Source organism: Micromonospora endophytica (assembly GCF_003236305.1).
In the GTDB taxonomy this organism is placed as follows: Bacteria; Actinomycetota; Actinomycetes; order Mycobacteriales; family Micromonosporaceae; genus Micromonospora; species Micromonospora endophytica.
In genome coordinates this window covers 1-57,671 of record NZ_POTX01000006.1, presented here as the reverse complement: position 1 = coordinate 57,671, position 57,671 = coordinate 1, and the positions used below count along the sequence as shown (strand labels likewise).

The following is a 57,671-nucleotide window of genomic DNA, read 5'->3' as shown; positions in this document are numbered from 1 at the left end:
CTGGGCGTCGATCCTGGCGGCGACCGCGGCGAGCGTGGCGGCGGTCGCCGTGCCGATCCTGCTCGGCCGGCTGGTCGACCTGGTGGTGGCCGGTGACACCGTCAGCTCGCTGCTGCTGACCTCGGCCTGGATCCTGGGCGCGGCCCTGGCCGCCGCGGTGCTCACCGGCGCCGCCAACTGGCTGGTCACCGAGTGGGGCATGCGGGCCTGCGCGGACCTGCGCGAGCAGGTGCTGGACCGGGCGTTGCGGATGGACGCGACCCGGCTGGAGAGCGTCGGGGCGGGTGACGTCACCTCCCGGGTCACCGAGGACGTCGAACGGGTGACCGACTCGGTACGGCTGGCGGCCGGCATCTTCACCGCGCTTGTCACAGTCGTCATCACCTTCGCCGGTTTCGCGACGCTCGACTGGCGCATCGCCGCCGCGTTCCTTGTCGTATTCCCGGTGTACGTGCTGAGCCTGCGCCGGTTCGTGCCCCGGGCCAAGCGGCTCTACGCCGACGAGCGGCAGGCTGCCGCGGTCCGCACGCAACGCGTGTTGACCACCTTCACCGGTGCCCGGACGGTGCACGCGTACGGCATGCAGGAGCGCCAGAGTCGCCGGGTCGACGAGGCGTCGCGCGGTGCCGTCGTCGCCCGGCTGCGTGCCGTCCGGGGCTTCCTGTGGTTCGCGAACACGATGAACTACGCGGAGGCGCTCGGACTCACCGCCGTGCTGCTCACCGGCTTCCTGCTGGTCCGCGCGGGCGACAGCAGCATCGGCGACGTCACCGCCGCCGCGCTGCTCTTCCACCGCCTCTTCGGGCCACTCGGCATGCTGCTGATCTCGTTCAACGACATCCAGTCGGCCGGCGCGGCGCTCGCCCGGCTGGTCGGTATCACCGGGCTCGACGTGCCCGTGGCCCGGCCGGCGGACCCGGAGTCCTCGTGGCGGCCGACGGGCATCACCGCCACCTCGGTCGGGCACCACTATCCCGGTGGCCCGCCGGTGGTGCGGGACGTCTCGATCGAGATCGCCGAAGGCGAGTCGTTGGCGATAGTCGGTGCGAGCGGGGCCGGCAAAACGACCCTCGCGGCCATCCTCGGTGGCGTCTTCCCCGCCACCGACGGTGAGGTACGGGTGGGTGGCCGCCCGATCGACGACCTGGATCCGGCCGAGCTGCGCCGTACCGTGGGTGTCGTCACCCAGGAGGTCCATGTCTTCGCCGGGCCCCTCGCCGACGACCTGAGGTTGGCCGCGCCCGAGGCGTCAGACGAGGACCTGCACGCCGCGTTGAAGCTGGTCGGCGCCGCCGACTGGGTCGCCGCGCTGCCCGACGGGCTGGCCACCCGGGTCGGTGACGGCGAGCATCCGCTCACCGCCGGTCAGGCACAACAGTTGGCGCTGGCCCGGATCGCCCTGCTCGACCCGCCGATCGTCGTCCTCGACGAGGCAAGTGCCGAGGCCGGCAGCGCGGGTGCCCGGCAGCTCGAACAGGCAAGCACCGCGCTGATCCAGGGCCGTACGGCCGTCGTGGTCGCGCACCGGCTCAGTCAGGCGCACACCTGCGACCGGATCGCGGTGATGTCCGACGGCCGCATCGTCGAGCTCGGCACCCCCGCCGAGCTGATCGCCGCCAACGGCCGCTACGCCCAACTCCACGCCGCCTGGCGCCACTAACGTTTCCGGCCCCCGGGGGCCGTTTCGCACCGACGTTCGCGGCCCGGACGCCTCTGTGGTGGTGCCGGGGCGGGCGGTCAGCCGCCGGAACCTTCGGCCTCGCCGTCCGGCGGCAGGCCGCCATCGTCGTGGCCGCCGTCGAGGTGCACATGTTGGTGACCGTTGCCGGCGTCGATGTTGAGCTGGTCGAGCTGGGTGGCGGCCACCGACCAGGTGGTGGCGGCAAGCGCGGCCTGCCGCGCCGCCAGCGCCACCTGCTCCGGCCGCCGGTCGGCGGGGAGGTTCCCGGCCAGGGCGATGGTGTCGACCGCGACGGCGGCCTGTTCCACCGCACCGCGCAGGCCACCACGGGCGACGTTCGTCGCGGTCATGCCCGACGGCGGGTCGGCGAACTGCGCGGTGAGCCGTTTCATGGCCTGTTGCCACTCATCGACCCGGGCCGCCTCGGGCACCCGTCCGGCTTCCGACTCGTCTGTGACGGCGGCCAGGATGGGCCCGAGTTCCGCCCCGGTCCGGCGGGCCATGTCGGTGAGTTCGACGATCTGCTGCGCATCACGCTCGGCATCGGCCGCGCGCAGTTCCGCGATGCCGGCCTCGGTCGCACCGGGCCGTCCCACGGCATAACCGACAAGCCCGCCGAGCAGGGCCAGCACCACCGCCACCGCGGCACCGGCCGCGAGCACCCGGGCCGAGGGTCTCCCCGGACGGGCCGACGGCGTCGACAGGTGGGAGGGCCGGCCGGTTCGACGGGACATGGCACCCCTCGCATCGAAGACTGTAGGGATCGTGAGCCTAATCCCTGGGCGGCGGCAGGTCGATGCTTGTGCATGCCGCACCCCGCCTCAGCCAGCACCCCGCCTCAGCCGCGCCCCGTCTCAGCCGCCGTCCACCGGCTGGGCGACGGCAAGCAGCGCGACCAGGTCGTCGAGGGTGTCCACGGGGCGGCCGGCGACGTTCAGCTCGACCTCCACGCCGTACTCCAGCTCGATCGCGTCGACCAGGCGCAGCAGCCCGAGCGAGTCGACGCCGAGGGCGACCAACGAGCCACCGGCGAGCACGTCGGCTGCTGACACCTCCCCCGCCGTGGCCTCGGCGACCAGCTCGGCGATCCGCTCGCGCCGCTCGCTGTCAGTCATGGTCAGGCTCCCTCTGTGGACTGCCGGACGATCTCGGCGATCTCGGCGATGGTCGGGGTGTCGAAGAAGGCGTCCAGCGGCACTTCGACGCCGAGCCGCTGTTGGATACGGCCGCTGATCCGGGTCACCGTCAACGAGTGTCCGCCCAGGTCGAACAGGTCCTCGTGCACGCCGATCTCGGGAATCCGCAGCACCTCCTGCCAGATCAGCCGCAGCTGCGCCACCACCGGGTCGGCGGTGTCGGCGGGCACGTCGCCGGATCGCCGCCCGTCGACCACGCCGCCTGAGGCAAGGACGTCGGCCACCGCGTCCCGGTCGGCCGGGGCGGGCAGGGCCGCGCGGTCGACCTTGCCGTTGGGGCTCAACGGCAGCCGGTCGAGCGTCACGTAGTCGGTGGGCAGGGCGGCCTGCGGCAGGCTCGTCGCCAGGTGCCGGCGCAGCTCGGCCGGCTCCGGAGTGACGCCCGCCCGGGGCACCAGGTACGCGACGAGACGGGCTTCGTCGACCTCCGGCCGCAGCACCGTGACCGTCTCGGCCACGCCGGGATGGTCGAGGAGCCGGGCCTCGATCTCCCCCAGTTCGATCCGGTGCCCCCGGATCTTGACCTGGTGATCGGTACGGCCGAGAAACTCGATCCGGCCGTCCGGCAGCCACCGGCACCGGTCACCGGTGCGGTACCACCGCTCACCGGTCCGACCGTACGGCTCCGGCCCGAACCGCTCGGCGGTGAGGTCGTCGCGGCCCAGATAGCCGGCGGCCAGCCCGGCACCGGCCAGGTACAGCTCGCCGGGCAGCCCTATCGGCACCGGCCGCTCCGCCTCGTCCAGCAGGTACGCCCGCACGTTCGGCAGTGGCCGGCCGATGGTGACGTCGGCCGGGTCGGCGGGAAGATCCGCCATCGTGGCGTACACGGTGGCCTCGGTCGGCCCGTACCCGTTGATCAGCCGGGCGGTGCGGGCCCGCAGCTCGCGGGCGAGGGTGACCGGCAGCGCCTCGCCGCCGGCGACCGCGACCAGCGGTTGCGCACCGGTGACCGCCGCGGCGCCGAGACCGGCCGCCAGCAGTACCCGCCAACCCGACGGCGTGGCCTGGACGTGGGTCACACCGGCGGCGCGGATCAGCGCCAGCACGCCCGCGCCGTCCACCGCGCGGAGGGTCGAGGCGACAACCACCTGCCCGCCGGTGACCAACGGCAGGAACACCTCCACCGTGGAGATGTCGAAGGACAGCGAGGTCAGGTGCAGCCAGCGGTGCGCCGGCCCGGCGGCCAGCAGGTCCCGCACGCCGAGCAGCGTGTTGGCCAGCGCCGCGTGCCGGACCGCCACGCCCTTCGGCCGACCGGTGGAGCCGGAGGTGTAGAGCACGTAGGCCAGGTCGTCCGGTGCCGGCCGATCAGCGGGCTGCGCCGGGATCGGACCGTCGAGCAGCTCGACGGTGTCGAGGGCGAGGACCGGCCGGTCCATCGGGGTGGCGGTCTCCGTCACCACCAGGGCCGGGGCGGCGTCGGCGAGCACCGCCGCCTGCCGGGCGGGCGGATGGGCCGGGTCGATCGGCAGGTACGCGGCGCGGCAGCGCAGCACCGCCAGGATGGTCACCACCGCCCGCCAGGACCGGTCCAGCGGTACGGCCACCCGGGCGCCGGGGCCGACGCCGCGTTGGCGCAGCACGGTGGCGAGCCGGCGGACCGCGGCGTCGAGCTGGGCGTAGCTCAGGGTCCGCTCGCCGTCGACCACGGCGGGCGCGTCGGGGTTCTCAGCGACCCGGGCGGCGAACAGGCCGGGCACCGTCGCCTCGGTGGGATACTCCCGGACGGTGTCGTTGAAGTCGCGGGTGACCAGGTCGAGTTCGTCGTCGGACAGCAGCGGCAGGTCTGCCATCGGCCGGTCCGGGTCGGCCACCACGGCGGCGAGCATGGTGTGCAGGTGACTGCCGATCCGGCGTACGGCGTCGGTGTCGATCGCCGCCGGGCTGTGCTGGAGGCTGACCGTGAGGCCGCTGGGGGCGTCCACGATCTGGATGTGCAGGGCGTTGCGGGCGGCGCCGCTGAACAGCGTCCACTCGACCCGGCTGGTCACCCCGGCAAAGATCGGCTCGGCGCCCCGGCGACGGTAGCCGACGCTGACCGGGGTCAACGCCGGCGCGGGCCGCAGACCGGGCACGGCCTGGGCCAGCGGCACGGACCGGTACCGGTACACCTCGCGAAGCCGGGCGCGCACGGCGCGGACGTGCTCGCGGAAGGTGCCGGCGGTGCCGGTGACGGCGACGGGAAGTTCGTTGACGAAGAGTCCGACCCGGTCGGCCTGGTCGGCGGTACGGGTGGACAGGGCCACCCCGACCGGGACGCCCTGGTTGCCGTACCGGGCCAGCACGGCGTGCAGCACCGCGAGGAGCAACTCGAACCGGGTCACCCCGACCGAGCGCGCGGTCGCCTCGACGCCGTCGACCAGGTCGGTGGCGAGGTCGACGGTGACTGCCGCACCGGGCTCCGCGCCGGTGGGCACCCGACGCAGACCGGGCAGGAGCACGTCGCCCGGACCCGACCAGTGCCGTGCCCAGTAGTCGCGGGCGGCGGGCAGGTCGGCGGCGACCCGTTGCTGTTCGGCCGTGGCCAGGTCCGCGTACCCGTCGACGCGGGGCTGGTCGGTCGGCGCACCGAGCCGGGCGGCGGCGTACCCGGCGGCCAGGTCCCGGACCAGCACGTCCTTCGAGGTGCCGTCGAAGACCAGGTGATGTGCGGTGACGAGCAGCAAGTGGGTGCCGTCGACGCCGGCCAGCAGGGTGAACCGGGCCAGCGGGGGTCCGGTCCGCAGGTCGTACCGGCGGGCGATCTCCTCGGCGACGCGGGCTTCGGTCAGCTCACCGAGGCTGACCGCGGGACGGGCCTCGGCCGGTGCCAGGTGTAGGAAGCCGTCGTCGTCGCCGACGATCCGGGCGGCCAGGACCGGATGCCGTTCGACAAGCGTGGCGCAGGCCGCGACGAGGGCGCGACGGTCCAGGCCGGCTCCGAACCGTACGCCCAACGCCATGTGGTACGCGGTGTCGGCGACCCCGGCCTGTTCGGTGAACCAGACGGCGTGCTGCGCGGATGTCGCCTCGGCGGTGCCCACATCTGCTCCCAGGGGGTTGTGCTGGTGGCGGTCAGTTGTCGAACAGGTCGATGAGTTGCCGTTTGAGCACCTTGCCGCCCTCGTTGCGGGGCAGCCGGTCGAGCAGCAGCAGCCGGGCGGGCAGTTGGTAGTCGGCCAGCCGGTCGGCGAGGAAACCGCGCAGCACGGGCAGGGTCAGGTCGGCTGGTCCCGCCGCCGGCCGGGGCACGACCGCGGCGGCCACGGCGGAGCCGAGCACGGGATGCGGCACGCCGACCACGGCGGCTTCGGCGACTAGGGGATGCTCGTGGAGCGCCGCCTCGATTTCGAGCGTGGAGACCTTGAAGGCGCCGGTCTTGACGACGTCCTGGTGCCGGTCGGTGAGGTACAGGTAGCCGTCGGCGTCCACCCGACCGATGTCGCCCATGCGTACCCAACCGTTGTGGAAGGTGTCCCGGTTGGCGGCCTCGTCGCGGTAGTAGGCGCGCGGGACGGGTGCGCGCAGCCAGACCTCGCCGGTCGTGCCGGCGGGCAGCGGTTTGCCGTCGGGGTCGGCGACCATCAGTTGGCCACCGACCGGCCGGCCGACCGCGTGCGGGCGGGCCGGGTCGTAGATCATGGTGGTCTGGGCCGGGGCCGCCTCGGTGGAGGTGTAGTAGTTGACGATGGTGGCCTGCGGGAAGGTCTCGGCCAGTCGGGCCGCGACGGCTGGCGCGAGGGGCGCGGCGGTGGAGCCGATCAGCTGGACGCCGCTGGTGTCCCGGCCACCCAACGCGCCGGAATCGAGCAGTTCGACGGCGATCGACGGGACGACGAAGACGGTACCCGTGCCGGCGGCCTCGATGAGGCGGGCGAACCGCAGCGGAGTGAACCGGGGCAGGGTCAACGCGCCGGCCTTTGCGGTGAGCGCGTTGAGCAGCATGGTCTGCCCGGCGTTGGTGCCGATGGCGAACGCGTGCAGGAAACGCTGCGAGTGCGCCAGGGCCAGCCGGCGCGGATGCTGTGGCGCGCCGACGGTGAGGTTGGCGTGGCTGGCCGCCACCCCCTTCGGGCGGCCCGTGGTGCCGGAGGTGTAGAGGATCTGTGCGAGATCACCCGGGCGAGCGGCCGAGACCTGTTCGTCGGTGCCCTCGATGTCGCTGCCATCACCGGCCGAGCCGTCGGCGGCGGCGGTGAGCAGGTCGGCACAGGCCCAGACCGGCAGGCCGGGCGGTACCGGCGGGGCCCCACCGTCGTCGCCGGAGAGCACGGCGGTGGCCGCGCAGTGGTGCAGCGCGTACCCGAGTTGTCCGGCGGCGAGCCGGTCGGAGAGCGGCACGGCGACGCCGCCGGCCCGCAGCACGCCGCAGTAGGCGACCGCGAACCGGGTCCAGTCGTGGGCACCGAAGTGCAGCCCGACGCGGTCACCACGACGCATGCCCCGGCGCGACAGCGCAGCGGCGACCCGGGCCGCACCGGCGGACCACTCGGCGAAGGTCAGTACGGCCACCCCGTGCACCTCGATGGCCACCTGGTGCGGGTGCAGCGCGGTCCGCCAGTCGAGCAGGTCGGGCACGGTTCGGGCGGTGTTCGGTGTGGTCATGTCAGCCCACCTCGCGGCCGGCCGGCACCGGCTGCGGCTCGACGGAACCGGCGGCCCTGGCCCGCCGTTCCTCGATGCCGACCAGGTCGTCCGGTGGCGCGTCGGGCACCTCGTCGTCGAACCGGGACAACACCGGGGCGGCCAACGACAGCAGCGCCGTCACCGCGATGCAGAGCCCGAACAGCACGTAGAGCAGTCCGTGGCCACGTCCGGGGCCGACGCCGAGCACCACGCCCACGGTGCCGGCCAGCACGCCGTCGGCCAGCAGCATCGGCTCGGCGATCCGGGCGGCGGCGGGGGCCACCAGCCCCCAGCCCAGCGGCAGGGTGGACTGCGCGACCATCTGGTTGAGCGCGAAGACGCGGCCGTGGACGCGGGCCGGCACCTTGGTCTGGATGATGGTGTTGTAGACGCCGTTGACGATGGCGAGGGCCGCGTACATGCCGAACGCGCCGGCACCGATGAGCAGCAGGTTGGGCCGCAGACCGGTGAGTACGGCGGCCACCGCGATGCCGAGGGTGCCGAACAGCACCGCCCGCATCCGGCGGTGCCGCGGGCCGCCCCAGACCAGCATCACCAGGCCGCCGGTGGCCGCGCCGATCCCGCCGGTGAGCGCGACCTGCGCGACCCCGTTGAGGTCGGCGAAGCCGAGCACCAGCGGAGAGAGCAGGAACAACACCGGAAAGAGGAAGAAGTTCAGCGCGGCGAAGAAGGCCAGCATGGCGCGGAACTCGCGGCGGCGCAGCGCGTAGCGCAGCCCGGCGACGATCTCCGCGCCAATGCTCTCGCGGCGTTGCAGGGCCAGGGTGCGGGGGAACTTCACGGCCGCCAGCACCGCGATCGCGAACACGTACGACGCCGCGTCGACGAGCAGGATGCCGCGCAACCCGACGACCTGCAGCAGCGCCACGGCGACCAGCGGCACCACGAACTGGGTGAGGCCGACGGCGGTCTGGGCCAGGCCGTTGGCGTGGCCGAGGAACCGCTTGGGCACCAGTTGCGGTACCGCCGAGACGAAGGCGAGACGTTGGAAGGCCAGTGCCACCGACAGCCAGGCGGTGAACGGATAGAAGTGCCACACCTCGACCCGGTCGGTCAGCACCAGCAGGGCCAGCGCCGCGTTGCCGCTCCCGGCGGCGGCGCAGGCGGTCAGCAGTACGGCCCGACGGCTGAACCTGTCGATCACCGCGCCGGCCAACGGTGCGACGAGCAGGCCGGGCATCAGGGCCAGCACGGCGAAGAGGGCGAACCGGGCCAGCGAACCGGTCTGCGTGTAGATCCAGAGTGGGATGGCGAAGGTGGCCAGTGCGGTGCCCATGCCGGAGACGATCTGGCCGGCGGCGACCAGGGCGAAGCGACGCAGGCTCGGTGGCGGCGCGGCAGCACCGTCGACGGCAGGCGGGCCGTCGGGTCCCCGTTGGGATACCCCGGCGAGTTGCCAGGCGGCCGGAGCAGCAGCCGCACCGACGGTGGCGGCGGACGACGCGGTGGTGAGGTTCCGGTGTACGCCGGTGACGATCTCGGCCAGCTCGGCGGCGCGGTACTTGAGGAAGTAGTGCCCACCTTCGTCGATCACCGCGAGGGCGGTGTGGTCGCTGAGGAAGTGCCACTCCTGGTACCGCTCCGTGTGGAAGTCGGTGCTGCGGTCGCGCTCGCCGACCACCGAGATGACCGGCGCCCGCAGCGGGGTGACCCGCTGCCGCATCAGATCGGTGAAGTACTCCTCGGACACCTCAGCGTCGTGCCGCATGGCCCGGATCAGGAACCGGACCTCGTCGGGTGCGAGCGTCCCGACGGCGGTGCCCTGCGCCTGAAGCCAGGTGCGGTAGATCCGGTCGCTGCGCAGGCGTTCGGCCAGCCGCAGCCGCAGCAGCGGGGCGAGCGGGCCACCAGCGGGACGGGCGAACGGGAAGACCGCGCCCAGGTAGACCGCGACCAGGTCCCGGCCGCCGGCCTCCAACCGGCGGGCCACCTCCACCGCGAGCGCACCGCCGGGACCGCAGTGTCCGTAGAGGATGAGCGGCCCGGTCACCCGGTCCAGGATCTCCGCGACCACCTCGGCGGCGACCTCTCCGATGGGCGCGGGGTCGTCGGCGACGCCGATGTCGTGACCGGGCATGGCCACCGACAGCAGCCGGCACCCGGACGGCAGCGCGTCGGCCAACGGTTGGTACACCACCGCGCTGCCGCCGCCATACGGCACGCAGACCAGGGTGGCGATCCGTTCGGCGGCGGGCACCGGTGGCGTCAGTTCGTGCAGCAGCCCACCGGCGCCGGCACCGTCGCCGGTGACCAGCCGAGCCAGTTCGCGTACGGTGCGGTGCCGGAACAGGTCCATCACGCTCACCGTTGGCGCGCCGCCGGTGAGCACCTTCGGTAGCTCGCGGCGCAGCCGGGCCACCACCTGGGTGGCCAGCAGCGAGTGCCCGCCCAGCTCGAAGAAGTCGTCGGTGGCCCCGACCTCGGTCACCCCGAGCACCACCTGCCAGATCCCGGCAACCAGGGTCTCGACCGGCCCGTCCGGCGGGACCCGCGCACCGGTCGGCGGGGCGTCGGTCGGCTCCGGCAGGGCCGCCCGGTCGACCTTGCCGTGTTCCTGCAACGGCAGCCGGTCCAGCAGCACCCACCGGCTGGGCAGCATGTGCTCGGGCAGCCGGTCGGCGAGCCGGGCACGCAGCCGACCTGGCTCCGGCACGGCCACGTCGGGTGCCGGTTCCAGATAGGCCACCAGCCGGTCGTCGCGCAGCAGCACCGCCGCCTGCCCTACGCCGGCGCACTCCCGCAGGGCGGCCTCGATCTCGCCCAACTCGACCCGGTAGCCGCGGATCTTCACCTGGTGGTCGCGGCGGCCGAGGAACATCAGCTGCCCGTCGTCGCGCCACCGGGCCAGGTCCCCGGTGCGGTAGAGGCGAGACCCGGGCGGGCCGTACGGGTCGGGCGGGAACCGATCGGCGGTCAGGTCGGGCCGGTTCAGGTAGCCACGGGCCAGTCGGTCGCCGCCGATGTACAGCTCGCCGGGCACCCCGACCGGCACCGGGCGCATCCGCTCGTCGAGCACGTACACCCGGGCGAACGGCAGGGGACGCCCGATCGGTACGGCACCGGCGGCTGGCCCGTCGGCCGTCACCTCGTACGTGGTGACGCCGACGGTGGCCTCGGTGGGGCCGTAGTGGTTGAACACCCGGGCCGCGCCGGCAGCCGCGAGCGGGGCGACCCGGTCCAGTTCGGACGCCTCGCCGCCGAGGATCAGCGCGCGGGCGGGCAGCAGGTCGCCCGGTGCGGCGTCGGCGGTCAGCGCCGCCAGATGCGATGGCGTGATCTTCAGGTAGTCGATGCGTCGGGCGCGCAGCCGCTCGGCGAGTTCCGCGCCGGTGCACCGACGGGGCAGCAGGTGCACCGCGCCACCGGTGGCCAGGGCCAGGTAGAAGACGGTGACGCTGAAGTCGAACGACATGGACTGCAACAGCCCGTACCGGGCGGCCGGCACGATCGCGAACCGGTCGGCCACCCCGTCGAGGTAGTGCAGGACCTGCCGGTGCGCCACGGCCACGCCCTTCGGGGTGCCGGTGGAGCCGGAGGTGTAGATGACGTAGGCGAGGTGATCGCCGCTGACGCCGGTGGTGGGGGCGCTCTCGGGCTGGCCGGCGACCTCGGCGGCGATCTCGTCCAGGCAGGCCGTGGTCACCTCGGCCGGCAGCAGGTCCCGCAGGTCGGTGCTGGTCAGCACGAGGGCCGGGCGGGCGTCGGCAAGCATCAGGCCCAGCCGGGCGGCGGGCTGCTCCGGATCCAGCGGAAGGTACGCCCCGCCGGCCCGGAGCACCGCGAGCAGCGTCGCGGCCAGCTCGACCGACTGCTCCAGCAGCACGCCGACCAGCCGGTCCGGACCGACGCCCCGGCCGCGCAGCCAGCCGGCGAGTTGGTTGGCCCGCCGATCCAGCTCCCGGTACGTGAGCACGTCCGGTTCGCCGACCACGGCCGGGGCGTCGGGGGTGGCGGCAACATGCCGGCCGATCAGGTCGGCGAGGGTGCTCGCCGGGCCGGTGACCCCGGTGGTGCCGTCACGATCGGGCCGGGCGAGGGCCAGCGTCCGGGCCAGTTCGGCGGGATCGAGCAGGTCCAGGTCGACCACGGGCCGGTCCGGCTCGGCGACCGCGCCGCGCAGCAGCGTCTCGAAGCTGGCGGTCAGCCGCCGTACGGTCGCGGCGTCGAACAGGTCGGTGTTGTAGACGAACATGCCGTGCAGCCGGTCGCCGCTCTCGCTGACGTACAAGGACAGGTCGAAGCGGGCGGTGGCGGCGTCCGTGCCCACGCCCTCGGCGTGCAGGCCGGTGGGCCAACCAGCGCCACCCTGGCCGTAGTTCTGCAGGGTGAACAACACCTGGAACACCGGCGTACGGCTGACGTCCCGGGCCACGTTGAGGTCGGCCACCACCCGCTCGAACGGGATCTGCTGGTGGGCCAGCGCGCGTACCACGGTGCCGCGGGTACGCCGCAGCAGCGCCGCGAAGCCGGGTTCGGCGGCGGGGGCGTCCGCGCTCGCCCCGACCGGCGAGAGGTCGGCGCGCAGGGCCAGGGTGTTGACGAAGAGGCCGACGAGGTTCTCCAGTTCCGGCGTGACCCGACCGGCAACCGGGGTGCCGATCGCGAAGTCCCGCTGGCCGGTGTACCGGAACAGCACCGTTTGCAGGCCGGTGAGCAGCGTCATGTAGAGGGTGCCGCGGTGGGCCCGGCTGAGCCGCCGCAGCCCGTCGGTGAGGTCGGCGTCGAGAGTGAAGCGGTGGCTGGCACCGGCGTACGACTGCACCGCTGGGCGGGGCCGATCGGTGGGCAGTTCCAGCGGGGGCACCCCGGCCAGCACCGCCCGCCAGTACCCGAGTCCGGCCCCGGCCTCCGGCCCGTCCAGCCGGTCCCGCTGCCAGGCGGCGTAGTCGAGGTAGCTGGTCGCCGGGGCCGGCGGGGCGGTGCCGCCGTCGCGCAGCGCGCCATAGCTGGCCGCGATCTCGCCGAGCAGGATGTCCAGCGACCAACCGTCGCTGACGATGTGGTGCATCGCCAGGTTCACCAACTGGTCCTCGGCGCCGATCCGGACGACCAGGACCCGCAGCAGCGGAGGATCGGCGAGGTCGAACGGGGTGCCGACGGCGGTGGCGACCAGCTCACGGGCCTCGGCCACCCCGGCGGCGGTGGTGACCGTGACCGGTGTGTGCACCTCGGGCAGCACCTGCACCGCCGGTTCGCCGTCGGCGTTCTCGGTGAACCGCATGCGCAGGCTGTCGTGCCGGGCCACGGTCGCGTCCAGGGCCGCGCGCAGCAGGTCGACGTCGAGCGCCCCGCGCAGCCGCACCGTCGTGTAGACGACGTACGCGGCGGTCCCCGGCGTGAGCTGCTCGGTGAACCAGATCCGTTCCTGACCGAACGACAGGCGGGGTTCGGCGGTACTTGTCGTCTCCGGCGAGCTGGCACGGACCTGCCCAGGAACGTCGAGATAGGTCACCCAAAGCCTCGATCCGACTACGGATTGGAGCCAGTAGTCTGCCCCGCGGATCCAACAGGTCGGATCGGCTGATCGGTCCACTGTGTAACCCTCAATCGATCGATCCGGCGGCGGAACGGCCCGTCGTACCGTCGAGAATGCGATTCGCCGACATGGTCGTCCCCGCCGAGTGGGCCGCCGATCCGTTGCTGTGTGCCGAGTTCACCGGCGCGGGCGCCGGCCCGGCCCCGCTGACCTGGGCCCAGCAGGTGCTGTGGCGCTCGATCACCAAGTTTGGTTCCAACCACCGCTTCCTCAACCTGCGGCGTACTGTGCCGGTGTCGGCGCGGGCCGGCGTGGACGTGGCCGCCGCCACCCGCGCGGTGGCCGCGCTTGTCGGCCGGCACGCCTCGCTGCGTACCCGGCTCCCGCTGGCCGACGGCGAGCCACGCCAGGAGACGGCTGCGGCCGGAACCCTGCCGCTGCTGGTCAGCAGGGGCACGGGCGACGGCGGCCAAGCCGCCCGGGAGGCCGCCGATCGCCTCGGTGACGTGGCATTCGACCACGCGGTCGAGTGGCCACTGCGGGTGGCACTGGTGACGGTCGACGATCGGGTACGGCAGGTCGTGGTGGTGTTCAGCCACACCACAGTGGACGCCCACGCGGCCGAGGTGGTGCTGCGTGACCTGCGGCTGCTCCTGCTGCGCGGCGGCCTGTCCAGCCCACCCGGCCTGCAGTCGACAGATGTGGCACGGCGTCAGCACGGCGTCGACCGGCGGCGCTCCGATCGGGCGGTGGCGCACTGGTTGCGGGAGTACCAGCGGCTTCCCCAGGATCCACTGACCCCGACCGGCCCTGGACTCGATCCGCCGTTGCGCCGCGGCGTCCTGGTCTCCGCCGCGCTCGACACCGCCGCCCGGCTGATCGCCGCCCGGCACCGGGTCAGCGTCTCCGCGGTGCTGCTGGCCGGCTATCACGCGGTGGCGGCAGGCGGCTGCGGTCGGATGGTCTCGGGCCTGTTCCCGATGGCACACAACCGGTTCCGGACCGAGTACGCGAACGCGGTCGCCAACCTCGGCCAGATCGGCTTCTGCGTGGTGGACCTGGCCGACCGGCCCGATTTCAGCGAGCTGCTGGCCCGCGTCTGGACGGCCTCGCTCGACGGCCTCCGCCACGCGTACTACGAGCCGCCCGCGCTGCGTCGGGCGTTCGAGGAGCAGGGCATCGGGTTCGACTCGGCGTTCCTGCCGCACTACTACTTCAACGATGTCCGGTTGGCCGTCGGTGCCGGCGAACCGGTGCCCGAGACCAGCCGCGGCGAGCTGCGGGCGGCCATGGCGGGCAGCACGTTCTCCTGGACCGCCGGGCTCCACCAGGCGTCCTGGCATCTGCTGGCGCACGTGGTGGACGAGCCCGGCGGGGTGGGCGTCACGTTGACCGCCGACACCCGGCACCTCGCCATGGACGCCGTCGAGCCGTTCCTGCGACAGCTGGAGGAGTTGCTGGTCGAGGCGGCCTTCGCCGAGGTGCCGTGGCCCTGGTCGACGGCGGGCACCAGGGTGCCCGACCGGGCAGCGGCCGGCGTCGGCGCGCTGGCCGGCGAGGAGGTGGCGTACGACGCGTCGTTTGCGGGCGGGCGGAGCGCGAGCGCGCCACTCACCTGGGGGCAGCGGGCGATGTGGCGCACCATCGACGAATTCGACTCGCCCGCCGGCTACCGCGTGCTGAGCGTCGCCCGTACCCTGACCGTTCCCGCGCGGGCCGAGGTGACCGTGCCGGCGGCGCTGCGGGCGGTCGGCGCCCTGCTCGGCCGGCACGAATCGCTGCGCACCCGGTTCCGCCGCCGCGACGACGAGCTGCACCAGGAAGCGGCGGCGACCGGGCGGCTGGCCGTCCTCGTCCACGCCGTGCCGAGCCCGCCGGACGATCCCGACGGCCGGTCCGCCGCCGCCGGCCTGACCGCACGGCTACGCGAGTCGCGCTTCGACCACGTCGCCGAGTGGCCGCTGCGGGTCGCGCTGGTCACCGTCGATGACCGGGTACGCCAGGTCGTGCTGGTCCTCAGCCACGCCACTGTCGACTTCCACGCCACCGAGATCGTGCTGCGTGACCTGCGGACGCTGCTGCTGCGCGGCTCGGTGGACACTGTGCCCGGCCCTCAGTCGGTGGATCTCGCCGGTCGTGAACGCGACGTGGAGCAACGGCGCTCGCGGCGGGCGGTGGCCTACTGGGTCCGGGAAGTGGACGGGCTCGTCCCGAGCTTCTCCGAACCGGTCGGGCCGGCACCAGCACCCCGCTACCGGCGCGCGTCGCTGGTCTCCGCGGCGGTCCACCACGCGGCGCGACTGATCGCCGTCCGGCACCGGGTCAGCACCGCCAGCGCGCTGCTGGCGGCGACCGCCGCCGGCCTCACCGGAAAGGGCGGGCAGGCCGGGTGCGGAATCGTGGTGATGGCGAACAACCGCTTCCAACCCGGGCACGACCGGGCCGTCGCCACGCTCAACCAGATCGGGCTCTGCCGGCTCGACCTGGCCGACCGGCCCGGCTTCGCCGAGCTGCTGGTCCGGGCCGCCCGGTCGGCCCTGGACGCCTACCGGCACGCCTACTACGACCCGGCCGAGTGGGAACGCACCTTCACCGAACTGGGCCACGACCACCGGACCTTCCTGGCCCCGTACTGCTATCTCAACGACGCCCGGATCGCGCGCGACGTCGACCCGGCAGCGGCGGGCCCGGACGAGACCGCCCTGCGGGCGATGGTCCCCGACAGCGACCTCCGCTGGCTACCGGAGTTGGAGCGGTTCCCGTGGCGCTGCCGGATCCAGGTGCTCGACGCGCCCGGGGCGGTCGAGCTGGTCGTCACCGCCGACACCCGGTACTTCCCGGCGGAGCGGGTCGAGCCGTTCCTGCGCGGCGTCGAGGCGCTGCTGGTCGAGGCGGCCTTCGGCGACCTGCCCTGGCCGTGGTCCCCGGCTCCGGGGGGATCATGAGCCTGATCCTTCCGGCGGCGGCAGGTCGCTGCTTGGGGCCTGCCGCACCCCGCCTCAGCCGACCTGCCCCGGCTCCGGCGGGGGCGTTGGCAGGGGACGTACGCCGTGTGGGCGTAGGCCGTCGAAGATGATCGCCAGATAGCGCCGCCAGAGCCCGGCCGGGGCGGCCGGCACGAAACTTGCCACGTGGTTCGGCGCGCACATCAGCAGGATCACGTCGGTGGCGGTGATGTCGGTGCGGATCGCGCCCGCCGCCTGCGCCCGCTCGACCAACACGGTGATCTGGGCGAACAGCCGCGCCCGGGACTCGCTGAGCCGGGCGTTGACCTCGCCTGACTCCCGCAGGAACGACAGGTCCAACTGCTGCTGCCGATCGGCGGCGGCGTCGAGGAACTCCAGCAGGGCGGCACCCGGGTCGGCGGCGGCGGTCAGCCGGCGAGCCAGGGCGGCGAGGTCGTCGACCCGGTCGAGGACGACTGCCGCCAGCAGGTCCTCCTTGGTCGGGAAGTGGCGGAACACGGTGCCCTTGCCGATGCCCGCGCGTCGGGCGATGTCGGCGACCGACGCCTCCAGGCCCCGATCGGCGAACTCCGCCTCCGCCGCGGCCAGCAACGCCGCGCGGTTGCGGGCGGCGTCGGCCCGCAGGTGGCGGTCGGTGCTGGTCACCGGCCCACCCTAACAAGTTGACCGGGCGGTCCGGTTAAGGCTAACGTGACCGCACGGTCCGCTTATCGGAAGGACAGCGATGAAGGCGATTGTCGCCACCGGCTACGGGCCACCCGAGGAGTTCACCCTCGCCGATGTGCCGGTCCCCCGACCCGGTCCCGGGCAGCTCCAGGTGCGCATCGCCGCCGCGTCGATCAACCCGCTCGACGTACGCCTGCCGGGTGGACAGCTCCGAGGCGCCGTCGACCTCGCCTTCCCGCACGTGCCCGGCAACGACTTCGCCGGCACGGTCAGCGAGGTCGGCGCGGGCGTCACCGGGTACCAGGTGGGCGACGAGGTGTTCGGGCACGGCGTGCCGCGCGCGTTGCGGGCGATGCTCGGCATCCGCCGGCCGAGCCTGACCACCGGCACTCTCGCCGAGTACGCCGTCGTCGAGGCGGACACCCCGTTCATCACGCACCGCCCGGCGGGCCTCGACGTCGCCGACGCGGCCGCGTTGCCGACAGTCGGGCTCACCGCCCGCGCCCTGATCGCCACCGCCGCCCCGAAACCGGACGACACCATCCTGGTCGTGGGGGCCAGCGGTGGTGTCGGCACCACCCTGTTGCCGCTGCTGCGCGGCGCGCGGGTGATCGCCACCGGGCGCCCGGAGGACGCGGCACCGCTGCGAGCCGCCGGCGCCACCGAGGTGATCGGTTACGACGACGACTACCCGAGCGCGGTCGACCTGGCCTTCAACCTGGTGCTGCCGAACGACCGGGTGGCACCGGTCGGGCGGGCCCTGCGGCCCGGCGGGCGGCTCTACACGATCACCGTGCCGCCGCCGGAGCCGGACCATCTCGACCGCGACGATGTGCACGTCGAGCTGGTGCTCGATGTGGAGGGACGGTTCGGCGGGATGCGCGAGGTCGCCGAGCTGACCCCGACGATCGGTCGCCGCTACCCGCTCGACGACGGGGTGCGGGCACTCACCGACTTCGCCCGCCGGCACACCTTCGGCAAACTCGTGGTCACCACCTGAGCCGCGCGGTCCGGTAAACCGTTCGACCATTCCGCCGTCGGATGTGACGATCATCCGATGCCCGCCCCCCGACGCGATCTGCTGCGCTGGCAGTTCGAGCTGACCTGGTCGCTGTTCGAGTACCACCTCGACCGGCTGGAGCCGGCGCACCTGCACTGGGAGGCCGCCGGGCACTCCTGGGCGGTCCGCCGGGACGCGGACGGCAGGTGGACACCGGACTGGGCCGAGACCGAACCCGATCCGATCCCGGTCCCCACGGTCGCCTGGCTGACCTGGCACATCGGCTGGTGGTGGAGTGTCGCCACCGACCACCTTCAGGGACGGCCACCCCGGGAACGCACCGAGATCCATTGGCCCGGCGACGGCCCCGCTGCCATCGCCTGGCTGCGCGAACTGCGCGCCGAGTGGCTGACCGTGCTGGACCGGCTCAGCGACGCCGACCTCGACGCGGTCGCGCCGTTCCCCTGGCCGCACGACCCGCAGCACACGATCGGGCACATGCTCGGGTGGGTCAACGCCGAGCTGATGAAGAACGCCGCCGAGATCGGCCAGCTCCGCCTGCTGCACGAGGCGCAGACGCCCTGACCACCGCCTACCGGGCGGCCATCCGGCGGGTCAGTTCGGTCGCCCGGTACGCCGCGACCTGACGTGCCTGCGACGCCACGAACCGCCGCAGCGGCGCGGGCGCGAAGGCGCTGATCTGCTCGCGTACCCGGGTGCCGTCCGGCACGGCGGTCAGGTCCACCACCGCCCGCAGCCGGACCCACCCCGGGCTGCGTACGTCGCTCACCAGTTGTTCGCCGGGGCGCGTCGCCACCATCCGGACCCGGATCCGGTTGTCCCACCGCAGCGGCCCGACCAGCCGGAACCGCTCCACGGCGAGGTAGTCGACGCTCTCGCGGCCCTGCGTGTCATGACCGGGCCGTACGTCCCGCACCGCGACGATCAGCGGGGACAGTCCGATGTAGCTGTGCGGATCGCTCAGGTGGCGGTACACCACGTCCGGCGGAGCCGCGACGACAGCGGTGGTCTCGAAGGCGATGGGCGGCGTTCGATCCTCGGGCACGCCCCATGGTGTCACGCCCGAAGAGCACACCGGGCGAGCAGGACAACTGTCGGCCGGGGCAACGAAACATGCAGATCATTGACCATGCAGTCAGGCACGCCGTAGCTTCTACGTGATCCACATCGCGGCGGATCGTCCGCGTCGTGGATCGGCGCTCCATGCTGTCCTTTCCACCCCCGAAGGAGCAGAAGTGCCCCGACAACTCCATCGTTCCCGCTTCCGCCGCCACGCCGTGGTGCTGCTCTCCACCACCCTCGTCGCCTCCCTCACCACGCTCACCGCGCGGCCCGCCTCCGCCACCGAGGAAGCCGCCCCGGCGAACCCGATCTTCCTCACCGGCCCGAACGAGGGCGCCCCCGAGGAGATCGCCACCCGCTACCTGCGGGCCAACCCGGACCGCCACGGCGTCTCCCTGGCCGACCTGGCCGACCTGGCCGTGCTCTCCCGCCAGACCAGCCAGCACAACGGCGTCACCCACGTCAACCTGGTGCAACGCCACCAGGAACGGGAGATCTTCGGTGCCACCGCCACCGTCAGCATCGCCCGCGACGGCAGCGTCGTCTTCGTCGGCGACACCCTCGTCGCCGGCCTGACCGGCACCACCTCCGGCAGCGCCGACCTCGACGCGGTCGAGGCGGTGGCGGCGGCCGCCGACGCGCTCGACCTGCCCGATGTGCGTAGCCCCCGGGTGGTGAGCCGCGCCGGTGGGGCCGCCCAACCCACTGTCGTCAGCGGCAGCGGCATCTCCGACCAGCCGATCCCGGCGAGGCTGGGCTGGCACCCGACCGACGACGGCCTGCGCCTGGCCTGGCAGTTGGTGATCGACGACTCCTCCGACGTGCACCTGTGGAACGCCACTGTGGACGCGGAGACCGGTGACCTGCTCGACGCCGACGACTGGACCACCCAGGAGAGCGTGGAGGAACTGTCCACCACGCTGGAGCAGGTCTCCGGCCGGAACCTGGCCCACCGCCATGGCCACGGCAAGCGGCTCGGCTCGCCCGACCCGGTCACCGACGGCTCGAGCTACCGGGTGTACGGCTACCCGACGGAGAGCCCGAACGACGGACCGCGCAGCCTGGTCACCAACCCTGCTGACGGACTCGCCTCACCGTACGGCTGGCACGACACCGACGGCGTGGCCGGTGCCGAGTTCACCACCACCCAGGGCAACAACGTGCACGCCTACCAGGACCAGGACAACAACAACGCGCCGGACTTCGGCAGCAGCCCGGACGGCGGGCCGTCGCTGACCTTCGACTTCCCGCTGGACCTGCGGGAGAACCCGCAGAGCTACCGGGACGCGGCGACCGCGAACCTGTTCTACTGGAACAACATCATCCACGACGTCTCCTACCGGTACGGCTTCGACGAGGCATCGGGGAACTTCCAGGCCAACAACTACGGTCGCGGCGGCGTCGGCGGCGACTACGTCCGGGCCGAGGCGGCCGACGGTGGCGGCACCAACAACGCCAACTTCTCCACCCCTGCGGTGGACGGGGTGGGCACGCCCCGGATGCAGATGTACCTGTGGCCCGGCAACCAGTTCGGCGCCCAGAACCAGGTGGTGCTCGACGGCGTCGGCTCGTACGACGCCTCCTGGGCCCGCTACAGCCCGGCGGTGACCAACGCGGGCCTGCCCGGACGCCAGTTCGTGTACGCCGGCACCGGCTGCAACGCCGCCGCCTACCCGGGCACGTTGCCGGCCGGCGGCTGGATCGCGGTGGTCGACGGCGGCACCACGGCCTGCACGTACCTGCTGCGGACCCAGGTCGCCGAGTCGCTGGGTGCCGACGCGGTGGTGGTGGCGCACAACGCCGCCGGGGCCGCGCCGGTGCTGACCGGCGCCATGACGACCGCACCGGTGACCATCCCGGCGGTGGCGGTGACCCAGGCCGACGGCGAGGCGATCAAGACCGCGATCGCGGCCGGCACCGTCAGCGGCAGCCTCCGCAAGCACCCGGACCACCCGGGCATGCGCGACGGTGACCTCGACGCCGGGATCGTCATCCACGAATACGGTCACGGCATCTCCAACCGGCTCACCGGCGGCCCGGGGATCAACTGCCTCACCGGCAACGAACAGATGGGTGAGGGCTGGAGCGACTTCTTCGCGATCACCACGCTGCTCGACCCGAAGCTGGACACCGCCGAGGGCGCCCGCGGCCTGGTGCCGTACATCCTCTACCAGGACGACCGCAGCGGTGCCGGCCTGCGGCCCCGCCCCTACTCCCGGAACATGGAGATCCAGCCGTTCACCTACGACAGCATCAAGACCGGTGGCTGGCTCAACGGCACCTCGCTGGCCGCACCGCACGGCATCGGTCACGGCTGGGCCGCCGTGCTCTGGGACATGACCTGGGACCTCATCGACCGGCACGGCCTCAACCCGAACGTGTACGGCGCCTGGAACAGCGGCGGCAACAACCTGGCCATGCAGTTGGTGATGGACGGGTTGAAGTTGCAGGGTTGCGGGCCGGGCTTCGTCGTCGGCCGCAACGCCATCATCGCCGCTGACGCGGCCCTCACCGGTGGGCAGAACTCCTGCACGCTGTGGGCCTCGTTCGCCCGCCGCGGGCTCGGCTACAGCGCCGTGCAGGGCACCACCAACCGCGACGACAACACCGAGGCGTACGACACGCACCCGTCCTGCCGTGGCGACTTCGTCGGCCGCACCGCGCAGCCGGGCCTGAACACCGCGACGGCGGGTAGCGCCGTTCCGATGAAGTTCGACCTGCCGAAGTACCGCGGGCTGGACATCCTGGCCAGCGGCGCGCCCTACTCCCGGCTGGTGGACTGCGAGACGCTGCGCACCGTCAACCCGGACGGCTCGATCACGCCGCGACCGACCCCGGTGGCGGCGAACAGCCCCGGCAAGTCAAAGCTGTCGGGCAACCGGAACGGCACGTACATCTTCCCGTGGAAGACCGAGCGGGACTGGGCCGGCACCTGCCGGGAGTTCGTGCTGACCCTCGACAACGGAGTCCAGCACCGGGCCTACTTCAAGTTCACCGACTGACCGTGACCACCGTGGCTCCCGGGGGCGTGCCCCCGGGAGCCACTGCTATTGCGGCGGCTCGGTCAGGCGGTCCAGGCCGGTGCGGGCCCGGGCCTGCTGTTCGAGCCGACCGATCGCGGTGGCCAGGGCGAGGGCCTCGGTGTGCCGGGCGATCGCGGCGTCCCGGTGGCCCAGTCCGCTGAGGGCCTCGCCCAGCCCGTTCAGCACACAGGTCTCGCCGTAGCGTTCACCCACCTCGCGGAAGAGCGTGAGAGCCTGGTCGTAGTGCCCGACGGCGTCCGCGTACCGACCCAACAGGACGTACGCGTCACCCAGGTTGTTCAACGCGGTCGCCTCGCCGCCGCCGTGTCCCAGCTCCCGAAAGACCGTAAGCGCCCGTTGGAGCTGCGCGATCGCCGCCTCGGGGCGGTCCAGCCGCAGACTCACCTCGCTGAGGTTGGTCAGGGTGTTCGCCTCACCCACCCGGTCCTCGATCTGCACGAAACGCTCGAGCGCCTGGCGATGGTAGGTGGCCGACATCTCGTACTGCCGGCTGGTGCTGTGCACCACGCCCAGGTTGCCCAGCACCCGGGCCTCGCCACGGATGTCCTCCGCCCGGCGGAACAACGGCAGGGCACGTTCGAGCTGTTCGATGGCGTCGGCGAAGCGCCCCTGCTGCCAGTGGCCCACCGCCAGGTTGGTGAGCGCGGTGGCCTCGGCCGCGCCGTCACCGAGCAGCCGGGCGGCCTCCCGGGCCTCGGCGTGCACGGTCAGCCCGTCGGCCGGATATCCGCCGTTGTCGAGGTAGGAGTACAACAGGCCGGCCAGCCACACCGCGTGTTCCGGCCAGCCGTTGCGGGCCGTGTACTGGCAGACCGCGACAAGCGTGGCGCGTTGCGCGTCCAACCAGAGCAGCGCGGTTTTCGGGTCGTCCAGCCGCGGGTCGCCGGGGGGCCGGGGCGGCAGCGTGGGCCGGCGGTGCCGCTCGGCCGGATAGAGCGCGTCCATGGCCGCCGCCGCGCTGTACAGGTAGTGATCGAACAGCCGGGTCAGGGCGGCGCGGCGGTCCGCCGGCCGGTCCTCTTCCCGGGCCCGGTCCCCCGCGTACGCCCGGACCAGGTCGTGCAGCACGTACCGGCCGGCGGCGGGCTGTTGGACGAGGTACTCGGCGCCGAGCTGACGCAGATGGCCGGCGGTGCTCTGCGGGTCGGCGTCGAGCAGCGCGGCGCAGGCGTGCACGTCCAGGTCGGGCCCGGGATGGCCGGCCATCCGCCGGAGCAGCGCCTGCCGCGGCTCGGAGAGATTCTGGTACGACAGATGTAGCGCGATCTCCACACCGGTGTCGAGCCGCCGGTGCCTGTGGCGTTCGTCCAGGCGGTCGGCGTGGTCGGTGACCGTCCAGCCGGGCCGGGCCGCCATCTGACCGGCGACCACGCTCAGCGCCAGCGGCAGGTGACCGCAGCGCTGGGCGACCCGTTGGCGCGCCGACGGGTCCGCGCCGACCGAGATCCCGGGCACCGACCGGACCAGCAGTTGTTCGGCCTCGGCCGCGGTGAACAGCCCGAGGTCCAGGTGCGCGTCGGGCTCCAGGTGCGCCTCGGGCTCCAGGTCGGCGATCCGGCGTCGGGAGGTGATCAGGGTCAGGGTTCCGGTGCCCGCCGGCAGCAGCGGCCGTACCTGGTCGGCGCTTGCCGCGTTGTCGAGCACGACCAACGCGCGGCGATCCGCGAGGTGGGCCCGGAACAGCTCCGTACGCGCGGCGAGCCCGCGTGGGATCTCGTGACCGGAGACGCCCAGCAGGCGCAGGAAGCCGTCCAGCACCGCGGCCGGTTCGGCCGGGGGTTGCCCCGGGTCGGCGTGGAAGCCACGCAGGTCGACGAAGAACGTCGTGTCGATACCGCCCTCGGCGACCAGCAGGTGGCCGAGGTGCACCGCGAGCTGGGTCTTGCCGATGCCCGCCATGCCGGCGAGCACACACACGACGGGCCCCCGCCCGGATCCGGCCGCCGTGTCGACCGGCACCGTGGCCAGCCGCCGGAGCTGCGCCAGCTCGGCCTGCCGGCCGGTGAAGGCGGCCACGTCGTCCGGCAGGTGGTCCAGCACCCGCACCTGGGCCGCCGCCGTCGTCTCGGCGAGGCTGACCCGCAGTGCCTGCCGCCAGTGCGCGAGGTATCCGGTCTCGTCGTGCAGCGCTTCCACCACCGCGAGCACGAGGTCGGTGTTGATCCGACGCCGGTTGCCCTTGAAGCAGTCGACGACTGTGCCCCGGCGGGCCAACTCGTGGTCGGGGCGGCCGGCGGCCCGCCAGCGCGCGTTGACCCGTCGGGTGATCGTGTCGTACGACGGATCACCGGCCCAGATCTTGAGCGCGCGCAGACACCCGATCAGTTCGGGGAGACTGTGGGCTGTCCCCGGGTCGGGCGGCCCTTCGGGCGCTCCGGCGGGCCTCGCTGGATCCATGGCAGCCTCCCCGGGGCGCAACGATACCAATGCCGCCATTCGGATTCGTTTGGAGTTCGCCGCCCGCGACCGCAGGCGTGGTGGGATCGTCGCGGTCGGCCGGCACGCGGAACGGGGGGCGTGGCGGCCGACCGCACAAAAGGTGAAAATGGTGAAAGCCGCTCAAGGTTCCTGACAGGTCGGATTTGATTTAGCGTGGCTGATGGAAGAAACGTTGCCGCACCAACTGTTGACCTGCGACAACGTCGACTTCCACAGCTAGCGAGGGCGGCAGCTCTGTCCAGCCGCCGCCCTCCACCTCACCGACCTGTTAGGAGGACAGCGTGAGGATCTTCCGTAGAATAGCCCTCGTACTGGGCTTTTCATCTCTCGTCCTGTTGACCGCAGCGGCCGGCGTCCAAGCCGCCCCCGCATCGGACTTCGCCGCCCAGGCAAAGGCTGCGGGCCTGAGCACCACCGACGCCAAGGCACTCCAGAAGCGCGTCGACAAAGCTCTGGCCGAGACCGGCGGCACCCAGATCGCCGCGAACAAGATCGACCTGAAGGGCGCCACGCTCACGCTTGTGGTACCCGGCGAGAAGCACGTCCGCAACCTCAGCCGCTCGGGCACCGCGCAACTACCGCTCTACTACTGCAACCTCTACTACTTCTGCGCCTACACCAACCCGGGGCAGACGGGTGACATGCTCGCCCTCTACTTCTGCAACCGGATCTACAACCTGCCGTCGTACTTCAGCACCGGCGGCTCGTGGGTCAACAACCAGACGAAGGGCACCCAGGCAAGGCTCTACTACGTGGCGGGCGGCTCCGTGCTCACCCGGCCAGCCCTCTCGTCCGAAGGCAACTGGAACTGGGTTCCCTACTCCAGCATCCGCGCCTGCACCTGACGAAGTGCAAGGAAGGGCCCCCTATTAACGCCTGGTGTATAGGAGGGGCCCCCTCCTAACATCGCGCTCGCCGGGTACGGTCGCCCACCGCAGCTCGGACGTGGTGCACGATCAGGGCATGACGTTCGACGGGTTGGCGTACACCGGCACACCGCACGACCGGGCAGCGAGCCTGCGCACCGATCCGGACTGGGTCGGTGCGCAGCTCTGCCACGACGACACCCGCATCGTGCCGATGTGGCGCGACAACACCCTGCTGACGGCCGCCGGGCAGCCGGTCGTACTCACCGCCGGTGCGGGTCGTGCCGTGCTGGCCGCCGCCGGTCAGACCGTCCTGCTCGGCCTCGACGGGACCACCGCGACCTTCGCCGTCGACCTGAGCGAGGTCGAAGAGGCCGAGGCGCTCCGACTCGCCGCCGCCGACACCAGCACCGACCTGCGCGCCCTCGCCGCGACCCTGCCCGCTCCGCTGGCGGCGACATTGGCGTACGCGCGGGGCATGCTCTACTGGAACCGACACGCCCGCTACTGCGGCTCCTGCGGTACGCCCACCAGCAGCGCCCACGCCGGCCATCTGCGCGTCTGCGGTGACCAGGACTGCGGTCGGCAGCTCTTTCCCCGCCTGGAGCCCGCCGTGATCGTGCTGGTGGAGAGCCCCGAGCCGGAGCCACGCTGCCTGTTGGCCCGCCACCACGGCGCCGGGCCGGACCACTTCGCGTTGCTGGCCGGCTTCGTCGAGATCGGCGAGAGCCTGGAGGGAACTGTCCGGCGCGAGGTCGCCGAGGAGGCCGGCGTCATCGTGGACCGGGTGACCTACCGAGGCTCACAGGGTTGGCCGTTTCCCGCTGGCCTGATGGTCGGCTTCCATGCCCGCGCCGTCGACGCCACGATCGCGGTGGACGGCGCGGAGTTGCAGGAGGCACGCTGGTTCACCCGCGCCGAGGTCATCGAACGCATCGTCAACGGCGCCGGCTCCGGCCCGGTCGACAGCATCGGCGGGCGGCTGCTGCGTTCCTGGGCCGGCCTGGCGCACGCCTGACGGTCGAAATTCGGGGCGGTTTTGGCGGCGGTTGATTGTTACGCTCCTGGCTCGTATCTGACCGCCGCCGGAACATTCCGGCCGCTTTCGGCTGCGATTTTTATGATCGAATCCCAGGGAGCACAATGCAATTGATCCGGGCTGCCGCGCTGAGCGCGGTGGTGACCCTGTCTCTGCTGGCCAGCGGGTGTGGCGGCACTGACGATCCCGCACCGGCCGCAGAGAGCAGCCGCTCCGCACCGGCCGGCGACAGCACCTCCTCCGCGCCGGCCACGCCGGGACCGAAGGTGGTCGCCTCGACCAGCTGGGTCGGCGCGCTCGCCAAGGCCGCCGGTGCCAGCGAGGTCACTCTCATCGCCCCGGCCGACGCCGCAAACCCGCCGGAGCACAAGCCGAAAGCCGCGGCCCTCAAGGCCGCCGCCGACGCCGACTATGTCCTGTACGCCAAGACCGACCGCTTCGCGCCTGAGCTGATCAGGGCCGTCGGCGACAGGAGCGAACTCATCGAGGTGCTTCCCGCCGAGGTCACCCCCGGCAAGATCACCTCGGAGGTGACCCGGCTGGGCACCACGTTCGGCACCTCCGAGGCGGCGAAGGCGTGGCTGAGCACCTTCAATGCCGAATACACCAAGCTGTCCGGCCAGACCAAGGCCGCTCTGCCCAACCCGGCACCCACGGCGGTGTCGGAGTTGTTCGTGGGCTTCTGGGGCTCCTTCGCCGGCATCGAGGTCACCGAGGTGTACGGCCCGCAGCCGGTCACCGCGAGCGAACGGGCCGACCTGACCGCCAAGAAGCCCACACTGGTCTTCACCAACGCCCACACGCCGGGCGTGGACCCGAAGATTCCCGGCGTCACCCGGGTCAAGCTCGTCAACTACCCCGGCGAGGACCTGGACCTGCTCGGCGTGTTCCGGACCAACACCGAACGGCTCACCGCCGCGCTCGCCGGCTGACTGTACGGCCCGTTCCGGGCTCGCCCGGAACGGGCCGGGTTGGCTCGCGCCGAGGCTGAGGCTCAGGCGCGGTCGGCGATCCGGGTGACGAAGGCCCGCCAGGCCACCGGACCGAAGGTCAACACCGGACCGGCCACGTCCTTCGAGTCACGCACCGCCACCACATCGGACAAATTGTCCGCCACCTCGACGCAGTTGCCGCCGTTGCCACCGCTCTTCGTGCTCTTGCGCCACCGCGCGCCAGTCAGCTCCATGATGCCGCTGCTTCCTTCACGAGATCCAGGCTTCGGCCCCGGGGCAGCGCCTCGCCACGGATCCGCTCCCACCGTCGCTCCAGGTTAGCAAGGTCGGAGGGCTGGTCCAGGATCTGCGCCTGGGCAGCACTGTCCACATGCGCCGCCCGGCTGCCACCCGGCATGTCGGCGATGACGAAAGGGCCATCCAGGCCGGGATAGCTGGGTGCGTCGGCCGGCACCACGTGCAGCTGCACGTTCGGTAGTTCGGCGCAGGCGAGCAGGTGCGCGAGCTGGGCCCCCATCAACGCCCTGCTGTCACCCACCCGCCGCCGCAGGACGCCCTCGTCCAGCACCGCGACGAGCAGCGGCGCATGCTCACGGTGCAGGATGGCCTGCCGGTTGAGTCGAGCCGCGACCAGATCCTCCGCCGCGTCGGCCGTCAGCATCCCGCCCGCCAGCGTCGCCCTCGCGTATGCCTCAATCTGCAACAGCCCCGGCACCCAGGCCAGTTCGAATGTGCGCAGGTTGGTGGCCTCGCGTTCGATGTCGACCCAGGGCCGGAACCACACCGGCTCACGGCGGCGGACGACATCCGGCCAGAGCGCGTCGGTCTCGCGCCCGAGGAGTTCCGCGACTGTGGAGCGGTGCCGCGTCTGCGGGATGTGCCCCGGGTTTGCCCACCTGGCCACGGTCTTGGGATGGACGCCGAGCTGCTCGGCCAGGCTTTCCGCGGTGTGGCCGGCATCGCTGAGCGCCGCGACGAAAGCGTGATTCATCCCTGCTCCTCCCGAAACAAAGCAACTGCCGGAAGAACAATATCGAACGCTGTGTGATTGTTCAGCAACCCTCGGCAATGTGGTTCGTGGAACGGCAGCAGCCTGCTGTCGGATGGAGGAGGCGCTGTGGTGGTGCGGAAGCCGGTCAACGGCGTACCTGGATCCCGGTGGACGCCCCCGGCGCGGGCGCAACGGCCCGGCAGGGCTTGCCCGGGGCGGCGGGCGGATGGGACACCATTCGTCGAACCCGGTTTGTACCTGCTGACCAGGGCCGCCTCGGCGCAGTTCGCCAAGCCGATCACGGTCCGGGTGATCCGGGAACGGACCGACCGTCCCACGTACCACGGCTGGACCTGGATCGAGGCGTACCAGCTCGATGCCGCAGGCGACGCGATCGCCTGGCGCGAGTTGTTCGTGATGCCGGAGGGTCTGCGGCCGGTGCCACCGGCACGGCGCGGACCGGGTCGGCCGGGGCCGGCCCGGGGTGGACGGTGAGTGGGCGTTGCCGGGCGCACCTGCCGTCGCGGCCCACCTGGCGTTGCCATGTCTGCGGGAGCGCATGGCCCTGCGGCACGGCGAAGGTGTGGCTGCTCGCCGAGTACGGCCGGGACCGGATCTCCCTGCTGATCTACCTGGCGACACTCCAGCAGGAGGCCGCCGAACAACTGGCCGACCTGGGCCGCCCGGTCGCCCCACGGAGGTTGACCGCCCGCTTCACCGCCTGGGTGCCAGCCCGCCCCGCGCGTACATCATGATCCGTGGCACGGCACCCACCACCCTTTGTGCCACACCAGGGACCCGGCGAAGGGGATGGGCTCAGGCGGCCAGCAGCCGCAGGGCGTTGGCCCCGGCGACAAGCCTGCGCTGCTCCCCGTCCAACCCGGCCCGGGTCAGTGTCGTCTCGACCCGCTCGCGGCTGGTCTCGCGTACGGCGATCGGCCAGTCCCCGCCGACCAGCACGTGGTCGGCACCGAGCAGATCGGTGGCGAACCTGATGGCGGCCGGCGTGAAGCCCATGGTGTCCAGATAGACGTGGGCACGCTGCCCCGCCGGAGCGGCGACGGTGATGGTCTCCCCCGGGTCGGTCGCGGCGGCCAGGGCGAGGCCGGCGAGGCCGAGCATCGGGAAGACCACGTGCAGGTCGGGCAGGTCGGCGAAGACGCCGTCGGCCAGCAGCGACAGCAGCGCGGCGGCGTTTATCGTGCCCCGGGCGAGCGAGGTGCCGTACCGGCCGAGACCGGCGAAGGACCGGGTCATCAGGTCGGGGCTGATCGGGTGCGCGAAGACCGGTACGCCGAGTTCGGCCGCCACGGTCAGGGTGGGCCGGGCGGCCTTGGCACCGAGCAGCTGATCGTCGGTCGCGCAGTCCACCACCAGTCCGGACAGTCCCAGCTCCCGGATCGCGCGGACCGCCTCGTCGGCGGCGGCGTCGCCGGCGAAGGCGTCGATGGTGGCCAGTCCCCGCAGCCGCTCCGGTGCGCTCGCGACCGCCTCGGCCAGGTGGTCGTTGAGTCGCCGCAGGTCGGCCTGGTGGGTGCGCTCGCCGTGCGGGGTCACCAGGGCCGGCGGCGCGCTGAGCACCCGCAGGTCGATGCCGTGCCGACCGGCCTCGGCGAGCAGCCCGTCCAGGTCGGCGATCCGGCGAGCCATCCCGCGCCAGCGTTCGGCAAGCTCGGGCGCGGCGTGCCGGGGCGGCAGTGCGGGATAGGCCGGGCAGGCGTAGTGGGTGTGGAAGTCGACGATGGGCAGCGGCGGCATCAGACCTCGATGAAGGTGTACGTGAAGCCGCGCTCGGCCCGTCGTACGTAACCGGCGGCCGGGAACGGGAAGTGGGCCGGCACCAGCAGGTCGCCGGAGTCGGCGGCCCGCTCCAGCAGACGGCGTCGCTGGTCGGCGGAGTCGCCCGGCACCACGCAGTACCTGATGCTCCACTCCGGCCGTTCCAGCTGCACCCCGTGGTGCAGCATGTCGCCGGCGAAGAGCGCCCGCCGGCCGGCGGACTCGACCACCAGGTAGACGTTGCCGGGGGTGTGTCCGAAGGCCGGCACCAGGTGGATCTCCGGCGAGAGCACGTGGTCGGCCGGGATCAGGTCGAGTACGCCGGCATCGCGCAACGGCAGGATGCTGTCCGCGATGTAGTCCCCGGTGCGTTTCAACGCCACCGCCCCCTCGGGGCCGGTCCACCAGTCGAACTCCTCCTTAACGACCAGGTAGCGCGCGTTGGGGAAGGTCGGCACCCAGCCACCGGCCCCGTCCGAGCTGGTGGCGAAACCGACGTGGTCGACGTGCAGGTGGGTGAAGACCACCGTGTCGACGTCGTCGATCGAGACGCCGGCCCGCGCGAACTGCTCCAGGAAGGGCCGGTCGGCACGGTCGAACACCCCACCGTTGCGGGGTTTGCCGTTGCCGCCACCGGCGTCGACCAGGATGAGCCGATCCTTCGTCTTCAGCAGATGCGCCTCCTGGTTGAGCACGATCCGGCCGTCGCGGGTGAACGGTTCCGTGGTGTAGAACGCGCCCTCGGTCCAGGGCTCGGTCTCCAGTTGCGGAAAGAAGTCGCTGGGGAGCGGGAAATAGTCGACCTCGCGGATCGGGAAGACCTCGACCTCGCCGACGTGGAAAGACCAGAGCGGGCCTTCGCCGCCACCGGTGTCCTGCCACCGCGGGGCGCTGTCCTGCGGATGCTGGCTCACGAGTTCACCTCTCGCAGTGCTGGGGCGGTGGGTTCGGGTGTGCGGCGGACCTGCGCGTAGACCTGGGCGCGCAGTTCACCGAAGCGGGGCGACGATCGGGTGTCGAGCTGGTCGCGTACGGCCGGCAGATCGATCGGGAACTGGGCGACGACACCGGTAGGTGCGGCGCCGAGCACGACGACCCGCTGGCCGAGGTAGACCGCCTCGTCGATGTCGTGGGTGACGAACAGGACCGTCATCGCGTACCGCCGCCAGAGGGTGGCCAGCAGGTCTTCCAGATCGCCACGGGTCTGGGCGTCGACCGCGGAGAACGGTTCGTCCATCAACAGCAACTTCGGCCGGTACGCGATGGCGCGGGCGATCGCGACCCGTTGCTGCATGCCGCCGGAGAGCTGCCACGGGTACGCGTCCGCCGCCTGCGCCAGGCCGACCGCGTCGAGCGCCTCCGCGACCAGTTCCCGGCGTTCGGTGCGTCCGGTCCGCCCGTGCCGCAGCGGCAGCTCGACGTTCTGCCGGACGGTCTTCCAGGCGAAGAGGCTGCGGCCGTACTCCTGGAAGACCACGCCGAGGTCGGCCGGGGGTTCGGTGACCCGTCGCCCGGCCAGGATCACCTCCCCGGTCGAGGCGGGCAGCAGCCCGGCCACGATCTTCAGCAACGTGGTCTTGCCGCAGCCGGAGGGGCCGACGACGGTGACGAACTCGCCGTCGCGGACCGTCAGGTCGATCCCGGCCAGCGCGTCCACTGTGCGTTCCCGGGACCGGTACGACTTGCCCAGGTCGACGATCCGCAGCAGGGCCTCGTCGGGCTCGGCTGTCACCATGACTCCTCTCGTCCGGTGGCTCCTTGGTGCCACCGCAGGGCGCGCCGTTCGATGAGTTCGAAGATTTTCGCCAGACCGAAGCCGAGTACGCCGAGCAGCAGCACGCCGCTCCACATCTGCGGGATGGCGAAGGTCCGCTGGAACCGGATGACGGTGAAGCCCAGCCCGTCGGTGCTCATCAGCATCTCGCTGACCACCATCACGATGAGCGAGATGCCCAACGCCTGACGGGCCCCGGCGAAGACCTGCGGCGTGGCCGCGCGCAGGATGAGGCCGTGCCGGGTCCAGCTCGGCAGCCGGTACGCCGCGGCGGTCTCCAGTTGGACGTCGTCCACGCCGCGCACGCCGTCGGCGGTGTTGAGCAGGATGGGCCAGACCGCCCCCAGCGCGATGACGATCAGCTTGGTGGCGTCGCCGATGCCGACCGCGACCAGCAGCACCGGGATCATCACCGGTGCCGGAAGCACCCGGAAGAAGGCGAGGATCGGGCTGGTCAGGGCACGGATCAGTGACCAGCGACCGATCACGTACCCGACGCCGACCCCGACCACCAGCGCCGCCGCGTACCCGATGGCGAGTCGCCGCAGGCTGGGCAGCACGTCCCGGACGAAGACGTCGGAGAGCCACACCTGGCCGAACGCCTCGACGATGCGGCGCAGCGGCGGCAGGAAGATGTTCGTGCTGTCCGCGCTGGCCAGCCACCAGAGGGCGAACAGCACCACCGGCAGGCCCAGGGCCAGGCCGACGGCGGAGACGCCCCGGAGCAGGGCGGCACCTCGATGCCCGGTCATCCGGCCGCCACCTCCCGCCGGGTCGCCACGTGCCAGTGCAGCAGTCGCCGCTCGGCCAGGCGGGCGGCCAGGTCGAGGGTGATCCCCACGCCTCCGGTCAGCAGCACCAACGCGTACATGCCGGTGAACTCGCCGGACTCCTGGCTGCTCCAGATCAGTTCGCCGAGTCCGGCGGCCCCCATCACCAGACCGCCGGTGATGGCCAGGGCCAGTGCCACGGAGACGATCAGCCGCAGGGCCGTGCCGAGGTAGGGCAGCACAGTCGGCCAGGTGACGTGCACGATCCGGGCCAGGCGGCCGAGTCGGATGCTGCGGGCGGTGTCCACCGCGACCTGGTCGACGTCGCGCAGCCCGTACAGCACCTGGAACAGCACGATCCAGAAGCAGGAGACGGCGACGAGCAGGACGGTGATCTGTCCGACGTCGAGCACCAGGACCAGCACCGGGATCAGCACGATCGACGGGACCGGACGCAGAAAGTCCAGTGTGGACGAAGTCACCCGCAGCAGCCACGGCACGGAACCGATGGCGAAGCCGACGACGATTCCCGCTGCCACCGCGATCACCAGGCCGACCGTCGCGGCCAGCAGGGTGCGGCCGGTCGCGACCCAGAACCGGGCCTCGGTGAGCAGGTGCAGGGCTTCCGGCACGACTGCCGACAGCGGGGGTACGTGCAGAGGCGAGAAGAACGCCCGGGTCACCGCCTCGTACGCCACCGCCGCGAACAGTAGCCCGACGACACCGAGGAGCCGGCGGCTCGCGGCCGGGCCACCGGCCAGCCCCCGGGCGGGGGCTGGCGTGCGGCTGGCGGTGGTCACGGCAGGATCAGCTCGTCGAGGTTCGGCGCCGTGTCGATCAGACCGTCCCGTTGCGCGTACCCGGCCAGCTTCTCGGCGGCCTGCCGGCTCACCTCGTCCCGCCAACCGGTGATGGTCATCTTGCTGGCCACCTCCGGAGTGATCTGGGTGAAGGTGGGGATCTTGGCGCGTACCTCGTCCTCGTGCTCGCGGGCGTAGGCGTACGCCTCCCGGATGGCGTCCCGGAAGGCCGTCACGACCTCGGGCTTCTGTTCGATGAAGGCGCCGGAGGTGTACCAGGCCGAGACGGTGAGGTCCTCGGCGAGGTCGGTGAACCCCCAGCCGATCGGCACCGCGCCCTGCGCCTTCGCCGCCGACAGGAACGGCTCGACCACCCAGGCGCCGTCCACCCGGCCCTCGCTGATGGCGGCCGGCACCTGCGGGAAGGGGATCTCCACGAGCTTCACCGCGTCCGAGTCACCGCCGTCGGTCCGCACCGCCTCGCGGGCGGCGGCCGCGGCGATGTTGGTGAGGATGTTGACCGCGACGGTCTTGCCCTCGAGTTGCTTCGGGCTGGTGATCCCGGAGTCGCCGGCCACCACGAGTGCGCCGTAGTCCGCGCCGGCCTGACCCGTCGACGCCGACGCCGGCACCACCGCCTTCACGTCCAGGCCCTGGGTACGGGCCACGATCAACGTGGTGAGGTCGCCGGTGGCGAAGTCCACCTTGCGGGAGAGCACCGACGGCACCGAGGTCAGGTCGGAGGTCTCGGTGTCCACCTCCACCTCGAGGCCGTGCTTGGCGAAGATGCCCTTGTCCTGAGCGAGGTAGATCGGGGCGAGGTGGCCGAGCGGTGACGAGGCCAGGGTGATCCTGGTCGGGCCGTCGGCCGATGCCGCCGCGTCGGCGGAGTCGTCCGCGCTGTTGCAGGCGGCGAGGGTGGTGGTGAGCAGCGTGGCGGCGAGGACGCCGGCCGCGCCCCGACGCAGGAGGGCTGTGGCGGGCAGGTGCCGGCCGGTCCGGGTGGTGCGGGACATGATCGATCTCGATTCTCGGGTCACGGGAGAGGTTCAGAAACGCAGGCGCAGGTCGACGTCTTTGACGTGGTCGGGGAAGGGCACCGGGCCGCCCAGGGCGAGCGCGCCGATGCTCGACACGGCCGCCTCCTCGATCGCCACCACCAGGCTCGCGGCGTGCTTCGCGTCGTCGCCGGCGACGAGCAGGCCGTGGTTGCCGAGCAGGACGCCGTACGTCTGCGGGTGTGCCTGGTAGGTCTCGGCGATGGCGCGGACCGCCTCGGTGGTGCCGCGCGGCGCCCATGGTGCGACCGGGATGTCGACCGCCTGGCCGTGCACGAGCAACGCCTCGTAGCGGGCCGGCAGGCTGACCGAGGCGAGCGCGTAGCTGGTGGCGTAGGGCGAGTGGGTGTGGATCACCGCGTTGACGTCCGGGCGGGTCTGGTAGACGCCGACGTGCATCTTCAGGATGGCGGCCACCGAGGGACTCGGCGTGCCGAAACGCACCTCCCCGTCGAGGTCGACCACGACGACCTCGTCGTTGACGGCTCGCAAGGCCGGCACCCCGACCCGCAGGTCGTCGGTGGGCCACGGGCGCAGCAGATCGCCGGCGTTGATGGCGAGCAGGTTGTCGTGTCCGGGCAGCCGGACACTGATGTTGCCGTGTCCGCTGGCGGACATCGCCGAGGCGGCGAAGATCCGGTTGATGCCGATGGTGAGGTCGGTGCGCGCGGCGTCCAGTTCATCGGCGCCGAACGGCGCGCCACGCAGGTCGGATGGTGTGGGGGTGTGCTGGGTCATGGCGTCGCGAGCCTTGTCGTCGAGGGGGTTTGCCGGTCTGCGGTGGTCCGCGTTCGTCGATCGGAAACGCGCGACGTGGCCGTCGGCGGATGACCGGGGACCGGCTCGGTGGGTGGGGCGCGCCGGCTCGAACCGGAAGTGACGGCCCGCAGGGGCCAGATGGGAGGCGACCGTCCGGTTGCGTCGGTGCCGCGCCGCGCGGTCGGCTGCGCCGGGCAGCAGGGCCTACGGCAAGCAGTCGGATGCCCGAGGGGGGTTCCCGGCTACGGCGAGTAGCCGGGTCAGCGGCTGGGACAGAGCGCGCTGCCCGTGCGGCCGTAGTCGACCGCACGGCGGGCAGTCAGCAGCAGTGGCATAACCCTAGTATGCCTCTAGGATTTGCAGACGATCAAGACCAACTGCCCTGTGACCTGCGTTTCACCGCCGCCGGCCCGCCGAGATGCCACCCCTTCTTTGCTCTGCTTCAACATGCGCAACGCCTTGCGGCCGAACCTGTGCGTGGAGTGAAGCAGAGCAAAGGCAGTGGCAGAGAGACCAGCGGCCCGGCGGAACGGCGCAGGAGGGCGCGGAGGGATGGACGGTGCGAGGCGGGAGGCAGGTGTGGTCAGGCGAAGAAGCCGCTACGCAGCGTGATGCCGTGCTCCAGCCAGGCTTTCAGGCAGCAGAGCATGTTGGTCCAGCCCTCGCAGTTGCCGTAGGAGGCCCGCTGCCCCTCTGGGGTGCGACGCCAACCCTCCTCGGCGATGGTGACCAGGGTGCGGTCCCCCTCAAGCGCCTCGAACTCCATCGTGACGGTGGTGAAATAGGCCGCGCCGGCAACCGGCTGGTCGGTGGTCGACTGGGCGTCGTCGGCCGCCTCCCAGCGCAGCACGATCCGCCGGTCCTGCTCGACCTCGACCACCTCGACCGGGAACGCGCCGGGAAACTCGGCGAAGTCCCAGGTGACCGTGGCACCGGTGGTGAGCCGGCCCTTGGCCCCACCGGTGGTGAAGTAGCGGGAGAGCTGGTCCGGGTCGACGACCGCCTCGAACACCTCGTGCACCGGCCGGCTGATCCGCCCGGCCACCTTGAATCGCAGGTCCATGCTGGTCTCCTCCGCTTCGACTGTCATGTTGTATTTTTATAACATGTCAGCGCGCCGCAGCCGCCCCGCAACCGCCGATCAGGTCGACGAGGACGAGGTGTTCAAGGCGCTGGCGTCGGGCACCCGGCGGCGCCTGCTCGACCTGCTCAAGGACCAGCCGCGCACCACCGGTGACCTCTGCGAGCGCTTTCCCGAGCTGGATCGGTGCACGGTGATGCAGCACCTGCGGGTGCTGGAGTCCGCCGGGCTGGTCATCGCCCAGCGCAAGGGACGTGAGCGGTGGAACCATCTCGACCCGCTCCCGATCAAGCACATCCACGACCGGTGGATCGGCGAGTACGCCAGCGCGGCGGTCGGTCTGCTCGCCGACCTCAGGACCGCACTCGACCCCCCAGCCGGCGCACCTTTGGCGGAGGCGTCTGACCCACGACCGGCCTGATCAACCGGGTTCGGCTGGCAGTGCCGGCCCGGCCGGGTTGCCAGCGGCCACGGCTGAACCGAACTGGCATACGATGCGAGCATGCGGGGACGTCGATGGATCGTGGGGCTTGCTGTTTTCGTAGTGCTGGGCGTGGGGGTCGGCGCGTTCGCGTGGGCTCTGCCCACCGTCGCGGCGACCGCCTGCCCGCAGTGTTACGGGCTCTCCGACCGGGGCGGTCGGCTCTACGCCGACAGCGACGAGGCGCGCTACCGCCAGCTCCTGGACGAGGCCGATCGGCGGATCACCGCCTTCTACGGCGAACGGACCAGTACGCCCCGCGTGTTGATCTGCACCACCGCGGAGTGCTACCGCCGCATCGGTGGTGGGGGCGAGAAGGGGCGGGCGATCCGGAACTGGTCGCTGATGTTGTCGCCGGCCGGGGCGAACGTCACCATCGCCACCCACGAGCTGTCGCACGTCGAGTTCCACGAGCGGCTCGGCTCGGCGAGCGGCTCGGTGCCGGACTGGTTCGACGAGGGGTTGGCCGTGCTGGTGTCCGACGACGCACGCTACCTGAAGCCCGCCGGTGAGCCGGACCGCTGCCTGGTGCCGTACGAGCAGGCGTTGCCGATTGTCGACGCCGACTGGGGCGACGCGACGCACGGCGGGGTGGACCGGCCGTACCTCTTGGCGGCCTGTGTGGTGAGCCGCTGGACCGCCGCCAACGGTGGGTCGGCCGCCGTGCTGGACGCGATAGCTCAGCTCCGCGCGGGTGCGGATTTCCCGGCGGTGGTGTCCGTCCCCCGTTGACGCCCGCGGGCGGGTCGCCTCGACGCGTCCCGATGACCGGACGGGCGCGGCGCTCAGCTAGGCGGTGAGGGATTCGGGGGCGCGCATCCGCCACGCGTCGGTCACCAGCTCTTCGAGCCGATCGACGTCCACCTGGGCCAGTCGCAGCATGACCAGGGGCAGCCCCTCGTAGCCGGGAGTGGTGAAGAACGTGTCGGGTTCGCCCAGGAGCAGCGCCTGTTTCTCGGCCTCGTCGCCGACGTACAGCACGGCGATGTCGGTGCGGATGACCCGCGGCTTGCCGGGTCGCCGTTCGGGATAGGACCAGATGAAGCCCTTGTCGGCGACCCGGAAGTCGAAACCGTCGCTGTCGATCTCCACCGCGTGGGGCAGCGCCAGGGCCAGGCGCCGGACGTCGTCGGCGTCAGCCATCACGGCTCCCCCGAAACAAAGCCTGCTGCATGCCGTCAGGCTAGTGCCCGGGTCGGACATCACCGCACCGGTGACGGCCCGAACCGGTCGCGCCCGCACCGGTGACGGCCTGATCCGGTCGCGCTCGGAGCCGGTGGCGTCCCGCGAGCCGGCCGGCTACGCCGAGGACCGCCCCAGGTAGCGGTCGAGGACGACCCGACCGTCGGGCACGAAGGGCCAGGTCGGATCGGCCAGGCGGTGCAGCAGGTCGGGCAGGTCCAGCCACCATCCCGCCGCCACCTCGCTGGGCTGGTGCACCACCGGGCCGCACCGCTCGGGGTCGTAGCGGGCCTCGAAGACGTACGCCAGATAGGAGGTGGACGGGTCCGCGTACCAGTACCGCAGGCAGGGCCGCAGGTCACAGTTGCGTACGCCCAGTTCCTCGGCGAGTTCCCGACCGGCCGCGGCGACCGGATCCTCCCCGGCCAGCACCACGCCACCGGCGAAGGCGTCGTGCATGCCCGGGTACAGATCCTTGGTGTCGGTACGCCGGTGCACGTAGACCCGGTCCCGAGCGTCGCGTAGCAGCACCGCAGTGGCGGCGTGGGGCAGGTTCTCGGCGCGGACCACACTGCGCCGCGCACTGCCGACGACCCGGCCGGAAAGGTCGCCCTCGGCGTAGAGCGCCACGAGTTCGTCCACACCGCGACTCTAGCCGCCGGTATGGACCTTTCATGTCCAGGGAAACACCGGATTCGACACCGGCCGGTTGACCCGTCGAGGCATGTCCCGAGAAGCGTTTCCGAGCCAGCCCGGGGCGCGGACGAGATCCGACCAGGAAAGCCGGTTAGCCCCGCGACGGGCTCCGGCCCGGCGGCAGGCCGCCGGGCCGGAGCCACGCTGATCTGACCGGTTCCGGTGCGCTACCCGGACCTGGTGGGGTGCCATGGCGACACGGCTCCCCACCGGTCCGTCACTCGAACAGCGAGAGGGTCAGCGTCGAGGTGTAGGCACCCGCGGCGACGTCACCCGGGGTACGCAGGAACAGGTCCGCGTTCACCGAGTACGCGTCACCGGCAACCGCGCCGGAGTCGAATGTCGACACCAGCAGTTCCTGGTCGACCAGACCCACGTTGTTACCTGGTTGGGTCGCTTCGTCCAGCACGGTCACCACCTCCTCACCCTCACTGACCAGGCCGCTGTCGTCCCCGTCGAGGAGACGCGGCTTCCAGCCCAGGTGCCCGGCGCCGATCGGCGCCTGACCCGCGCTACCGACAAAGTCGGTGGCGCTGCCCAGCACGGCCCACGCCGCGCCCGCCGGCACCTCGTCGGCGGTGCGGGTGTCGGTCACGGTGACCGTCGGCAGGGTGCCGACGAACTGACGCACCAGCAGCGTCGACCCGTCCTCGGTCAGGGCGACCGAGTCGGCGGCCACCGACATGGCCAGTACGCCAGGCTCCCTGATCTCCTCGATGTCGACGGTGACCCGCACATCCGCCTCGTCACCGGGCTCGGCCAGCGCGGGCGACGGCAGCGCCACCGTCCCGGCGAGCAGGGCTCCGGCGGCGCCTGCCGCGAGCAGGCGTTTACGACTCTGTATGTTCATCCGTTCTCCGCTACTGTTCGTGGTTGCCTTTCGGGATTCAGCTGGCGCAGTTGACGCCCGGATAATCCTTCGTGACGACTGTCGTCACATCCTCACCGTCGATGGAGCCGGTGACCCGGACCGTCGCCGTACCGGCCGGCACCGCTGCCACCCGCGTGGTGAACTGCTGGAAGCCGTTTCCGCCCGACGCCACGTTCGGGAAGGAACGCTCGCCGTACCCGGACTCCAGCGCGATGCCCACCGCCGCGTCGTGGTCGTTGCGCGCCTGCACACTCAGGTACGCCTTACCGGCGATGCACCGCGCCTGCGCGGTCACCGTGACCGGCAGGTCGAGTCCGGTCCGGACGGTGCCGGTGATCTCGCTGTCCCGGATGTTGGCGCCGGTGGCGTGTACCGAACCCTTGACCTTGCTCTCCACGATCGACACGACCGAGGGACGGTTCGCCTGGATCGAGCCCTTCACCTCGGAGTCGAAAACGATCAGACCGGCACCCGGGTTGACCTTGATCGCACCGTTCTGGGTCACCCCATCCAGGCAGGTGATGCCGGAATCGATGGTGAGCACGCCGTTGTTCTGTCCACGCAGCACGGTGGTGCAGGCCGGGTAGCTGGGCTGGGTCTGGACGTTCAGCTCCGCGAAAGCCATCGCCCGCGCGTTGTTGGTGATCGGGTCGTCCAGCTTCAGGACGTCCAGGCCCTTCTGGATGTCGTTCGAGTAGATGTAGCCGTTGTTCCAGTACGTCGACCAGGACCCACCGAGGATGGTCCGGGTGTCCGAGAGCGGCCCCCGCTCCCAGTAGGCGATCTCGACCGGGTTGGCCGAGTCGGTGAAGTCGATCACCGAGATGCCGCCCTGGTACCACGCCTGCACCATGATGTCGCGGCCCATCGCCGGGATCAGCGAGCCGTTGTGGGCGACGCAGTTCTCCCGGGGGCTGTTCAGCCGCGGGATCTTGAAGTAGCTCTTGAAGACGAGCTGCCGGTCCGCGCCCGAGCCCACGATGTCGTAGATCGCGTTCGCGCCCTGGTTGGTCCGGTAGTTGGCGGTGCAGATGGCGCCGCTGCCGCCACCGAGTTCGTCGGTGAAGAGCACCTTGGTGCCGGCGTTGTTGAACGTGGCCGAGTGCCAGAACGCGAAGTTCGTGTCCCGCACCTCGTCCAGGAGCACCGGGTTCAACGGGTCGGAGATGTCCATCAGCACGCCGTCACCCATGCAGGCGCCGGCGGCCAGGTCCAGCGCCGGGTAGACGGTGATGTCGTGGCAACCGCTGGTGTTGGTGTTGCCGCCACCCGGGAAGAGGACCGGGGTGGCCACCACCTCGGCGCTTGTCGCCTCGTCCAGCGGCACCTTGATGATGGAAATCTTGTCGTGCGGCGGCTTGCAGTAGGCCGCGCTGGCCGACGGGCTGTACGACTGGACGTAGACGTACACGTCCTTGCCGGCCTTGTCCGGCACCAGCGTCAGCGTGTGCGAACCGCAGTCGGTGCGGACCGACTTGATGTACTGCGGGTTCGCCTTGTCGCTGATGTCGAAGATCCGGACACCCTCCCAGTGCGCCGCGTTGGCCACGGAACCCGCGGCGCTGTTGCACGAGTCGTCGCTGCGAGGCGAGTCGACCGCGAGGAAGAGCAGGTTGCCGAAGACCGACGGGTCACCCTGGGCACCCGGGCAGACGACCTGGCTGACCACCTGGGGTGAGGCCGGGTCGCTGACGTCGAAGATGTTGAACCCGTTGTAGTTGCCGGCGAAGACGTAGTCGCCCTGGAAGGCCAGGTCGCTGTTGTACGACGCTTCGGTGGCAAACGCGCCGAACTTCGGCACGTTGGCGATCTGGGTCAGGTTCGGGCTGCTGACAATCTCGTCAACGGCGGGGATGTCGTTGGCGGCGGCGTTCGCGGGGGCGGCCGCGACGGCGCTGAGGAGAAGGGCGCCGGTGGCGGCCAGACCGAGGACCAGCCTCCGTCTCCCTCGTGGGGTTGGTTGGGACATGTAGGACCACCCTTCGTCATGGGTGAAACGGGGGTAGCGGGACCATAGCCCGATCAACATGGAGATCATTGTGATTTAGGTCACACTGCCTGTCGAGCAAGTGTCACGATTCAGCAACACCGGGAACACGAATAACCCAAGGAACGACCAATAACATCTTTTCGCCGCCCCCGACCTCTGCTGTCACATCCCCGGCCCGCGTTACGATCCCGGCCAACCTCGGTAGCCATGGCGGGAGGCAAGTAGTGCTAGGTGTTCCGATCCGTAGGCTCCTCCGTCCATCTCGGCCGGTCGTGCTGATCGAGCTGGCCGTGCTGGCGGTGCTGGCCATCGGGGCGGCCGTGCTGTTCTGGCTGCCCGACGACGGGTCCGAGCCGGCGACCACGGCGGCCCCCTCGGCCAGCATCGAGCTACCCGGCCTGCCGGACTCCACCGCACCCGTGCTGATGCCCGGCCGTCCCGGCGAGCCGGCGAAGACCGCCGCGGCCAACCAGGTGTCCGCCCTGCCGCGCCAGCCGCACAACAACGCCGACGTCCGCTTCGTCACCATGATGATCCCGCACCACGAGCAGGCACTGGTGATGGCCCGACTGGTGGCCGACCGGGGCGAGAACCCTCAACTGAGGAGCATCGCGGAGCGGATCCTGGCCGCCCAGGGCCCCGAGATCACGTTCTTGGAGACCTGGCTGACCGAGCGGGGCCTGAACCGCGAATCCGGCGGCGATCACCAGCACACCATGTCCGGTATGCAGTCGGCGGAGGCCCTCAACCGACTCACCGCCGCGCGTGGCGACGAGTTCGACCGGATGTTCGTCGCGATGATGACCGACCACCACCAGGGCGCGATCACCATGGCGAACGAGGCACTCACGCTCGGCAGCGACGGCATCATCAACGAGATGGCCAGCAGCGTCGTGGTGGAGCAGAGCGTCGAGATCAACCGGATGCGCGAGGCGTTGGCGAGCGGAAGCTAGTCGCCCTTCAACACCTTCGATGTCAGGCATAGCATGTGGACCAATCGATCTTTGTCCACCCGGCCGACCCGGCCGTGCCCCCGACCGAAGGGAAACCCCCGTGCGTCGACCCCGCCTTGCGGCCCTGTTAGGTGCCGGGCTCTCCAGTGCCCTGGCGCTGACTGCGACCCCGGCCACGGCCATGGCCGCACCCGAGGCGACCGCCTCACCGGGGATCGTGGTCAGCGACGGCATGACCCAGCCGGTGTTCTCGCTCGCTGACGCCATCGAGCAACGGGTCTACGTGGAGACCCCGCTGGACACCGACCGGGACGGCCGCCGCGACCGGGTGGCGATCGACATCTCCCGCCCCCGGGAGACCGCCACCCACGGTTTCCAGGTGCCTGTCATCTTCGAGCACAGCCCCTACCGCAAGGGCACCTGGGGTGATGTGCCGTACCCGAGCGTGCTGGTGGACGAGTTGCCGCAGAACGGCCTGACCCGCGGCTCCGGCTCGCGGGCCGGTGCCGCCGATGTCGGTGTCCAGCGCGCGGAGGCGAAGGCCAACCTGCCCGGTCAACTGGACGACTACTACGTGCCCCGGGGTTACGCGGTGGTGCTCGGGCAGAGCATCGGCACCGGCGACTCGGACGGCTGCCCGACCAGCGGCGACCAGGCCGAGACGCTCGGCACCAAGGCGGTGATCGACTGGCTCAACGGCCGGGCGAGGGGTTACGACGCCACCGGCGCGCCGGTCACCGCCGACTGGACCACCGGCGCGGTCGGCATGACCGGCGTCTCCTACAACGGCACGCTGCCCAACCAGGTGGCCACCACCGGAGTCGAGGGACTGCGCACCATCGTGCCGGTCGCCGCGATCAGCAGCTGGTACGACTACTACCGAGCCAACGGCCTGGTCGTCGCGCCCGGCGGTTACCAGGGCGAGGACGCCGACATCCTGGCCCAGTTCACCGCCGGCCGGGCCCGCGCCGAGGGTGCCTGCGCGGACGAGATCGCCGAGCTGACCGCCCGGCAGGACCGCGTCACCGGCGACTACTCCCGGTTCTGGGCGGAGCGCGACTACCTCGACGCCCGGAAGGTGACGGCGAGCGTGCTCGTGGTGCACGGCCTCAACGACTGGAACGTCCGCACCGAGCACTTCGCCGGCTGGTGGGACGCGCTCGCCAAGCGCGGCGTGCCGCGCAAGCTCTGGCTGCACCAGGGCGGCCACGGCGGCCCCGGCAACACGGCGTCGGTGACCCTGCCGGACGGACGCACCTGGACCTGGAAACAGACCGAGAACCGCTGGTTCGACTACTGGCTGTGGAACGTCCGCAACGGCATCATGGACGAACCGACAGCGGTGGTGCAGCGCGAGGACCGGGTCTACGCCACGTACCGCAACTGGCCTGACCCGGCCAGCCGCCCGGTCGCGTTGCCACTGGGTGCGACCGACGCCGCCGCCCCGGGGACGCTCAGCTCGGGCAGGCAGCCGAAGGCCAAGGTCGAGCAGCGCTTTGTCGACGAGGGGCGGACCATCCACCCGAGCACGCTGGTTACCGGCCCGGATACGGCAAGCGAGCACCGGCTGATCTACCGCTCCCCCGCGCTGGCCGACGAGGTCCGCATCTCCGGCCGTCCGGAGCTACGGCTGCGTACGGCGATCGACAACAAGCCGGACGCGAACCTGACCGCGTACCTCGTCGACTACGGTCCGAACGGCGCGCCGACGGTGGTGACCCGGGGCTGGACGGATCCGCAGAACCGCACCAGCGCCGCCCGCACCCAGCCGCTCAAGCAGGGCAAACTGTATGACCTGCGGTGGACCCTGGAACCGAAGGACTACGTCTTCCCGGCCGGTCACCGGATCGGCCTGGTGGTCTTCTCCACCGACCAGGAACACACCCTGCTGCCGCTGGGCGGCACCGAACTTCGGGTCGCCCCCCACCACAGCCAACTACACCTCCCCATAGTCGGCGGCCACGCAGCACTCCGCTTCTGAGCCGAACCCCCGAAACCGCAAGGTTGATCATGAAGTTATTGTCCCCGGCAAACGCTTACCCGGACGATAACTTCATGATCAACGGGTAGGGGCGGCGGCGAAGGCTGACTCGACGCCCTGGCGGCCCTCGGTGAAGTGGCTCCAGCCTTCGTAGTGGACCGGTAGCACGGTGCGGGCCCCGATCAGCCCGCACAGTTCGGCACCGTCAGCCGCAGTCAGGGTGTAGCGCAGCGGACCGGTGAGGTGGAAGCGCACCGCGCCCAGGTGCAGCACCATGGTGCCGATGGTGAACCGGTCGGCGACCTGGCGGAGCCCGCGGTAGAGCACCGTGTCGCCGGTGATCCAGAAGGCGCCGTGCTGCTGCCCGGTCCAGCGCAGTACGAAGCCGGTCACCTCGCCCACGATCAGGCGGCTCAACGGTGGTCCGTGCCGGCACGGCGTGGCGGTGACCTCGATGGTCGGCCGGTCCGGTGCGGTGAGTTGGGTGCGCTGCCAGGGGGCCAGGCCGGTCGCACCCGCGCCGAGTCGCCGGCTGCCGGCCACGGTGGTGACGATCCGGTACGCGTCGGCCAGCAGCTCACGACCGGCGTCGTCGAGGTTGTCGGCGTGCTGGTCATGGGTGAGCAGCACCGCGTCGATGTCGCCGAGCGAACCGGCCGGCAGTGCCGGGCCGGCGAGCTTGCGCGAGGTGGTGCCCCAGCCGAACCCGTAGGTCCGGCCGGGGGCGTCGAAGGTCGGGTCGGTGAGGATCCGCCAACCCGCCACCTCGATCAGTGTGGTGGGGCCGCCCAGGTGCGTGATCCGCATGCTGGTCATCGGGCGTGCTGCAGGGCCCAGTCGAGCACCTCGTCCGCGATCTGCTCCCAGCCCTTCTGCGCGGGCAGCAGGTGGGCGTAGCCGGCGTACTCGCGGTGTTCGGTGACGGTCCTGGACTTGTAGTGCTTGGCGTTGGACTCCTGGACGGCCGGCGGCATGATGTGGTCCTCGGCGCCGGAGACGAACAACAGCGGTGCCCGGTCGTCGTTGTGGTAGTCGACCCAGGTGTCCTGGTGGCCGGGTTGGAAGTTGGCCAGCACACCACCCCAGACGATGCTGCCGGGCGCGGGGATGTGGTAGCGCTCGTAGAGCGCACGTGCCTCGTCCTCGCTGAACGTGTTGGTGAAGGCGTACCGCCACTGGTCGAAGGTGAGGCCGACCGCCTTGTGCCGGTTGGCCGGGCTCTTGAAGACCGGGAACGTCGACTTCAGCTGGGACAACGGCACGACGCGGACGCCTTCGGTGGGGGCCGAGTTCAGCGCCACGCCGGCCGCGCCGAAGCCGTGGTCGAGCAGGATCTGCGTGAAGGCGCCGCCAGCCGAGTGTCCGATGATGATCGGCTGCTCCGGCAGCGCCCGGATCACACCCTCCAGATGCGAGATGATCTCCGGCACGGTCACCTGCGCGATCGGGGTGGGGTCGGCGTTGAGGGCCTCCACCTCGACCTCGAAGCCCGGGTACGCGGGCGCCACCACCTGGTGGCCCTTGCGCTCGTAGTGGGTGATCCAGTTTTCCCAGCTGCGGGGCGTGACCCAGAAGCCGTGCACCAGGACGATCGGTCTCATGACTGGTACTCCTTGAGGAAACCGAGCAGGTCGTCACCGAGCCGCTGTTTGTGGGTGTCGGTGATGCCGTGCGGAGCACCCGGGTACACCACCAGCCGAGCGTCCTTGATCCGGGCGGCGGAGGCCGCGCCGCCCACCTCGAACGGCACGACCTGGTCGTCGTCGCCGTGAATGACCAGGGTGGGCACGTCGATAGCGTCCAGGTCGGGACGGAAGTCGGTGGCGGAGAACGCGGCGATGCACTCGTACGCGTTGCGGTGTCCGGCGGCCATGCTCTGCAACCAGAACGCGTCGCGACTCCCCGACGAGACGTTCGCGCCGGGGCGGTTGTGCCCGAAGAACGGGCCGTCGGCGAGATCCCGGTAGAGCTGGGACCGGTCGGCCAGCGATCCGGCGCGGATGCCGTCGAACACCTCGACGGGTACGCCGCCGGGGTTGTCGTCGGTCTTGAGCATGAACGGCGGCACCGCGCTGACCAGCACCACCTGGGCGACCCGGCCGGTGCCGTGGCGGCCCAGGTAACGGGCCACCTCGCCACCGCCGGTGGAGAACCCGACCAGGGTGGCCTCACGCAGGTCCAGGTGCTCCAGCAGGGCGGCGAGATCGTCGGCGTAGGTGTCCATCTCGTTGCCGTGCCAGGTCCGGGTGGAGCGGCCGTGGCCACGCCGGTCATGCGCGATGACCCGGTAGCCGTTGCTGGCCAGGTACAACGCCTGAGCCTCCCAACTGTCGGAGTTCAGCGGCCAGCCGTGGCTGAGCACGACCGGGCGGCCGGCACCCCAGTCCTGGTAGAAGATCTCTGCGCCGTCGGAGACGGTGACGACAGACATACGCTGCTCCTAGCGGTGCGATGCGTCCGATGACGTGGACAATCTCGCAGCCGAGAACCCGCGAAAGTGTGCTGACGATGCACGGTTCTGACGCCTGCCTGCACCGTCCGCGAACGGCGTCGCCGGTGCGCCCCGCGATGCGGGCGGCACGGAGGTCAACGGAGGGCTACGACAGCGAATCGACCTGCTGCGCGGACTGCGTCATCGTGGTCAACTGTCGTGGGGTGACGCCGAACAGCTCGCGGAACTTGCTGGAGAAGAAACTCGGGTTGGAGAAACCCCAGGCGCGGGCCGTCGCCGCGATGGAGGTGTAGCGCCGACGGGTGGCCGTCAGATCTGCCCGAGCGCCGTGCAGACGCTGCTCGATGATCGACTGCTCCAGGCTCTGGCCCAGCGTCTCGTACAGCTTGTAGAGAGCGCGCAGCGAGATCGCGTTGGCCGCGGCGATGCGCGCCGGAGTCAGCTCCGGATCCCGCAGGTGGGCGCGGATGTACGCCTGGACCCGCGCCTGCGTCGAGGAGTGCATGGTCTCGCGCAGCCGTCGGTCGTCGCCGGCCGCCGAGACCACCAGAGCGCGCATCAGCTCGGCGGAAGCGGCACCGAGTTCGGCCGTGGCACCGCCTTGCACCAGAGTCTCCGCCTGGGTGGTCACTCGGGCGACGTGGTCGCGGACCAGCTCGTAGAGCGGGCTGCGCCGCAGCTCGCGAGCGGCCCGGTGAATCGCGTCCCGGGGCAACGCCAGGTGATCCACCTCGACGTGCAGTGCGTACGAGGCACCGCCGCCCCGCCAGCCGTAGACGTAGGGCAGCGACAGGTCGACAAGCATGAGGTCGCGCGGCCCGAACACTCGATCCTCGCGCGCCCAGGTCAGCTGGTTGTCGGTCCGCATCGGCAGCGCCAGCACGATCGACGACTCGTCGGCGGCCCGGGCGATGCGGGGTGTGCGGCGCAGGGTGGTGCCGCTGGCCTCGATGTTGAACACCTTGGCGCGACCGAACTCGAAGACCGTCATCTTCGCCTGGATCGAGGTCGGGTCCTCGAACGATGCCATGCTCACCGAGCAGTTGCCGCTGACTGTGGCCTGGAACGCCTCGGCGCGTTCCCTGGGCGGTAGCGACTGCGTGTCAAGAACGAGCATCCCGACCTCTTGATCCCTCAATAGGTTGCCGGAAATCCTCATGCCGAGGCCGATGTCAGTATGCGCCCGAGGCATCGGCACGCCAATGTTCCGCTCAGTCCGGATCGTCGGCAACCTCCGCCGGCTCGGAGACGTGGGCGGTGACGATGCGCCAGCCGGTCGGTAGGCGTACCCAGGTCTGGGTCTGTCGGCCGGTCGCGGCGGTGCCGGCGTACCCGAATCTGGTGGTGACCACCGCGAGGTCCGCGCCGAAGGTGGTGACGATGGTGTCGACCAGCCGGCGGCCGGGTGGCAGCGGCGGCTGCGCGGCCCGCCACTTGCGTTGCTCCGCCAAGCCGTACTGGTGGTCGGCGATGCCGAAGCGTACGGTCCGGTCGGAGTCCCAGAAGTGTCCGCAGATCCCCTCGGCGTCCCCGTCGACCAGGGCCTGCTCGTAGTCGGCGAAGGCCGCCGTCACCTCGGCTACCACGTCGGGTCGGTCGATCTCCACGGTCAGTCCCGCGCCGCCGGGACGGGGTCCGCGGCCGGGCCGCCATGCTGGCGGTCCAACTCGATCTCCTCGGGTTCGGGGACCCGGGGCGGGTACTTGCCGAGCGCGAAGATCGCGCAGACCACCGCCACGAAGAGGTAGCCGAGGGCGACCTGGCCGTTGGCGTTCCACTGGACCTCCTCGCCGTGGATCAGGCCGATGAAGGCGAGCACCGCGCCCGAGGCGGCGAAGAGGGCGGCCTGGACGAAGCGCTTGTCGATGATGAACGCGACTATCGCGCCGAGCACCAGGCCGGCGAGGATGGCGCCCTCGCCGAGAACACGCAGGCCGTCGTAGACCACCCCGGCACCGGCGAGTGCCTCGTCACCTACCTCCGCCGCCGTGGTGCCCGCCGCCGCCAGGGCGTTGTTCATCTGTCCGGTGGCCCAGGCGGCGATGTTGGGAATCAGCGCCGCCACCACCGCCGCCGCGTGCGCCCTGGGGGTGGCCTGGAACGCCTGGGCGCCGATGAGCAGGCCGATGTAGAGCAGGATCGGCACGATCGCTGCGGTCGGGAAGATCGCGCCGAGCAGGGAGAACATGCCGAGGAAGCAGAGCAGCGCGATGACGATGCCGGTGGCCATCGAGTAGCCGGTCCGCCCGCCGGCGGCCTTCCAGCCCGGGTGGCCGACGTAGACGGCCGGCGGGAACGGCGAGCCGAGGGCGGAGCCGATCACCGCGCCGGCCCCGTCGGCGAGCAGCACGCTGCGCAGGTTGAAGTTGTCGCCGGCGGTGGCCGCGCTCTCCACGTTCGTCATCGCCTCGGTGAAGTTGTAGACACCGAGCGGGATCGCGGTGGCCAACAGCGGTGCCATGTCGGACAGTCCGCGCCAGAGCAGGTCGAGTTGGAGGGTGGGGAAGGCGAAGGCGATGTCCCGTGCCGCCGACGTGACGTCCGGCACCGACATCGCCCCGCCGGCCCAGCCGATCGCGGTGCCGAGCAGCAGGGCGGCCAACCCGATCGGAAAGTTGAACGGCAGCTTGACGTCGGTGAGCAGGCCGATCAGCAGCAACGCGAACACCGGCAGGGCGACCCAGGCCAGCCGCCACATCTGCCCGGCCGGGTTCATCGAGATGAAGGTGATGGAGATGCCGGCGAGGGTGCCCAGCAGCGCCGCCCGGGGCGTGAACCGGCGGATGTACGGGCCGACGAAGGCGCCGATCAGCACGATCACGCCGATGATGAAGGCCCACGCCAGCCCAGCCTCCCAGGCCCGGATCGGATCGCCGGTACGCAGGAAGATCGGCAGCATGATGACGAAGATGACGATGAACATGTGCGGCACGCTCGGCCCGTACGGCAGGGCGGTGACGTCGCTGCGGTTCTCCCGGCGGGCCAGCCGTCGGGCCAGGTGGGTGTAGTAGATGTTCCCGGCGACCAGGGCGATGCCGAGCGCGGGAAGGATGGTGCCGAACACCTCCCGCTCGGGCAGGTTCACCACGAAGATGCAGAGCCCGGTCAGGGTGAGCACGTTGACCAGGACGTTGACGCCGAAACCGAAGAACGCGTTGGTGTCGCCGCGCACCCAGTACGGGAGTCCGGCGGCGGTGGACCTGGTGGCGACCATGGCTGCTCCCGATCAGGAGGAGGGCTGCGTTACGGGGGTGGTGGGCAGCACGGCGAGCACGTCCGTGGACTCGGCGACCCACCCGAAGATGCCGCCCTGGGCGGCGATCATGTCGAGCCCGACCCGGTGGAACTCGGGAAAGTAGGACCCGACGCAGTCGGCGAGCACGAGGCACTCGTACCCGCGGTCGTTGGCCTCCCGGACGGTGGTGTGTACGCACACCTCGGTGGTGACACCGGTGACCAGCAGGCTCTGGATCTTCCGTTCGGTGAGCAGGTCGGACAGTTCGGTGGCGTGGAACGCGCCCTTGCCCGGCTTGTCGATGACCGGCTCACCGGGCAGCGGCGCGAGTTCGTCGATGATGTCGTGGCCGTACTCGCCCCGGATCAGGATGCGTCCCTTGGGTCCGGGGTCGCCGATGCGCCGGCTCGGCGCGCCCCGGTGCAGCTTGGCCGGTGGGCAGTCGGAGAGGTCGGGCAGGTGGCCCTCGCGGGTGTGCACCACGGTCAGGCCCGCGGCGCGGGCGGCGGCCAGCAGCGCCGCCAGTGGCGCGATGGTGCGGCGCAACTGGCCCACGTCGTTGCCGAGGCTCTCACCGAAGCCGCCGGGCTCCAGGAAGTCGCGCTGCATGTCGATGACGAGCAGCGCGGTGGTGGCAGGTGTGAAGGTGTACGGGGAGGGGCGCGTACTCGCGATCGTCAACATTCGTCACCTCACGTCGGTGGTGGCGGCGATGACGTCGTCGGAGGTCGCCACGCAGCCGAAGACTCCGCCCTGCATGGTCACCATGTGCAGGGCCGCGTCGTGGTTGTCCTTGTCGGTGGCACCGGTGCAGTCGGCGAGGATGAGGCACTCGTACCCACGGTCGTTCGCCTCGCGCATGGTGGTGTGTACGCAGACGTCGGTGGTGATGCCGGTGAGGATCAGGTGGGTGATGCCCCGGGTACGCAGCACCAGGTCGAGATTCGTGGCGTAGAACGCGCCCTTGCCCGGCTTGTCGATGACCACCTCGCCGGGTGCCGGGGCGACCTCGGGCACGATCTCCCAGCCTGGTTCGCCCTTGACCAGGATCCGGCCGCAGGGGCCGGCCGCACCGATCTCGGCACCGATCCGGGCCGACCGCCAACGCTTGTTCGCCGGCAGGTCGGACAGGTCGGGGTCGTGCCCTTCCCGGGTGTGCACGACGAGCATGCCGAGCGCCCGGGCGTGTGCCAGCAGCCGGGCGGTGGCCGGCAGGCCGGCCCGGGTCAGCCCGATGTCGTAGCCCATCGCGTCGACGTAGCCACCCGGCCCGCAGAAGTCGGTCTGCCAGTCGATGCAGAGCAGGGCGGTACGCGCGGTGTCTGCCGCGCCGTCGTACGGCCAGGGGTAGGGGTTCGCCGTTACCGGCCCGATCCGGCCCATCCTCTCTCTCCTCCCATGGTGAGTTGTGCGGCGACGAGCGGAGGATCCCCCTCGGCTCCGGTGGGTGCGGTGCCGGCCGCGGCGGCGAGCCGGGCCAGGGTGGTGTCGGTGAACGCCGGCCCGAGCAGGGTCAGGCTCGCCGGTCGACCGGCGGCGGTGAATCCGTTCGGCACTGTCACCGCGGCCAGGTCGAGCAGGTTCGCGAACTGGGTGTAGCGGCCCAGCATCGCGTTGCGGCCGATCGGGTCCTCGGCGATCTCGGCGAGGGTGAAGGTGGTGCCGACGGTCGGTACGACAAGCACGTCGACCTCCTGCCAGAGCCGGTCGACCTCGGCCCGCAGCTCGCGTAGCCGATGCCAGCCCCGGAAGGCGTCGATCGCGTCGTACCGTCGCCCGGCCTCCAGCACGGTCCGGGTTACCGGCAGCACCGCCTCCGGGCGCGTACGCAGGAAGTCGTCCAGCCCGGTGAGCCGCTCGGCCACCCACGGCCCCTGGTAGAGCAGGTCACCGGCGGCGATGAAGGCCCGCAGTGGCACCTGACGGGTGCCGGCGACAAGCCCTCGTAGCCGCTGGACCCCGGCGGCGAAGCGGACCGCCTGCCCGGCGTCGCCGAAGAATTCGAGGTCTTCTGCCCCGGGCACGCCGAGGCGTAGCCTCCCCGGCATGCGGGCAGTCACCCGCTCCGCCGGCAGCGGCCGCCCCCAGGGATCGGCCGCCGTGACGCCACGGGCGGCATGCAGCACCGCCAGGGCACCCGCGACATCGGCGGCGAAGATCGAGACGCAGTCCAGCGAGCGGCAGGCCGGCACCACACCGGCCGTGCTGAGCAGACCCCGGGTGGGTTTGAGGCCGACGATGCCGTTCAGCGCCGCCGGCACCCGGCCGGAGCCGGCGGTGTCCGTGCCCAGGGCGAAGCTGACCTGGCCGGCGGCGACCGCGAGGGCCGAGCCGGAGCTGGAGCCGCCGGAGATCAGGCCGCCACCGAAGACGCTCTCGCCGCTGCCGTACGGCGAACGGGAACCGGTCAGCCCGGTGGCGAACTGGTCCAGGTTGGTCTTGCCGACGAGCAGCGCACCGGCGTCGAGCAGCCGACGCACCACTGGCGCGTCCTCGGCGGCACGGTATCCGAACTCGGGGCAGCCGGCCGTGGTGACCATCCCGGCGACGTCGATGTTGTCCTTGACCGCGAACGGGATCCCGTACAACGGCTGCGTCGTCGGATCGCCGTCACGGGTCAGCACCTCGGCGTCGGCCCGGAGTTGGTCGGCCGAGCGGGTGCTGATCCAGACCGGTCCCCCGTCTCGACCGACCAGCCCGGCCAGGACCTGTTCCACCAGCTCGGTGGGGGTGAGTCCAGCGTGGAGGTACGCCGACCTCAGCTCCGACACCGACCCGATCCGCTCTGGCATACTGTCGATTGTCGACAGTTCGATTACGCGCAACCGCGCGTCCTGTAACGACGATGTGACGCAGGATCGGGGCTCTCGCCCTCACCCGAGGTAGGACCGGGCACCATGGCCGGAGAGCACCGCCAGCACCGCCTCCGGGTCTCCCCCGGCGACCGCCTCGAAGAGCCGCTCGTGCCGGTGCACCCCGTCCAGCGGCTCAGCCTCCTCCGCCTCCCGGCGCAGGTTGATCGCCATGTAGAGCTGCAACTTCACCAGGATCGAGTCGTACACCACGGAAAGCTGCCGGTTACCGGCCAACGCCACCAGCGCGACGTGGAACGCCCGGTGCGACTCGGCGACGGCCAACCGGTCGCCGGCCCGGGTCGCCTCCCGCATCTGGTCCAGCGCGGCCCCCAACCCGGCCAGGTCGCTCTCCCGGCGTACCGGGACCGCCGTGCGTACCGCGAACCGCTCCAGCACGTCGCGCAGCTCGTACAGTTCCCGCACGTCGCGGTCGGAGAGCGTGGCGACCCGGACGCCGCGCCGGGGGATGTGCTCGACCAGGCCGCGCTGGGCCAGCAACCGCAGCGCCTCGCGCAGCGGCGCCCGGCTGATCCCGAGCCGCCGGGTGAGCTGCTCCTCCACCAGGCGTTCACCCGGGTCGCTCCGGCCGCTGAGGATCTCCCGGGTCAGCCGGGTGACCGCGAGGTCCACCAGACTGACACTCTCCAACTCGCCGTCCACGGGCGATGCGGCCACGTCGCTCACTCCGACGAGTCTGCCAGGCTCCGGCGGCGTCGGATCCGCACGGCCTCGGACGGTACGAGAACCGGGGCTGTCCAAGGGCGGTCTGGCTGCAATGATCGAGGGGATGCCCGGATCACTCTTCGCCACCAGCGACCTGCACGTCGCGTACCCGGAAAACCGTCAGATCGTCGACCGGATCACCCCGGAGTCCGCCGACGACTGGCTGATCGTCGCCGGTGACGTCGGCGAGCGCTTCGGCGACATCGAACGGACGTTGCGGCTGCTCCGTGACCGGTTCGCCCGGGTGATCTGGGCACCCGGCAACCACGAACTCTGGACCCACGCGAACGACCCCGTCCGCCTGCGCGGCGAGCACCGCTACCGGGAACTGGTCCGGATGTGCCGGGGCATCGACGTGCTGACCCCGGAGGACGACTACGCCGTCTGGGCGGGCGAGGGCGGACCGGTGACGGTGGCACCCCTTTTCCTGCTCTACGACTACACGTTCCGTCCGGCCGGCGCGGCCACCAAGGAGGAGGCGCTGCGGCAGGCGTACGACAAGGGTGTGGTCTGCACCGACGAGATGGTGCTGCATCCGGACCCGTACCCGGATCGGGAGTCCTGGTGCCACGCCCGGGTGGCGGAGAGCGAGCGCCGGCTGGCGGCGACCGACCCGGCCCTGCCGACCCTGCTGATCAATCACTGGCCGCTGGTCCGCCAGCCCACCGAGGTGTTGTGGTACCCGGAGTTCGCGCAGTGGTGCGGGACGGTCCGCACCGCAGACTGGCACCTGCGGTTCCGCGCCGCCGCGGTGGTCTACGGTCACCTGCACATCCCGCGCACCACCCACTACGACGGCATACGGTTCGAGGAGGTCTCGCTCGGTTATCCGCGGGAGTGGAGCCGCCGGGACGCCGCGCCGAACCCGCTACGCCGGATCTTCGGGCCGCGCCCGTGATCGAGTCGCTAGCGGCGGCGGTGACCGTGGAGAGCCGGCGGCGGGAGTTCATCACCGCTGGGCGCGAGGCGGGCGAGCGAGCCGTTCTCCAGCGCGCTCCAGATGGCGCCGTCGGGGCCGAGCGTGATGCCGTGCGGCTCGCAGCGCGGCGTTGGCAGGTCGTACGTCTCGATTGAGCCGTCGCTCGTGATCGAGCCGACCCGGTTGCCGGCCCACTCGGTGAACCACAGGTTGCCGTCGTTGTCGGCGGCGATCCCGTGCGGACGGCCGGCCCGGTCGGGCAGCGGAAACTCCGAGATCGCGCCGTCCGAGGTGATCCTTCCGAGCTGACCGGCCGCGATCTCCACGAACCACAGGGCACCGTCGCGGCCCGTGGTGATGCCCACCGGCCCGGCCGCCTCCGTCGGTAGCGGGTGGACGCTCACCCGGCCGTCCATGCCGATCCGGCCGATCGCGTTGGCCTGGTTCATGGTGAACCACATCCCGCCGTCGGCACCGGCGGTGATGGCAGACGGAAACGCGCCGGTGGACGGTAGCGGGAACTCGGTCACCTGACCGTCGGTGCTGATCCGGCCGATGCGGTCGGCGTTGGTCTCGGTGAACCAGAGCGCTTCGTCCGGGCCGGCGGCGATGCCGAAGGGCCCGGCCTGCGGGGTCGGCAGCGGGAACTCGTCGACCTTGCCGTCGGTGGTGATCCGTCCGATGCGGTGCGCCCGGTGCTCGGCGAACCAGAGCGCCCCGTCCGGACCGCCGCTGATGATCGTCGGCCCGCAACCGGGGTCGAGCTGCCAACTGGCGGGCTCCGCACCGGGCACCAGCCGGCCGATCCGCCCGCTGTGCACCATGGTGAACCAGAGCGCGTCGTCCGGCCCGGTGGTGATCGCGTATGGGCCGCTTGCGGCATCGGTCACCTGATGTTCGGTGATGGACACGGCGGTCACCCCATCGAATCGGCCCCAACACGGGCGGCTTAACGCAACAAGTGTTGCGATAGCATCTTGGCATGGCAGCACCGCGACCGACAAGGCAGTTCCCCGACCAGCCGCTCCCACCGCCGGGCCCGCGGGCCACCACGGTCTCCCGGCCCGGCGGACGCAGCTCATCCGTCCGTCGTCGCGTCCTCGACGCGGTCCGCACCCACCTCGCCGAACACGGCTACGACGCACTGAGCGTCGACGCTGTCGCCGACCGCTCCGGCGTCCATCGCACCACCGTGTACCGGCGCTGGCGCGACGTCGGCGGGCTGCTCGCCGACGCGCTCACCGAGGCGATCGACGACACCTGGAGCCCCACCGACACCGGCACCCTCGACGGGGACCTGCACGCGGTGAATCGGGAGGTCTACGCGGCGTTGACCGCCGAGCCGCCGGTCACCGCCGCCCTGATCGCCGCGTCGTTCCGGTCCGAACAGGCCGCCGCGGCCCTCCGGAGCTTCTGGGCCGACAGGTACGACCGCTGCGCCGCCATCGTGCACCGGGCCGTCGACCGCCGGGAGATACCCGCAGGCACCGACCCGCGCCGGCTGCTCGTCGCCGCCACCGCGCCGCTCTACCACGAGCTGCTGTTACTCCGTACGCTTCCCGACCCGCGCCTGGCGGAACAGGCGGCCCACGCCACCGCCACCGCCGCGCGGGCGGGTGCCTTCACGGACTGACCTCGACCAGCCGCGAAGGCATGTCCCGGCGTCGCCCGCCGCCGCAGTTCCTCCGACCCCGTGCGCGGCTCCACGGGCCGACCGATTCCCTGACCCTGACTTCAGTAGCCGATGGTGCGGTGCAGGCGCAGGAACGTCTCGGTGAAGCCGAGCCTCGGCCAGGCACGCGACGACAGCAGGTTGGTCACCCGCCAGTCGGTGACCACGCTGCCGAACCCGCTGTCGGCGGCCCAGCCGATCACCGCCTCCCCGAGCGCCCGGCCGGCGCCGGTCCCCCGGGCGGACGGGAAGACCGCGGCAAACCCGAGGAAGCCGGCGTTGTCCGGGCGGGCCAGGCTGAGATGACTGCTCGACTTCTCCAGGGCACAGCCGATGGCGGAGCCGATCACCATACCGTCGCGTACCGCGACGAAGGTGGCGAAGTCGGGGTTGTCGATGTCGTCGGCCCAGTCCGCGAGGCTCTCCTCGATCGTGCCGACCCGGCCGGCCGAGAAGGTCGGCGACCGGCCCTGGTGCGTCGGCAGTTCGAGGTCGAGCCGGGCGAGTTCCGGGATGTCGGCCCGGGTGGCCCGGCGTACCGACAGCCCGTCGGCCCGGGATGCCACCACCGGTCGCTCCGCCGGCCGGATCGCATGCGCGTGCTGTTGGCCGAAACCCAGCCGGAACCAGGCCCGGACCAGATCCGCGTCGTCGGCGGGCACGACGACGTAGTGTGCCGTACGGCCCTCGTCGACCCAGCGGGTCGCGGCGGCCGCGTACAGGTCGCGCATCACCTCGGCATCGGTGACCGCCTGCCCGGCCGCCTCGACCCAGATGTTCGGCCCCCACACCGGCGAGGTCTTCGGCGCACCGAGCACGAACCCGACAGGTACGCCGGCCCGGATCGCCACCGCGCCGGAGGCGTCGCCGGTCTTGAACACGGCTGTCAACTCGGCGACAGCGGCCTCGACGGCCTCGAAACGCGGCGACAACAGCGGCTGTGTGACGCGGTGCCGGCGGTGCCGCTCGGCCAGCAACGCGCCGCACCCGGTCAGGTCGCCAGCGGCGAACGGTCGGATCTCCACCCGGGACATGCCTGGCACGCTAACCGCGAAGCCCCCGCCCAACACCCCCTTTTCCACACCGCCCGGCCGGGCTGATCGGCAGGTCATCGTCGGCACGGGTGACCACCGACAGATTTTCCGGCATTGCCGGCTGTTGATCCCCGACGCGCGCCGGCCGGGGTTCATGGAGGGGACCATCGATATCCATAAACTTAGACTGTTCGATGCTGCGGCCCACGGTCAGGAGATTCAATGCGCCCCGTGGAGGCCGGGTGAAGGCCCACGCCCGGCGGATCCCGTGCCCGCAAGCCCGGCAGAGGCACGTTGCCACACACGGCCTGCTGCGGCTGATCCCCGGACGGTACGCCGGGTGTGCGCCGGGACGACTGCGCTGATTGGTGGGTGAATCAGGATCTCGCCCAACTTCGCTGCGATCGTCGTCTTCGCGGCATGGCGCCCACCGTCGCGTACCGCTTCGTCGCTCCGCCCCCTCCAGGAATTCGCCAGACTCCACCACCCCGTTGATCATGAGGTTAGCGGCAGTTTCAGAGATCAACATCGCCGCTAACCTCATGATCAACCCGGTGGGTGGGGGCTGTCTCTTATA

Annotated in this window: 49 protein-coding genes and 1 pseudogene (1 of these 50 running past the window's edge); 16 read left to right on the top strand and 34 right to left on the bottom strand. The window is 71.5% G+C overall.

Features of this window, described 5'->3' with window-relative positions; all coding sequences use genetic code 11:
* Window positions 1-1,660: the 3' portion of an ABC transporter ATP-binding protein gene (locus C1I93_RS02060; protein ID WP_223256169.1), read on the top strand. It extends 92 nt beyond the left edge of the window; 1,660 of the gene's 1,752 nt are visible here — the last part of the coding sequence; its start codon lies beyond the left edge, outside the window; its stop codon occupies window positions 1,658-1,660.
* A 77-nt stretch (window positions 1,661-1,737) separates the two neighbouring features.
* On the opposite strand, the gene C1I93_RS02055 is transcribed toward C1I93_RS02060, so the two are convergent.
* The 5 genes from C1I93_RS02055 to C1I93_RS02035 form a co-directional block, all read right to left on the bottom strand.
* Window positions 1,738-2,415 (bottom strand): hypothetical protein, encoded by a 678-nt coding sequence (locus tag C1I93_RS02055; protein WP_111241474.1) that lies wholly within the window; start codon window positions 2,413-2,415, stop codon window positions 1,738-1,740.
* 120 nt (window positions 2,416-2,535) lie between these two features.
* The gene (locus tag C1I93_RS02050) at window positions 2,536-2,796 is read right to left on the bottom strand and encodes an acyl carrier protein (RefSeq protein WP_111241473.1); all 261 of its coding nucleotides are present in this window, start codon (window positions 2,794-2,796) and stop codon (window positions 2,536-2,538) included.
* 2 nt (window positions 2,797-2,798) lie between these two features.
* A complete protein-coding gene (locus tag C1I93_RS02045) occupies window positions 2,799-5,903 on the bottom strand; it encodes a non-ribosomal peptide synthetase (RefSeq protein WP_212808447.1) in 3,105 nt (1,034 codons plus the stop codon).
* 31 nt (window positions 5,904-5,934) lie between these two features.
* Complete coding sequence (locus C1I93_RS02040; RefSeq protein WP_181444972.1) at window positions 5,935-7,464, bottom strand: class I adenylate-forming enzyme family protein; 1,530 nt, start codon at window positions 7,462-7,464, stop codon at window positions 5,935-5,937.
* A 1-nt stretch (window position 7,465) separates the two neighbouring features.
* Entirely contained in the window at window positions 7,466-12,958 is a 5,493-nt protein-coding gene (locus C1I93_RS02035) for a non-ribosomal peptide synthetase/MFS transporter (RefSeq protein WP_111241472.1), read from the bottom strand.
* Between the two features lie 137 nt (window positions 12,959-13,095).
* On the opposite strand from C1I93_RS02035, the gene C1I93_RS02030 reads away from it, so the two are divergent.
* Entirely contained in the window at window positions 13,096-15,927 is a 2,832-nt protein-coding gene (locus tag C1I93_RS02030) for a condensation domain-containing protein (RefSeq protein WP_111241471.1), read from the top strand.
* Window positions 15,928-15,981: 54 nt separating this feature from the next.
* On the opposite strand, the gene C1I93_RS02025 is transcribed toward C1I93_RS02030, so the two are convergent.
* A complete protein-coding gene (locus C1I93_RS02025; RefSeq protein WP_111241470.1) occupies window positions 15,982-16,593 on the bottom strand; it encodes a TetR/AcrR family transcriptional regulator in 612 nt (203 codons plus the stop codon).
* A 79-nt stretch (window positions 16,594-16,672) separates the two neighbouring features.
* Between C1I93_RS02025 and C1I93_RS02020 the strand changes: the two genes are divergently transcribed.
* Together C1I93_RS02020 and C1I93_RS02015 are read left to right on the top strand one after the other, a co-directional pair.
* Window positions 16,673-17,614, top strand: a complete 942-nt coding sequence (locus C1I93_RS02020; RefSeq protein ID WP_111241469.1) for an NADP-dependent oxidoreductase — start codon at window positions 16,673-16,675, stop codon at window positions 17,612-17,614.
* A gap of 57 nt (window positions 17,615-17,671) precedes the next feature.
* A complete protein-coding gene (locus C1I93_RS02015; protein ID WP_111241468.1) occupies window positions 17,672-18,199 on the top strand; it encodes a DinB family protein in 528 nt (175 codons plus the stop codon).
* Between the two features lie 7 nt (window positions 18,200-18,206).
* On the opposite strand, the gene C1I93_RS02010 is transcribed toward C1I93_RS02015, so the two are convergent.
* Entirely contained in the window at window positions 18,207-18,680 is a 474-nt protein-coding gene (locus tag C1I93_RS02010) for an SRPBCC family protein (protein ID WP_181444971.1), read from the bottom strand.
* A gap of 190 nt (window positions 18,681-18,870) precedes the next feature.
* Here C1I93_RS02010 and C1I93_RS02005 point away from each other — a divergent pair, with 190 nt between their 5' ends.
* Window positions 18,871-21,699, top strand: a complete 2,829-nt coding sequence (locus C1I93_RS02005) for a M36 family metallopeptidase (RefSeq protein WP_223256168.1) — start codon at window positions 18,871-18,873, stop codon at window positions 21,697-21,699.
* A gap of 45 nt (window positions 21,700-21,744) precedes the next feature.
* Here the strand turns inward: C1I93_RS02005 and C1I93_RS02000 are convergent, their stop codons facing one another.
* Window positions 21,745-24,138, bottom strand: coding sequence for a tetratricopeptide repeat protein (locus C1I93_RS02000; protein ID WP_181444970.1), 2,394 nt, complete (start codon window positions 24,136-24,138; stop codon window positions 21,745-21,747).
* A gap of 323 nt (window positions 24,139-24,461) precedes the next feature.
* Here C1I93_RS02000 and C1I93_RS01995 point away from each other — a divergent pair, with 323 nt between their 5' ends.
* From C1I93_RS01995 to C1I93_RS01985, 3 genes are all read left to right on the top strand, one after another.
* The gene (locus C1I93_RS01995; protein WP_146603403.1) at window positions 24,462-25,025 is read left to right on the top strand and encodes a hypothetical protein; all 564 of its coding nucleotides are present in this window, start codon (window positions 24,462-24,464) and stop codon (window positions 25,023-25,025) included.
* Window positions 25,026-25,143: 118 nt separating this feature from the next.
* Window positions 25,144-26,064: an NAD(+) diphosphatase gene (gene nudC, locus C1I93_RS01990; protein ID WP_111241480.1), complete on the top strand. Its 921-nt coding sequence runs from the start codon at window positions 25,144-25,146 to the stop codon at window positions 26,062-26,064.
* 125 nt (window positions 26,065-26,189) lie between these two features.
* Window positions 26,190-27,017, top strand: coding sequence for an ABC transporter substrate-binding protein (locus tag C1I93_RS01985; protein WP_111241464.1), 828 nt, complete (start codon window positions 26,190-26,192; stop codon window positions 27,015-27,017).
* A gap of 62 nt (window positions 27,018-27,079) precedes the next feature.
* Here the strand turns inward: C1I93_RS01985 and C1I93_RS01980 are convergent, their stop codons facing one another.
* Window positions 27,080-27,271, bottom strand: coding sequence for a DUF397 domain-containing protein (locus tag C1I93_RS01980; RefSeq protein ID WP_111241463.1), 192 nt, complete (start codon window positions 27,269-27,271; stop codon window positions 27,080-27,082).
* Window positions 27,262-28,029 carry a DUF5753 domain-containing protein gene (locus C1I93_RS01975; RefSeq protein ID WP_111241462.1) on the bottom strand — a complete coding sequence of 256 codons (768 nt, stop codon included), beginning with the start codon at window positions 28,027-28,029 and terminating at the stop codon, window positions 27,262-27,264. Before C1I93_RS01975 ends, C1I93_RS01980 begins: the two co-directional genes overlap by 10 nt.
* 252 nt (window positions 28,030-28,281) lie before the next feature.
* On the opposite strand from C1I93_RS01975, the gene C1I93_RS01970 reads away from it, so the two are divergent.
* Together C1I93_RS01970 and C1I93_RS01965 are read left to right on the top strand one after the other, a co-directional pair.
* On the top strand, window positions 28,282-28,524 hold the full coding sequence (locus tag C1I93_RS01970; RefSeq protein ID WP_111241461.1) for a hypothetical protein: 243 nt from the start codon (window positions 28,282-28,284) through the stop codon (window positions 28,522-28,524).
* Entirely contained in the window at window positions 28,521-28,784 is a 264-nt protein-coding gene (locus C1I93_RS01965; RefSeq protein WP_111241460.1) for a flavin reductase, read from the top strand. Before C1I93_RS01970 ends, C1I93_RS01965 begins: the two co-directional genes overlap by 4 nt.
* A gap of 61 nt (window positions 28,785-28,845) precedes the next feature.
* Here C1I93_RS01965 and C1I93_RS01960 read toward each other — a convergent pair whose 3' ends face one another.
* The 8 genes from C1I93_RS01960 to C1I93_RS01925 all read right to left on the bottom strand — a co-directional run bounded on the left by C1I93_RS01960 (window position 28,846) and on the right by C1I93_RS01925 (window position 36,059).
* The gene (locus C1I93_RS01960; RefSeq protein ID WP_111241459.1) at window positions 28,846-29,787 is read right to left on the bottom strand and encodes an amidohydrolase family protein; all 942 of its coding nucleotides are present in this window, start codon (window positions 29,785-29,787) and stop codon (window positions 28,846-28,848) included.
* Window positions 29,787-30,722 (bottom strand): MBL fold metallo-hydrolase, encoded by a 936-nt coding sequence (locus C1I93_RS01955; RefSeq protein WP_111241458.1) that lies wholly within the window; start codon window positions 30,720-30,722, stop codon window positions 29,787-29,789. The genes C1I93_RS01960 and C1I93_RS01955 overlap by 1 nt, the downstream gene beginning before the upstream one ends.
* Window positions 30,719-31,540 carry an ABC transporter ATP-binding protein gene (locus C1I93_RS01950; RefSeq protein ID WP_223256166.1) on the bottom strand — a complete coding sequence of 274 codons (822 nt, stop codon included), beginning with the start codon at window positions 31,538-31,540 and terminating at the stop codon, window positions 30,719-30,721. The genes C1I93_RS01955 and C1I93_RS01950 overlap by 4 nt, the downstream gene beginning before the upstream one ends.
* Window positions 31,537-32,334, bottom strand: coding sequence for an ABC transporter permease (locus C1I93_RS01945; RefSeq protein ID WP_111241456.1), 798 nt, complete (start codon window positions 32,332-32,334; stop codon window positions 31,537-31,539). The genes C1I93_RS01950 and C1I93_RS01945 overlap by 4 nt, the downstream gene beginning before the upstream one ends.
* Window positions 32,331-33,152, bottom strand: coding sequence for an ABC transporter permease (locus tag C1I93_RS01940; RefSeq protein ID WP_181444969.1), 822 nt, complete (start codon window positions 33,150-33,152; stop codon window positions 32,331-32,333). The genes C1I93_RS01945 and C1I93_RS01940 overlap by 4 nt, the downstream gene beginning before the upstream one ends.
* A complete protein-coding gene (locus C1I93_RS01935) occupies window positions 33,149-34,168 on the bottom strand; it encodes an ABC transporter substrate-binding protein (RefSeq protein ID WP_111241454.1) in 1,020 nt (339 codons plus the stop codon). Before C1I93_RS01935 ends, C1I93_RS01940 begins: the two co-directional genes overlap by 4 nt.
* 33 nt (window positions 34,169-34,201) lie before the next feature.
* Window positions 34,202-34,948 (bottom strand): class II aldolase/adducin family protein, encoded by a 747-nt coding sequence (locus tag C1I93_RS01930; RefSeq protein ID WP_111241453.1) that lies wholly within the window; start codon window positions 34,946-34,948, stop codon window positions 34,202-34,204.
* A gap of 604 nt (window positions 34,949-35,552) precedes the next feature.
* The gene (locus tag C1I93_RS01925) at window positions 35,553-36,059 is read right to left on the bottom strand and encodes an SRPBCC family protein (RefSeq protein ID WP_223256165.1); all 507 of its coding nucleotides are present in this window, start codon (window positions 36,057-36,059) and stop codon (window positions 35,553-35,555) included.
* Between the two features lie 16 nt (window positions 36,060-36,075).
* On the opposite strand from C1I93_RS01925, the gene C1I93_RS01920 reads away from it, so the two are divergent.
* Together C1I93_RS01920 and C1I93_RS01915 are read left to right on the top strand one after the other, a co-directional pair.
* The gene (locus C1I93_RS01920; protein ID WP_212808442.1) at window positions 36,076-36,471 is read left to right on the top strand and encodes an ArsR/SmtB family transcription factor; all 396 of its coding nucleotides are present in this window, start codon (window positions 36,076-36,078) and stop codon (window positions 36,469-36,471) included.
* Window positions 36,472-36,552: 81 nt separating this feature from the next.
* Window positions 36,553-37,263 carry a hypothetical protein gene (locus C1I93_RS01915; RefSeq protein ID WP_146603402.1) on the top strand — a complete coding sequence of 237 codons (711 nt, stop codon included), beginning with the start codon at window positions 36,553-36,555 and terminating at the stop codon, window positions 37,261-37,263.
* Between the two features lie 57 nt (window positions 37,264-37,320).
* Here the strand turns inward: C1I93_RS01915 and C1I93_RS01910 are convergent, their stop codons facing one another.
* From C1I93_RS01910 to C1I93_RS01895, 4 genes and pseudogenes are all read right to left on the bottom strand, one after another.
* A complete protein-coding gene (locus C1I93_RS01910) occupies window positions 37,321-37,674 on the bottom strand; it encodes an MmcQ/YjbR family DNA-binding protein (RefSeq protein ID WP_111241450.1) in 354 nt (117 codons plus the stop codon).
* A 156-nt stretch (window positions 37,675-37,830) separates the two neighbouring features.
* The gene (locus C1I93_RS01905; protein ID WP_111241449.1) at window positions 37,831-38,355 is read right to left on the bottom strand and encodes an NUDIX hydrolase; all 525 of its coding nucleotides are present in this window, start codon (window positions 38,353-38,355) and stop codon (window positions 37,831-37,833) included.
* Between the two features lie 271 nt (window positions 38,356-38,626).
* A complete protein-coding gene (locus C1I93_RS01900; RefSeq protein ID WP_111241448.1) occupies window positions 38,627-39,259 on the bottom strand; it encodes a hypothetical protein in 633 nt (210 codons plus the stop codon).
* Window positions 39,260-39,872: 613 nt separating this feature from the next.
* Window positions 39,873-41,249 (bottom strand): annotated as a pseudogene (locus C1I93_RS01895) (LVIVD repeat-containing protein); the annotation flags it as partial.
* 293 nt (window positions 41,250-41,542) lie between these two features.
* Here C1I93_RS01895 and C1I93_RS01890 point away from each other — a divergent pair.
* Together C1I93_RS01890 and C1I93_RS01885 are read left to right on the top strand one after the other, a co-directional pair.
* Entirely contained in the window at window positions 41,543-42,223 is a 681-nt protein-coding gene (locus C1I93_RS01890; RefSeq protein WP_111241447.1) for a DUF305 domain-containing protein, read from the top strand.
* Window positions 42,224-42,323: 100 nt separating this feature from the next.
* Window positions 42,324-44,204 carry a Xaa-Pro dipeptidyl-peptidase gene (locus tag C1I93_RS01885; RefSeq protein ID WP_111241446.1) on the top strand — a complete coding sequence of 627 codons (1,881 nt, stop codon included), beginning with the start codon at window positions 42,324-42,326 and terminating at the stop codon, window positions 44,202-44,204.
* 78 nt (window positions 44,205-44,282) lie between these two features.
* On the opposite strand, the gene C1I93_RS01880 is transcribed toward C1I93_RS01885, so the two are convergent.
* From C1I93_RS01880 to C1I93_RS01835, 10 genes are all read right to left on the bottom strand, one after another.
* On the bottom strand, window positions 44,283-45,020 hold the full coding sequence (locus C1I93_RS01880) for an MBL fold metallo-hydrolase (RefSeq protein ID WP_111241445.1): 738 nt from the start codon (window positions 45,018-45,020) through the stop codon (window positions 44,283-44,285).
* Complete coding sequence (locus C1I93_RS01875) at window positions 45,017-45,805, bottom strand: alpha/beta hydrolase (protein WP_111241444.1); 789 nt, start codon at window positions 45,803-45,805, stop codon at window positions 45,017-45,019. Before C1I93_RS01875 ends, C1I93_RS01880 begins: the two co-directional genes overlap by 4 nt.
* A complete protein-coding gene (locus tag C1I93_RS01870) occupies window positions 45,802-46,635 on the bottom strand; it encodes an alpha/beta fold hydrolase (protein ID WP_111241443.1) in 834 nt (277 codons plus the stop codon). Before C1I93_RS01870 ends, C1I93_RS01875 begins: the two co-directional genes overlap by 4 nt.
* A gap of 166 nt (window positions 46,636-46,801) precedes the next feature.
* Window positions 46,802-47,773: a helix-turn-helix domain-containing protein gene (locus C1I93_RS01865; RefSeq protein ID WP_181444967.1), complete on the bottom strand. Its 972-nt coding sequence runs from the start codon at window positions 47,771-47,773 to the stop codon at window positions 46,802-46,804.
* Between the two features lie 94 nt (window positions 47,774-47,867).
* Window positions 47,868-48,263: an oxalurate catabolism protein HpxZ gene (gene hpxZ, locus C1I93_RS01860; RefSeq protein WP_111241441.1), complete on the bottom strand. Its 396-nt coding sequence runs from the start codon at window positions 48,261-48,263 to the stop codon at window positions 47,868-47,870.
* Between the two features lie 2 nt (window positions 48,264-48,265).
* Window positions 48,266-49,870, bottom strand: coding sequence for a SulP family inorganic anion transporter (locus C1I93_RS01855; RefSeq protein WP_111241440.1), 1,605 nt, complete (start codon window positions 49,868-49,870; stop codon window positions 48,266-48,268).
* A 12-nt stretch (window positions 49,871-49,882) separates the two neighbouring features.
* Window positions 49,883-50,575, bottom strand: coding sequence for a cysteine hydrolase family protein (locus C1I93_RS01850; RefSeq protein WP_111241439.1), 693 nt, complete (start codon window positions 50,573-50,575; stop codon window positions 49,883-49,885).
* A gap of 3 nt (window positions 50,576-50,578) precedes the next feature.
* On the bottom strand, window positions 50,579-51,274 hold the full coding sequence (gene biuH / locus C1I93_RS01845) for a biuret amidohydrolase (RefSeq protein ID WP_111241438.1): 696 nt from the start codon (window positions 51,272-51,274) through the stop codon (window positions 50,579-50,581).
* Window positions 51,253-52,683 (bottom strand): allophanate hydrolase, encoded by a 1,431-nt coding sequence (atzF, locus tag C1I93_RS01840; protein ID WP_111241437.1) that lies wholly within the window; start codon window positions 52,681-52,683, stop codon window positions 51,253-51,255. The genes biuH and atzF overlap by 22 nt, the downstream gene beginning before the upstream one ends.
* 81 nt (window positions 52,684-52,764) lie before the next feature.
* Window positions 52,765-53,430 (bottom strand): GntR family transcriptional regulator, encoded by a 666-nt coding sequence (locus tag C1I93_RS01835; RefSeq protein WP_111241436.1) that lies wholly within the window; start codon window positions 53,428-53,430, stop codon window positions 52,765-52,767.
* A gap of 103 nt (window positions 53,431-53,533) precedes the next feature.
* Here C1I93_RS01835 and C1I93_RS01830 point away from each other — a divergent pair, with 103 nt between their 5' ends.
* Entirely contained in the window at window positions 53,534-54,367 is an 834-nt protein-coding gene (locus C1I93_RS01830) for a metallophosphoesterase family protein (protein WP_111241478.1), read from the top strand.
* A gap of 8 nt (window positions 54,368-54,375) precedes the next feature.
* On the opposite strand, the gene C1I93_RS01825 is transcribed toward C1I93_RS01830, so the two are convergent.
* A complete protein-coding gene (locus C1I93_RS01825) occupies window positions 54,376-55,299 on the bottom strand; it encodes a Vgb family protein (protein WP_220039551.1) in 924 nt (307 codons plus the stop codon).
* A gap of 71 nt (window positions 55,300-55,370) precedes the next feature.
* Here C1I93_RS01825 and C1I93_RS01820 point away from each other — a divergent pair, with 71 nt between their 5' ends.
* Window positions 55,371-56,021 carry a TetR/AcrR family transcriptional regulator gene (locus C1I93_RS01820; protein WP_111241434.1) on the top strand — a complete coding sequence of 217 codons (651 nt, stop codon included), beginning with the start codon at window positions 55,371-55,373 and terminating at the stop codon, window positions 56,019-56,021.
* 101 nt (window positions 56,022-56,122) lie between these two features.
* Here C1I93_RS01820 and C1I93_RS01815 read toward each other — a convergent pair whose 3' ends face one another.
* Window positions 56,123-57,094: a GNAT family N-acetyltransferase gene (locus C1I93_RS01815; protein ID WP_223256163.1), complete on the bottom strand. Its 972-nt coding sequence runs from the start codon at window positions 57,092-57,094 to the stop codon at window positions 56,123-56,125.
* Between the last annotated feature and the right edge of the window lie 577 nt (window positions 57,095-57,671).

Bases quoted from the DNA above. Each gene is read 5' to 3' on its own strand.
- C1I93_RS02055 (WP_111241474.1), bottom strand. From the start codon at position 2,415: ATGTCCCGTCGAACCGGCCGGCCCTCCCACCTGTCGACGCCGTCGGCC.
- C1I93_RS02050 (WP_111241473.1), bottom strand. From the start codon at position 2,796: ATGACTGACAGCGAGCGGCGCGAGCGGATCGCCGAGCTGGTCGCCGAG.
- C1I93_RS02040 (WP_181444972.1), bottom strand. From the start codon at position 7,464: ATGACCACACCGAACACCGCCCGAACCGTGCCCGACCTGCTCGACTGG.
- C1I93_RS02030 (WP_111241471.1), top strand. From the start codon at position 13,096: ATGCGATTCGCCGACATGGTCGTCCCCGCCGAGTGGGCCGCCGATCCG.
- C1I93_RS02020 (WP_111241469.1), top strand. From the start codon at position 16,673: ATGAAGGCGATTGTCGCCACCGGCTACGGGCCACCCGAGGAGTTCACC.
- C1I93_RS02015 (WP_111241468.1), top strand. From the start codon at position 17,672: ATGCCCGCCCCCCGACGCGATCTGCTGCGCTGGCAGTTCGAGCTGACC.
- C1I93_RS02000 (WP_181444970.1), bottom strand. From the start codon at position 24,138: ATGGATCCAGCGAGGCCCGCCGGAGCGCCCGAAGGGCCGCCCGACCCG.
- nudC (WP_111241480.1), top strand. From the start codon at position 25,144: ATGACGTTCGACGGGTTGGCGTACACCGGCACACCGCACGACCGGGCA.
- C1I93_RS01985 (WP_111241464.1), top strand. From the start codon at position 26,190: ATGCAATTGATCCGGGCTGCCGCGCTGAGCGCGGTGGTGACCCTGTCT.
- C1I93_RS01980 (WP_111241463.1), bottom strand. From the start codon at position 27,271: ATGGAGCTGACTGGCGCGCGGTGGCGCAAGAGCACGAAGAGCGGTGGC.
- C1I93_RS01975 (WP_111241462.1), bottom strand. From the start codon at position 28,029: ATGAATCACGCTTTCGTCGCGGCGCTCAGCGATGCCGGCCACACCGCG.
- C1I93_RS01960 (WP_111241459.1), bottom strand. From the start codon at position 29,787: ATGCCGCCGCTGCCCATCGTCGACTTCCACACCCACTACGCCTGCCCG.
- C1I93_RS01945 (WP_111241456.1), bottom strand. From the start codon at position 32,334: ATGACCGGGCATCGAGGTGCCGCCCTGCTCCGGGGCGTCTCCGCCGTC.
- C1I93_RS01935 (WP_111241454.1), bottom strand. From the start codon at position 34,168: ATGTCCCGCACCACCCGGACCGGCCGGCACCTGCCCGCCACAGCCCTC.
- C1I93_RS01930 (WP_111241453.1), bottom strand. From the start codon at position 34,948: ATGACCCAGCACACCCCCACACCATCCGACCTGCGTGGCGCGCCGTTC.
- C1I93_RS01925 (WP_223256165.1), bottom strand. From the start codon at position 36,059: ATGACAGTCGAAGCGGAGGAGACCAGCATGGACCTGCGATTCAAGGTG.
- C1I93_RS01920 (WP_212808442.1), top strand. From the start codon at position 36,076: ATGTCAGCGCGCCGCAGCCGCCCCGCAACCGCCGATCAGGTCGACGAG.
- C1I93_RS01915 (WP_146603402.1), top strand. From the start codon at position 36,553: ATGCGGGGACGTCGATGGATCGTGGGGCTTGCTGTTTTCGTAGTGCTG.
- C1I93_RS01910 (WP_111241450.1), bottom strand. From the start codon at position 37,674: ATGGCTGACGCCGACGACGTCCGGCGCCTGGCCCTGGCGCTGCCCCAC.
- C1I93_RS01900 (WP_111241448.1), bottom strand. From the start codon at position 39,259: ATGAACATACAGAGTCGTAAACGCCTGCTCGCGGCAGGCGCCGCCGGA.
- C1I93_RS01880 (WP_111241445.1), bottom strand. From the start codon at position 45,020: ATGACCAGCATGCGGATCACGCACCTGGGCGGCCCCACCACACTGATC.
- C1I93_RS01875 (WP_111241444.1), bottom strand. From the start codon at position 45,805: ATGAGACCGATCGTCCTGGTGCACGGCTTCTGGGTCACGCCCCGCAGC.
- C1I93_RS01870 (WP_111241443.1), bottom strand. From the start codon at position 46,635: ATGTCTGTCGTCACCGTCTCCGACGGCGCAGAGATCTTCTACCAGGAC.
- C1I93_RS01865 (WP_181444967.1), bottom strand. From the start codon at position 47,773: ATGCTCGTTCTTGACACGCAGTCGCTACCGCCCAGGGAACGCGCCGAG.
- C1I93_RS01855 (WP_111241440.1), bottom strand. From the start codon at position 49,870: ATGGTCGCCACCAGGTCCACCGCCGCCGGACTCCCGTACTGGGTGCGC.
- C1I93_RS01850 (WP_111241439.1), bottom strand. From the start codon at position 50,575: ATGTTGACGATCGCGAGTACGCGCCCCTCCCCGTACACCTTCACACCT.
- biuH (WP_111241438.1), bottom strand. From the start codon at position 51,274: ATGGGCCGGATCGGGCCGGTAACGGCGAACCCCTACCCCTGGCCGTAC.
- atzF (WP_111241437.1), bottom strand. From the start codon at position 52,683: ATGCCAGAGCGGATCGGGTCGGTGTCGGAGCTGAGGTCGGCGTACCTC.
- C1I93_RS01830 (WP_111241478.1), top strand. From the start codon at position 53,534: ATGCCCGGATCACTCTTCGCCACCAGCGACCTGCACGTCGCGTACCCG.
- C1I93_RS01820 (WP_111241434.1), top strand. From the start codon at position 55,371: ATGGCAGCACCGCGACCGACAAGGCAGTTCCCCGACCAGCCGCTCCCA.
- C1I93_RS01815 (WP_223256163.1), bottom strand. From the start codon at position 57,094: ATGTCCCGGGTGGAGATCCGACCGTTCGCCGCTGGCGACCTGACCGGG.